Source organism: Aeromonas sanarellii (assembly GCF_000820085.1).
GTDB classification, from domain to species: domain Bacteria; phylum Pseudomonadota; class Gammaproteobacteria; order Enterobacterales; family Aeromonadaceae; genus Aeromonas; species Aeromonas sanarellii.
Genome location: NZ_CDBN01000050.1, coordinates 1 through 57,212, shown reverse-complemented (window position 1 = coordinate 57,212; position 57,212 = coordinate 1). Strand labels below are relative to the sequence as shown.

Sequence of the window (57,212 nt, the reverse complement as noted above, 5' to 3'; positions counted from 1 at the left end):
GGATCCGTCATGGCGAACATGCTGCCACCGAACTGGGTGCGGTTGGCATTCTTGTTCCACCAGCGGGACTTGAGGGTCACCCGGCAGAAGCGAAAATCGGAACTCAATGTCTCTATCTTGATGCCGGCGCCCCAGAACGGGGGCCAGGCGTTGAGGGCACAGCGCACCCAGGCCGCGTTGCCAAAAAGCCAATCCATGGATCTCATCCGACCAGACTATGAAGAGATCACATAGTATCAACATTCTCTCGTGGAGCAAGCGGGCCGGATTAATCTTCCAGTGGGGTAAATGTGCTAAACCCATTGAATTGCTGTGTTTATTTTTAACTTGGCTACGACCTATAATGACAGGCCAAGCGAGTTCGTGGTTGCCATTCCAGCGGCAGTCAATCAGAATAACCACACCTTCGAGAATGCGAATAAATAGAATATGGCAGACAACAACCAAGCGTTAAAAAAGGCCGGGCTCAAGATCACCTTGCCCCGCGTCAAGATCCTGGAAATCCTGCAACAGCCGGACTGCCAGCACACCAGTGCGGAAGATCTGTACAAACGGCTGATCGATCAGGGTGAGGAGATTGGTCTCGCCACCGTCTATCGCGTTCTCAACCAGTTTGATGATGCCGGTATCGTCACCCGTCACCACTTCGAAGGGGGCAAGTCGGTGTTCGAGCTGGCGACTCAGGAGCATCACGACCACCTGGTCTGCCTGGACTGCGGCAAGGTGATCGAGTTCTCCGACGAGGTGATCGAGCAGCGTCAGCGCGACATCGCCAAGGCGCACAACATCCGCCTGACCAACCACAGCCTCTACCTGTATGGCCACTGCGCCAACGGTGACTGCAAGCACGACGAATAACCGCTTCGCCGCGCGTGCCATGAAAAAAGCCAGCATCACGCTGGCTTTTTTGTGTCCGTCATCCGGATTGAAGTGGCAGGGTCTCCCCTGCCCTCTCATATCAGGCCTCGGCCTTGCCCCAGACGTCCCGCAGGGCCACGGTGCGGTTGAACACCAGGTGCTCGGCGCTGGAGAGCTTGTTGTCGGCGCAGAAGTACCCTTCGCGTTCGAACTGGTAGGCAAACTCCGGCCTGGCGTCCTTCAGGGAAGCCTCCACTCGGGCCCCCTCGATGATCACCAGGGATTCCGGGTTCAGGGCCGCCTCGAAGTCCTCTTCGGCGCCCGGGTTAGGCACCTTGAACAGACGGTCGTAGAGACGCACTTCGGCCGGCAGGGAGTGACTGGCGCTGACCCAATGGATCACCCCTTTCACCTTGCGGCCATCCGCCGGATCCTTGCCCAGGGTCTCGGGATCGTAGGAGCAGTAGATGCAGGTGACCTTGCCATCCGCATCCTTCTCGATCCGCTCGGCCTTGATGACGTAGGCGTTGCGCAGGCGCACTTCCTTGCCCAGCACCAGACGCTTGAACTGCTTGTTCGCTTCCTCTTTGAAGTCCGCCTCGTCGATGAAGATCTCGCGGGAGAAGTGCAGCTCACGGGCCCCCATCTCCGGCTTGTTCGGGTGCGCAGGCGCCGTCAGCACCTCGTCGGCCGCCAGGTTCTTGATCACCACCTTCACCGGGTGCAGCACGGCCATGGCGCGCGGGGCGTTCTCGTTGAGATCGTCGCGGATACAGGCTTCCAGCATGCTCATCTCGACGATGTTGTCCTGCTTGGTCACGCCGATGCGCTTGCAGAACTCGCGGATGGAAGCCGGGGTGTATCCACGACGGCGCAGACCGGAGACGGTCAGCATGCGGGGGTCATCCCAGCCGCTGACGTGCCCCTCGGTCACCAGCAGGTTCAGCTTGCGCTTGGACATGACGGTGTATTCGAGGTTCAGACGGGAGAACTCGTACTGACGGGGGTGACAGTCGATGCTGATGTTGTCCAGCACCCAGTCATACAGGCGGCGGTTGTCCTGGAACTCCAGGGTGCACAGGGAGTGGGTGATCCCCTCCAGGGCGTCCGAGATGCAGTGGGTGAAGTCATACATCGGGTAGATGCACCATTCGTCACCGGTCTGGTGGTGGTGGGCAAACTTGATGCGATAGATGACGGGATCGCGCATCACCATGAAGGGGGATGCCATGTCGATCTTGGCGCGCAGGCAGGCGCTCCCTTCAGCCATCTCGCCGTTCTTCATCTTGGCGAACAGGGCCAGGTTCTCTTCCACGCTGCGATCGCGGAACGGGCTGTTCTTGCCCGGCGCGGTCAGGGTGCCGCGGTATTCGCGCATCTGCTCCGGGGAGAGCTCGTCCACATAGGCCAGCCCCTTCTCGATGAGCTCGATGGCATAGCCGTGCAGCTTGTGGAAATAGTCGGAGGAGTAGCAGATCTCGCCGCTCCACTGGAAGCCGAGCCACTGCACGTCCTGCTTGATGGACTCCACGAACTCGATGTCTTCCTTCGCCGGGTTGGTGTCATCGAAGCGCAGGTTGCACTGGCCCTGGTAGTCGCGGGCGATGCCGAAGTTCAGGCAGATGGATTTGGCGTGGCCGATATGGAGATAACCGTTCGGCTCCGGCGGGAAACGGGTATGCACGCGGTTGTGCTTACCGCTGGCCAGATCTTCATCAATGATCTGACGAATAAAGTTAGTTGGGCTGTTCGCCTGACTCATGGCTCACCTCAAAAATGCGTCACTGGCGGACGTTGTGCCGGCTGGCACCCTCATACCCCCGCCGTCAAGCCGGGTATGATCCCTCATTACGCGCCCTGCCTCAACCTGAATTTGGCCAATTCGGGTCATTGGCGCACCAAAAACGGCGAAACGGGAGAAATTGCAGAGATCCTGGTCAAAAAAAGCCCCGCACGGGGCGGGGTCTCAAGTGATGAAAAACAGACAAAACACACACAACAAAGGTTCACACGCAGAGTCAACCTTTCCCAAGCCCGATGGCCTATCGCCCTTGGGAAAGGCGGGTCTTGCGACCCACCTTGCGTTATGGATTGAAGGCTAGCTATCAGTTCAGCTCGGTGACGCGGCTGGTGCGCTTACCATCGAAGCTGGTGGTGCGCAGGTAGACCTTGCCATCCACGCTCGGCTTGGCGGCGGCGTCATAGGCGGTCCAGTTGGTGCCGTCCAGGCTGTACTGGATGGGCAGACCCGGCAGATCCACGTTCGCTTCAAGCACACCGTTCACCACCTTGGCACCCGGTACGGAGAGGCGGTATTCCACCCCGGCCTGGTCGAGTTTGGGCAGCACGCGCTGACCCAGCACGTTGGCAAACTGGTTCCACTCCTTGTTCAGGGTGGTCTTGTTCACGTGCTTGGTGGTGCCGGAGAACTCGCGACCCTTCACGTAGTCGAGCTCGAAGCCGCCCTTGTGCCAGGCGCGCTCGGCCACGGAGAAGATGCGCGGATAGACCATGTACTCGTACTGGGCATCGGTGCGCACGGTTTCGCTCCACTGCTGACCGGAGATCCCCTTGAACTTGACCGGATCCTGATCCCCCTTGGCCACGAAGGCGTTGCCGTCGCGGTCAACCGAGGTCTCGGCGTTCTGCGGCAGGTTTTCCGGGGCGAAGGCGAACACCTTGCGGGTGTCGTTGAAGCGGGTGGCCCAGTAGTAGCCGCGCTCGGCCGGGTGTACCTCGTTCGGGAAGTCGAAGTAGAGGTAGTCGGGGTTGGAGAGCACCACCTCATAGCCCTTGTGCGCCCACTTCATCGCCTCGTTGAAGCCACCCCAGTAGAGGGTTTCCCAGAAGTTGACCCGGGTCTTGTCGGTGGCGAACACGCTGGCGTCCGTGGCGTACTTCAGGCCATCTTCCCACGCCTGCAGGGTGGAGAAGCCGTGGCCCTTGACCATCTCGCTCACTTCCTTGGCAAAGTGGACCGGCAGCTCGGCCACGTCCTTGATCTTGCCATCGTCGATCATCTTCTGGCACATCGGTGACTTGCCGAACGGCTTGTCCTGCTTGCTGGAGTCGACGTTGCCCTTCCACGCCACCAGCTCTTCTTTCTTGGTGACGGCCGGATCCTGATAGCCACCGCCCTGCATGATGTTCTTCGCCTCGTCACCACCGTAGTGCCATGCGGTCAGCGGCTGGCCGGCGGCCTGGTGCATCTGGGCCACTTCATCCATCACCTTGGCCACGAAGGTGGCGGCACCCGGCTGGCAGGGGTTGATGAAGGACATCTTGTCGTAGAACTGGACCGAGGTGACGTTGGAGGTATCGGCCGGGTCGGTCAGTCGGAACTGGTTGGCCTCGGCCTCTTTGCCCTCGCTCATCAGACGCTTGTAGCGCGCCTCCATGGAGACCACGGCGGCACGGGCGTGGGCCGGCATGTTGATCTCGGGGATCACGGTCACGCCGCGGGCCTTGGCATAGCGTACCAGGTCGATGTAGTCCGCCTTGCTGTAGAAACCGGAACCCTGGTTGTCGCTGGTGGGGCCGGAGCCGAGCTGCGGCATCAGGCACTGGGTCTCGGAGAGATCGTGGCAACGCTGGCTGCCGACGTCGGTCAGCTCAGGCAGGCCCGGGATCTCGATGCGCCAGCCTTCATCGTTGGTCAGGCCCAGATGCAGCACGTTGAGCTTCATGGCGGACATCTGGTCCACCAGCTTCTTCAGGGTCTCCGGGCTTCGGAAGTGACGGGCCACGTCGGTCTGCATGCCGCGGTATTCAAAGCGCGGCGCATCCTCGACATGCATCTGGCTCACCAGCTTGTCGTTGACCCCCAGGAGGGAGATCAGGGACTGGGCCCCCCAGAAGGCGCCGTCAACGTCGTGACCCTGAATGACGGTGCCCTTCTGGCCTATGGTCATGTCGTAGCCTTCGGCCTGCTTGAGCTTGCTGCCGAGCTTGATGGTGACCGGGTAGCCGGTGTCGGAGAGGGTAACACCCAGCTTGGTCAGTTGCGCCTTGACGGCCTCGGCGCGATCGCTCGGCAGATCCAGGGCATTGAGCTTGATGGTGGAGAAGTCGACCTGGGGGCCGGCCTTGACCACCTGCTTCATCGGGCTCGGCAGGATGCGGTCGTCAATCTTGCCGGCAGGCAGCAGGGTGCTGGTCTGGTTCGCGGCGAAGCGGGTCTCGCTGTTCATCAGGATGTTGTTGTCATCCTTGGTGCGCTTCCAGCCGTCCGCCGGCATCGGCTTCTCGTAGGTGCTGGCGTCGTCGATGTTGCTCATGCTGGCCAGCACTTTCGGCTCGGCCCCTTCGCTGGCGACATACCAGTTCGGCATGATGTCAGATTCGAACAGTACCCAGTATTCCACCACCAGGGGCACCTCGACCGTGGCGTCCTTGGCAAAGCCCTGGAACTTCTCGGTTGGCGTCAAACGATAGAGGTCGCCGGTCAGGTGGGTGATGGTGAACTGGTCGTTGTCCACCCGCTGGATGCGGCGGATGGAGGAGACATAGATGCTCCAGTCCTTGGAGGTGACGTCGGCCCCGGTATTGGTCAGGTGCAGCTTGGCAACGCCGCAGCTCGCCCACTCTGAGCCCAGTGCCTGGCAGTCGAGGCCGGCGCCGGCACCGTCATTGGTGACGACTTCGTACTTGACGACGAGGTTGCTGGCGAGGGCATCGACCACGGCTTGCTTGGCGGCATCGGCTGCCAGTGCTGGGCCGGCGAAAACGGTAGACATGGCAATGGCTAACAGAGAATGTTTCAAGTTCATAACTGCTGCTCTCATTTGAAGTAAAGGTTGGATTTTCTTGGCTTTTTTTATATGGGGCCCCGAGGCGGGGCCCTTAGTTATGTCAACAATGGACTTAGACTTGAGGTGAGCGAGTCGCTCGATTAACGCAGGGCTTTCATCTCACCGGCGATGATTTCGGCCAATGGGCCCAGAATCACCTGCAGGTTCTGCTCACCGAGCTTGACCACACCGGCCGCGCCTAGGGCTTTGAGCTTGCGCTCGTCGACGATGCTGCGGTCTTTCAGGGTCAGACGCAGGCGGGTGATGCAGGCGTCGATGGTCACCAGGTTCTCCTGGCCGCCCAGCACTTCCAGATACTGCTTGGCCAGCTCGGTGCGGTCGGTGGTCTGAGCCTGTACCGGCACGGCTTCGTCGTCTTCACGACCCGGGGTCTTCAGGTTGAACTTGGCGATCACGGCGCGGAAGACCACGTAGTAGAGGCCGAAGAACACCAGACCCTGTACCAGCAGCATGTACCACTGGGTGGCCAGCGGGTTGCGGCTGGAGAGCACCATGTCCACCAAACCGGCACTGAAGCCGAAACCGGCGATCCAGTGCATGCTGGAGGCGATGAACACGGACAGGCCGGTCAGCAGGGCGTGGATGACGTACAGTACCGGTGCCACGAACATGAAGGAGAACTCGAGCGGCTCGGTCACCCCGGTGAAGAAGGCGGCAAAGGCGGCGGCGATCATGATGGACGCAACCTTCTCTTTGTTCTCTTTCTTCGCGCTGTGGTAGATGGCCAGCGCGGCACCCGGCAGACCGAACATCATGATGGGGAAGAAGCCGGCCTGGTACATGCCGGTCACGCCCACGACGGCCTTGCCGGCGTCGATGGAGGATTGGCCACCCAGGAAGTTCGGGATGTCGTTGATGCCGGCCACGTCGAACCAGAACACGGAGTTCAGGGCGTGGTGCAGACCGACCGGGATCAGCAGGCGGTTGAAGAAGGCGTAGATGCCGGCGCCGGTGGAGCCCAGGCTCACGATGGATTCACCGAAGGAGACCAGGCCACCGTAGATGACCGGCCAGACCGCCATCAGGATGAAGGAGACGACGATCATCACCACGGAGGTCACGATCGGCACCAGACGACGGCCGGAGAAGAAGGCCAGCGCCTTGTGCAGCTCCACGCTGCTGAAGCGGTTGTACAGCTCGGCCGCGATGACACCACACAGGATGCCGACGAACTGGTTGCTGATCTTGGCGAAGGCTGCCGGCACCTGGTCGGCCGGGATGCCCTTGATCTGGGCCACGGCGCCCGGGCTCAGCAGGGTGGTGACCACCAGGAAGCCGACCAGACCGGCCAGCGCGGCGGAGCCGTCTTTATCCTTGGACATGCCATAGGCGACGCCCACGGCGAACAGAATGGGCATGCTGTCGATGATGGCGGCGCCCGCCTTGATCAGAAACGCAGCCAGAGGGCTTCCGCCACCCCAACCGTTCGGGTCAATCCAGTAGCCAATCCCCATCAGGATCGCTGCGGCAGGCAATACCGCCACCGGCACCATCAGGGCACGGCCGATCTTTTGCAAATAACCGAGAATGTTCACGGTTCCTCTCCTTAGTTGGTGTTTTTCTAGAAATTAAGTGCTTATCACGTTCGACGCATAAGCCATCAAGGCTTGATTGGCAGTCTAGGGCTTTTATTTCGCTGCGCAAATTAATAAACCCACATTCGTGATCATTATCACTCATCAGAGATAAAGGTAGCGGATAGATGTGGCTTAGTTCGCAATCTTTATTTACGCTATAAAACAACTTAGATGTGTCTTTTAGTCTTGCCGTCAATAGACAGCTGCAACCCGTACAGAGGTATATAGAATGCGCCTGATCCCGTTGAAGTCTGCCAGCCAGGTGGGTCTCTGGTCCGCCCGTTACATCGTCGACCGCATCAATGCGTTCAAACCCACTGCCGAGCGCCCCTTCGTGCTGGGGCTGCCCACCGGCGGCACGCCGCTCAACACCTACAAGCGCCTGATTGAACTGCACAAGGCCGGCGAGGTGAGCTTCCAGAACGTGGTCACCTTCAACATGGACGAGTACGTGGGGCTGCCCAAGGAGCACCCGGAGAGCTACCACAGCTTCATGTACAACAACTTCTTCAACCACGTGGACATTCGCCCGGAAAACATCAACATCCTCAACGGCAACGCGCCGGATCTGGTAGCCGAGTGCCAGCGCTACGAGGACAAGATCAAGTCCTACGGCAAGATCAACCTGTTCATGGGCGGGGTCGGCAACGACGGCCACATCGCCTTCAACGAGCCGGCCTCATCCCTGGCTTCCCGCACCCGGGTCAAGACCCTGACCGAGGACACCCGGATCGCGAACTCCCGCTTCTTCGGTGGCGACATGGAGCAGGTGCCCAAGCTGGCGCTGACCGTGGGCGTGGGCACCCTGATGGATGCCGAAGAGATCCTGATCCTGGTGATCGGTCATGCCAAGGCCCAGGCCCTGCAGGCCACGGTGGAAGGCAGCGTCAACCACATGTGGACCATCTCCACCCTGCAGCTGCATCCGAAAGGCATCGTCGTGTGTGACGAGCCCTCCACCATGGAGCTGAAGGTCAAGACGGTGCGCTACTTCCAGCAGCTGGAAGCCGACAACATCAAGCACCTCTGAGGAGCCGCCATGTACGCTCTGACTAATTGCACTATCTACACCGGCAGCTGCGTGCTGACCGGTTATGGCGTGGTGATCGATGGCGACCAGATTGTCGCCATCTCACGCCGGGCCGAGCTGCCCGCCGGCATCGAGCAGATCGACCTCAAGGGCGCCAACCTCAGCGCCGGCTTCATCGACGTCCAGCTCAACGGCTGCGGCGGCGTCATGTTCAACGGTCACATCACCACCCAGACCCTGGCCACCATGCAGGCGGCCAACCTGAAATCCGGCACCACCAGCTTCCTGCCTACCCTGATCACCAGCCCGGATGCGGACATGAAGCAGGCCGTTGCCGTCACCCGCGACTACATGACCGTCCACCCCAACGAGGTGCTGGGCGTCCACCTGGAGGGGCCCTACACCAACCTCAAGCGCAAGGGCATCCACCCGGCCGAACAGATCCGTCAGCCCGCCGACGAGATGATCGACTTCTTCTGCAACAACGCGGACGCCATCGCCAAGATCACCCTGGCACCGGAGCGCAACAAGCCCGAGCACATCCGCCGCCTGGTGGAGGCCGGCATCCTGGTCTCCGCCGGCCACACCGCCGCCAACTACGACCAGGCCATGGCCGGCTTTGACAACGGCATGCGCTTTGCGACCCACCTCTACAACGCCATGACCCCGACCCTGAACGGTCGCGAGCCCGGCGTGGTGGGGGCCATCTATGATCGCAAGGATGTCTATGCCGGCATCATCGTCGATGGCCACCACGTGCACTGGGCCAACGTGCGCCTAGCGCACAGGATGCTGGGGGAGCGGCTGGTGCTGGTCACCGATGCCACCGCCGCGGCCGGGGCACCGGAAGGCTTTGAGCAGTTTGATTTTTGTGGCGCAACCGTCTATTTCCGCGATGGTCAGTGCGTCGACGAGAATGGTACACTCGGCGGCTCCGCCCTCACCATGATCGAAGGGGTGGAAAATCTGGTCAAACAGGTCGGATTGCCGCTCGACGAAGCACTGAGAATGGCCACCCTTTACCCCGCGCGCGCCATTGGATGGGACTCACGTCTCGGTAGTATCCAGGTCGGAAAAATTGCCAACCTCACCGTCTTTGATCAGGCCTTCACGGTCTGCGGGACCGTGGTTAACGGACACTACACAACACAGTGACACTATGACTGGCGGACAAATAGCAAACGTAGATCTTATCAAGCAGGTGAACAGTGCGGTCGTCTATCGGCTCATCGACCTGCAGGGCCCCATCTCGCGGGTCAAAATTGCCGAGTTGAGTCAGCTGGCCCCGGCCAGCGTGACCAAGATCACCCGGCAACTGATCGAGCATGGCCTCATCAGGGAGACGTCGCCCCAGGCATCGACCGGCGGACGGCGCGCCATCTCCCTGACCACCATCAAGCATCGCTTTCATTTTGTCTCCGCCAAGCTCGGTCGCGGCTATCTGCAGCTCTCCTTGTACGATCTCGACGGCAAGGAGCTCGATCAGCACGTCACCCAGGTGACCGAGATAGAGCAGCAACCCGTGATCGACATGCTGCTGCGGGAGATCGGCGCCTTCATCGACGCCAACAACGACCGCAGCCGCAACCTCATCAGCATCGCGCTCACCATGCCGGGCCTGGTCAACCCGGAATCCGGCATGGTCATCTACACCCCCACCTACCAGATCCGCAATCTGGGGTTGGCCAAGCTCCTGGAGCACCACTTCAACCTCCCCTGCTACGTGGGCAACGACACCCGCTCCCTGGCGCTGGCAGAGCACTTCTTCGGCGAGTCCCGTGACTGCATGGACTCCATCCTGGTGAGCGTCCATCAGGGGACGGGCTCGGGCATCATCACCAAGGGCAAGGTGTTCCTCGGCCAGAACCGCAACGTCGGCGAGATCGGCCACATCCAGGTCGAGCCCCTCGGCAAGCGCTGCCACTGCGGCAACTTCGGCTGCCTGGAGACCATCGCCTCCAACGAGGCCATCGTCGACAAGGTGAAGGAGCTCATCAGCCGCGGCCACCTGAGCTCGCTGCAGGAGAAGCACATCACCATCCAGGAGGTGTGCAAGGCGGCCTTGGCCGGGGACGAGCTGGCCCGCAGCGTGATCGAGAACGTGGGGGAACACCTGGGCCGCGCCATCGCCATCACGGTCAACCTGTTCAACCCGCAGAAGGTGCTGATCGCCGGCGAAATCACTGCCGCCGAGGAGATCCTGATCCCGGCCATCCGCCGCTGCGTCGAGCACCAGTCCCTGCCAAGCTTCCACCGCGGCCTGCCCATCGTAAAGGCACGCTTCCAGAATCAGCCCACCATCGGCGGCTTCGCCCTGGTCAAGCGCTCCCTGCTGGAAGGGGATCTGCTGCAGATCATCATGGAGCAGAAGTAAGGCTTCACCTTGCAAACCAAAACGGCAGCCAGTGGCTGCCGTTTTTTATTGATGGATGCTTCGAGCGTAGGTTCGATTAGCCGCGTAGCGGCGTAATCGGACGCCGTGGCTCACCCCGCCCGGCAGGGTTTGAACAGATCCAGCTTGCCGTTACAGGCCTCGGTCTGCACATTCAGGATGCCGAGCATGGTGCGGGGCAACAGGTTGTCGTGTTCCATCCATCCGACTCACCCCGCTCTACATGGCTTGAACAGATCCAGCTTGCCGTCATACACCTGGGTCTGCACGTCCATGATGCCGAGCATGGAGTGGAACAGGTTGTCGTGGGAGAAGCGCTTGCTGGCTGCCTCCTGCTGCAGGCAGTCTAGGCTCAGCTGGCGATCCGCCTGCAACTGGGGGGAGAACCAGGTCAGGAGCGGCACCCGGGTCTGATCGTCCGGCGCAAACTTGTAGGGAGTGCCGTGCAGGTAGAGCCCCATGGCCCCGAGGGATTCACCGTGATCCGACAGATAGACCAGGCCCACATCGTATTGATCTTCCAGGGTCTTGAGCTTGTCGATCAGCTGGGCCAGCACCTTGTCGGTGTAGCGTATGGTGTTGTCATAGGTGTTCACCAGCTCCTCGTTGCTGCAGTTCTCGATGTCGCTGCGCGGGCAGTCCGGCAGGAAGGCGCGGTCGGCGGCCGGGTAGCGGCGATAGTAGGTCGGACCGTGGCTGCCCATCAGGTGGAAGGCCACCAGCTTGCCGCCCTGCCCGCCCCGCATCCCGGCGATCTGCTCATCCAGCCCCTGCAGCAGGACCTCGTCATGGCAGGCATCCCCCTCGCAATATTGCGGGAAGGCCTTGGGCTCGATCTCTATGGTGGGCACATGCTTGCACACCCCCTTGCAGCCGCCGTCGTTTTCCTTCCAGAGCACGGAGACGCCGGCGTGTTGCAGCACGTCCAGCAGGCCGTCCCTGGACTTGGCCAGGGTCTCGTCATAGCCGCGGCGGGTGAGGTTGGAGAACATGCAGGGCACGGAGACCGCAGTGGCGGTGCCGCAGGAACGCACGTCCCTGAAGGAGACCAGCCCTGCCTCCCTGGCGGTGAACCCGTTGGTTTCCTTGCCATAGCCGTTGAGGGAGTAGTTCTGGCTGCGGGCCGTCTCCCCCACCACCAGGAACATCAGGGTCGGCTTGCCGCCCCTGGCCGTGATCCTGGCGTCGGTGCCAATCTGCTCATAGGGAATGGGGGTCGCGAAGAGGATGTCCCTGGCATAGCGATAGACGCCGCGCACATAGTTGGAGGGCACTATCTCTTTGACGATGTTGTGGTTGTTGCGCCCGACCGAGGCGTAATCCTGATAGTAGAGGGCAGCGACCCCGAGCAGGAACAGCAGGGAGAGGCTGATGCCCCCGAGGCGCATGCCCAGCCCCTTGTACCAGCGGCTCGGGTACTCCACCCGGATCCAGAGCAGGCAGAGCACCGGCAGCACGCCGGTGAGCAGGAACCAGAGCGCCACGGAGCCGTTGAGGTAGGAGCCCGCCTCCCCGCTGTTGGTCTCGACCACGTTCTGCACCATGCCCACATCGAAGATGATCCCGTATTTGAGCATGGCGTAGCTGGCCAGGGAGCCGGTCAGGATCAGCAGGGTGAAGAAGGGCTTGAGCAGATACTTGAAGGTGAACGGCAGGAAGACGGCGTTGAGCGCGGCGATCAGCACGAAGGGAATGGAGAGCGCGAAGCCCGCCTTCACATGCTCGAGGGCGCTGAGGATCCGGTAAAAGTGCAGAAAGATGGGCCAGTTGAACACCAGTGCAAACAACAGCACCAGCAACAGATTGACCTTGATCACTCCCAGAGTGGGACGCATAGAGAGACTCCGACAAACCAGTGATTCCTGAAGCCTTGCAAGGAGGCTCCGTTGTGCGCATCCCCTCCCTCTTCCCGAACGGAGTGATGACCGGAGCGGCCAGGATGCAAGCTGATCCTAGAGGGGCAAACTTAAGCGGACATTAAGGGGGGGCGCGAAGAAAAGCGGAGTTGGCAGAGTCTGGCGGATAAAAAAACGGCAGCCGGTGGCTGCCGTTTTTGGTGCAAGTTGGGAGGCGGGCGCTCAGGGGCGTTGCCGCCTCGCCGAAGGAGGATGCCGCCATTGCGGCCCTCCAGGGCGGGTTTACAGGGTTGCCGCCACTTCGTCGGAGATGGAGCCGTTGTGGTACACCTCCTGCACGTCGTCCAGATCTTCCAGCATGTCGATGAGGCGCATCAGCTTGGGGGCGGTCTCGGCATCCAGCTCAGCCTCGGTGGAGGCGATCATGGTCACTTCGGCGCTCTCGGGCTTGAAGCCGGCGGCTTCCAGACCGTCCAGCACGGTGCCGAAGTCGTTCGGGGTGGTGTACACCTCTATGGTGCCATCCTCTTCGGTCACCACGTCGTCGGCACCCGCCTCCAGGGCGGCATCCATCAGGGCGTCTTCATCGGCGCCCACGAAGGTCAGTACGCCCTTCTTGGTGAACAGGTAGGCCACGGAGCCATCGGTCCCCAGGTTGCCGCCGCACTTGCTGAAGGCGTGACGCACTTCGGCCACGGTGCGGTTGCGGTTGTCGGTCAGGCACTCCACCATGACGGCGGAACCGGCCGGGCCGTACCCTTCGTAGACTATGGTCTCGAGCTGTTCGCCGTCACCACCGCCGGCGCCACGCTGGATGGCACGGTTGATGGTGTCGCGGGTCATGTTGCTGGTCAGGGCCGCCGCCACCGCCGCACGCAGGCGCGGGTTGTTGGCAGGATCCGCATCACCCAGACGCGCGGAGGTGGTGATTTCGCGGATCAGCTTGGTGAAGATCTTGCCGCGCTTGGCGTCTTGCGCCGCCTTGCGGTGTTTGATGTTGGCCCATTTACTGTGACCTGCCATAGGGACTCTCCGTTATATTTCAATCAATTAGAGAATTATTGGGCTGACCGCATTAGCGGCCAGTCCCTTTCTTATTTGTTGCCTTTAAACACCGGCTCGTCTTTGACGGTGGTCGCAATCGCCAGCTCGCCCAGCTGGGTCGGGTTGGCAAAGCTCGGGGCGTCCGTCATCAGACAGGCGGCCGCGGTGGTTTTCGGGAAGGCGATGACATCCCGAATGTTGTCGGTGCCGGTCAGCAGCATGCTGAGGCGATCCAGACCGAACGCCAGGCCGGCGTGAGGCGGGGTGCCGTATTTGAGGGCATCCAGCAGGAAGCCGAACTTCAGGCGCTGCTCGTCCGGGGTGATCCCCAGGATGTCGAACACGGTGGCCTGCATCTCGCTGTTGTGGATACGCACGGAGCCGCCACCCACTTCGTAACCGTTAATCACCATGTCGTAGGCGTTCGCGTAGGCACCCAGGGGGTTGGCCTTGAGCTCGCTCGGGCCCAGGTTGCTCGGCGCGGTGAAGGGGTGGTGCATGGCCGCCAGACCGCCTTCGCCGTCTTCCTCGAACATGGGGAAGTCGATGACCCAGAGCGGCTTCCAGACGTTCTCCACCAGACCCAGATCGCGGCCCACCTTGAGGCGCAGGGCGCCCATGGCGTCGCACACCACTTTCTTGGAGTCGGCGCCGAAGAAGAGGATGTCGCCGTCGGCCGCGCCGGTGCGGGCCAGGATCTCGCGCACGATGGCGTCGGAGAGGAACTTGGCCACCGGGGACTGCACGCCCTCGAGGCCGCTGGCCGCGTTGTTGACCTTCATCCAGGCTAGGCCCTTGGCACCGTAGATGCCGACGAACTTGGTGTACTCGTCGATCTGCTTGCGGGACAGCTCCGCGCCGCCCGGGACTTTCAGGGCTGCGACGCGGCCTTTCGGATCCTTGGCGGGGCCCGCGAACACGGCGAACTCCACCTCGGTCAAGAGGTCTGCCACGTCCACCAGCTCCATGGGCAGGCGCAGGTCCGGCTTGTCGGAGCCGAAGCGGCGCATGGCCTCGTCGAAGGTCATGATGGGGAAGTCGCCCAGATCCACGTTCAGGATGTGCAGCCACAGTTTGCGGATCATCTCTTCCATGATTTCACGCACCTGGGGCGCGGTCATGAAGGAGGTCTCCACGTCGATCTGGGTGAATTCCGGCTGGCGGTCGGCACGCAGGTCTTCGTCGCGGAAGCACTTGACGATCTGGTAGTAGCGGTCGAAGCCGGACATCATCAGCAGCTGCTTGAACAGCTGGGGGGACTGCGGCAGGGCGTAGAACTTGCCCTTGTGCACGCGGCTCGGCACCAGGTAGTCGCGGGCCCCTTCCGGGGTCGCCTTGGTCAGCATGGGGGTCTCGATGTCGAGGAAGCCGTGCTCGTCCATGAAGCGACGCACGAAGGCACTGGCCTTGGCGCGGGTCTTCAGATATTTGGCCATCTCGGGACGGCGCAGGTCCAGGTAGCGGTACTTGAGGCTCACCTCTTCGCTGTTGACCTGGTTGAAGTCCAGCGGCAGCGGCTCGGCACGGTTGATGATGGTGAGCTCGTGGGCGAACACCTCGATGGCACCTGTGGCCATGTCGCTGTTGCGCTGGGACTCGGGACGGGTGCGCACCACGCCGGTCACCTGGATGCAGAACTCGCCGCGCAGCTCGGAGGCCAGGGCGAAGGCGTCCGGCTTGTCCGGATCGAAGAACACCTGCACGATGCCCTCGCGGTCGCGCATGTCGATAAAGATGAGGCCGCCGAGATCGCGACGACGATGGACCCAACCGCACAATGTAATGGTCTGCCCGGCATGGGCCTCATTGACCTGTCCGCAATAGATAGAGCGCATGGACTTCTTCCTTCGAAATGGTAGAGAGACGGTTCATCTTGAGTCGCCGGGCACGACTGGCAAGCACCGTCCGTATCACAGCTGGCCAGATCCGGCTTCTTGCCCGGTTTGAAATCAGTCTCGTGTCATCCGGCTTCCCTGAGCCGGAATCTGGCCGCCAAGGCAGGCTGGTCCCCCGCTCCCGGCAGGGATGACGAGTGGGCGAGAAGCCATCGGCAAGCGTCGTTGTCTGGCCACTGCCGGGCCGCGATCACCGTCACCCTAGGGGCACGGTCGCGCGCATCACGACAATCTGGCAAACAAAAGGGTTGGCATTATAGAGGAAAACCTCCATTTGGGTAAAATGGCCCGCAGCCCCCTTTACCCTGTTTTTTGTTGTTCTGGCGCAAAAAGGGGGGATAAACGTGCGCCAAGCTGCCGACAGGAACCATCATGAGCCTCTATTTGGGCCTGCCCCAGTGGTCGCACCCGGCCTGGCCCGGTCAACTGCTGGGGGTGGGCGCCAGGCCCGCCGAGCACCTCGCCCACTACGCCCGGGTGTTCAACACAGTGGAGGGCAACACCACCTTCTACGCCTCGCCGACCCCGGATACGGTGCGGCGCTGGGCCGATGCGGTGCCTGACCACTTTCGCTTCAGCTTCAAGTTTCCGAAAGAAATCAGCCACCAGAGCGATCTGGTGAGCGCAGACAAACAGGTGGTGGCCTTTATCCGCCTGCTCGAACCACTGCACCCCAAGCTCGGGCTGCTCAAGCTGCAGCTGCCCGCCCGTTTCGGGCCCGACGGTCTTGCCCGCCTGACCGCCTTCCTCGAGCGGCTGCCGAAGGACTTCAGCTATGCCCTCGAGGTGCGCCACCCCGATTTCTTCGCCAAGGGGGAGGCGGAGCGCGCCCTCAACCGGATGCTGATGGAGAAGAGGGTGAATCGCATCATGCTCGACAGCCGCCCGCTGTTCTCGGTGCCCGCCACCTCGGCCGCCCTGGTGGACGCCCAGGGCAAGAAACCCAGGTTGCCGGTCCACCTGCTGGCCACGGCAAACCATCCTGTAGTGCGCCTGATAGGTCTGCCTCAACCCGAGGACAATCACCCCTTTTTGCCGTCCTGGTTGCCCCATTGGCAACAATGGCTCCGGGAGGGCAAGGATCTCTACCTCTTTGTCCACACCGCCGACAACGCACGGGCCCCCGAACTCGCACGGCAGATCAGCCGCCTGCTCGGCCAGGAGATGGCCCCCTGGCCGGGAGAAAACGATCGCGCGCACCAGGGTGTGCTGCCCTTTTGAGCGGCGCTCTCCCCGCCCCTTCCCCGACGCTAAAAAAAGCCGTTTTTTTGTGGCCCCACGGGGCTTGGCGTCAAGACAAACGCCGACCTTTCCTCTACACTAGCGCCCCAAGTAAGGTCCCGGCCCTGGGTGCATGGCAATGCGTTGCCCACCAGTGCCCGGCACCAAGGCAGGGCCCGGACCATGGCCCGTTGCGAGCAGGGCAAGCCCGAAGGATCCCGGAGCAAGCCACCCCGTTCGTCAACCGGTGACGACGCCATTTCGATGCCCGTCTACCCAAGATTCAATTGAACAAAGCAGCCGTGGACTCCACCGGCTGTCAGGTTGCGTCAGCATGCACGATCAGATTTTTGCCGCCCCCATCGCCCGTCTGGGAGACTTCTGCTTTGACGAGCAGGTCGTCGACGTCTTCCCCGACATGATCCAGCGCTCGGTGCCCGGTTACAGCAACATCATCTCCGCCATCGGCATGATGGCCGCCCGCTACGCCCAGCCCCAGAGTCGCCTCTATGACCTCGGCTGCTCCCTGGGCGCCGCGACCCAGGCCATGCGCCGTCACGTCAATCAGCCCGGCTGCCGCATCACGGCGGTGGATCTCTCCCACCCCATGATAGAGCGGGCCCGCGCCCACCTCTTTGGCTTCAAGTCCGAGGTACCGGTGGAGCTCATCGAGGCGGACATCTGCGACATCGCCATCGAGAACGCCTCCGTGGTGGTGCTCAACTTTACCCTGCAGTTCGTCGCGCCCGAGAAGCGGGCCGCCCTGATCCAGCGCATCTTTGATGGCCTGCGCCCCGGCGGCATCCTCATCCTGAGCGAGAAGTTCCGCTTCGATGACGAGCAGGTCAACGAGTTGCTCATCGACCTGCACCTCGACTTCAAGCGGGCCAACGGCTATAGCGAGCTGGAGATCAGCCAGAAGCGCACCGCCCTTGAGAACGTGATGCGCACCGACACCCTGGCGGTCCATCAGGCGCGCCTGCGGGACGCTGGCTTCACCCATCTGGATCTCTGGTTCCAGTGCTTCAACTTCGGCTCCATGATCGCCATCAAAGCCAGCGACCCGACCCAGCCATGATCGACTTCGCCAACTTCTATCAACTGATCGCCAAGAATCGGCTGAGCCACTGGCTGCACACCCTGCCGGCCCAGCTGCACGCCTGGCAGCACGACAACCAGCACGGGGATCTGCCGCGCTGGAGCCGCGCCCTCGCCAAGTTGCCGATCGTGCCCCCCGGACAGATCGAGCTCAAAGAGCGGGTCGCCATCGGCGGGGCCGAGAGCCTGGGCGAGGGGGAGCGCAAGAAGACCGAGAGCCTGCTGCGCCAGCTCATGCCCTGGCGCAAGGGCCCCTTCCATGTGCACGGTATCCACATCGACACCGAGTGGCGCTCCGACTGGAAGTGGGATCGGGTGCTGCCCCACATCAGCCCCCTCGAGGGGCGCTATGTGCTGGACGTGGGCTGCGGCAGCGGCTATCACCTCTGGCGCATGGTGGGGGAAGGGGCGAAACTGGCGGTCGGCATAGACCCCAGCCCGCTCTTCCTCTGCCAGTTCGAGGCCATTCGCCACTTCGCCGGCAACGACCAGCGCGCCCACCTGCTGCCCCTCGGCATCCAGGAGCTGCCGGCACTGCGGGCGTTTGACACCGTCTTCTCCATGGGGGTGCTCTATCACCGCAAGTCCCCCATCGAGCACATCGAACAGCTGCGCAACCAGCTGAAAGACGATGGCGAGCTGGTGCTGGAGACGCTGGTGGTGGACGGCGACGAGAACCAGGTGCTGGTGCCCGCGGATCGCTACGGCAAGATGCGCAACGTCTGGTTCCTCCCCTCGAGCGCCGCCCTCAAGCGCTGGGTCGAGCGCTGCGGCTTCACCGAGGTGCGCATCGTCGACGAGAATATGACCAGCATCGACGAACAGCGTCGTACCGACTGGATGATTAACGAATCCCTGAGTGATTATCTGGACCCAGACAATCCCGCACTCACGGTGGAAGGATACCCGGCACCCAAGCGTGCCGTACTGATCGCCAGAAAGGCCAAAGACTAGCCGATGGCGGTTGTGGAAGTTACACTGACCCAATTCCAGGAAGCACAGTTAAATGAATGACATGAAAAGCAAATTAAAAGGAATGACCCTGCTCTCCCTGCTCAGTCTCGGCGGGTGTGTCAGTATGGAAAAAGCCCCCCCGGTCCCGACCCTGACGCTGGCCGAGCTGCGCAACGAGATTGCCCTGAGCGAGCAACGCCTGCAAACATCCATGGAACAGCAACAGAAGCAGTACGTGCAGCAACAGCACCTGCTGGTTCAGCTCAACACCGATGTCACCAACATGAAAGAGTCCGTGAACAAAGTCGACAGCAAGCTCGATCAACTGCCGCCAGAGCCGCCCAAGGCCATGCCCATCCCCACCGAGAAGTGCCCAGCCCCGAGCCAGGGTCACACGGTAGACGGCAAGCTGCTGGTGGGTGAAGCCGAGTGGATCTGGGTTGACGCCGCCAACGACGCCTTCCAGGCGCGGGTCGATACCGGTGCCACCACCTCCTCCATCAGCGCCCAGGAGATCACCATCTTCGAGCGCAACGGCAAGAACTGGGTGCGCTTCTTCCTGAGCCACCAGGAGATGGACGACAAGATCCAGATCGAGGCGCCCCTGGTGCGCCACGTGCGGGTGCGCCAGGCCTCCGCCGACGACCTCGACCGCCGTCCCGTGGTGCGCCTCACCGTGCGCATCGGCGACATGACCGAGAAGGCCGAGTTTACCCTGAAAGACCGCAGCGACATGACCTTCCCCGTGCTGCTGGGCCGTGAGTTCCTCAAAGACATCGCCGTGGTCGACGTGGCCCGCGAATATATCCAACCCAAACCCAAGCTCAAGGATGTGAAATAATCCATGGTTTCCCGTAAGCCGTTCTATCTGCTGGTCGCCCTGTTGTTCATCGTCGGCCTGGGAATGACGTTTTATCACCATGTCGCCCTGGACGTGCCCCTCACGCCCGGTGAAAAACGTCAGATCTGGTCCATCGAGGCCAAGCTCGAATTCGAGGCGACCGGCGAGCCCGTCATCGCCTCCCTGGCCATTCCGGGCACCCAGCCCGGCTTCACCCTGATGAACGAGAACGCCGCGAGCCCGGGTTATGGCCTGTCGTTCGTGGAAAAGGACGGGGATGCCCGCGCCGAGTGGTCCATCCGCAGTGCCTCCGGCCGCCAGGAGCTCTACTACCGCGTCGACATGATGGCGGATGCCCACGCCAAGCCGGCCGCAAATCCGCAGCCGCCCGCCATCGAGAAGCAGATCGAGAGCGAGCCTTACGCCACCGCCATGAAGCAAATCCTGGAGCGCGCCCAGGAGCGTTCCGCCGACGGCTACACCCTGACCCGCGAGATCATCAAGGAGATCGAGAAGCAGGAGCAGAACGCCGAGCTGCTGAAATCCCACAAGAGCCGTGCCAACCTGATCGCCGAGCTGCTGAACAACGCCGACGTCCCGGCCCGCGTCGTCCATGCCCTGAGCCTGGAAGATGGCCGCCGCCGTCAGGAGCTGGTGGACTACCTGCAGGTGTTCAACAGCCCAACCGACTACAAGCTGTTCAACCCGCAAAGCGGTGAACAGGGTCAACCGGCCAACCTGCTGCTGTGGGAGTACAACTCCGGCGCCCTCTTGGACGTTACCGGCGGCCACAACTCCCGCGTCACCTTCTCGATGATCGAGCAGGAGCAGCCGGTGAACGTGGCCCTGGCCCAGAAGTTCGAGAAGTCCGAGATGATGAACTTTTCCATCCACAGCCTGCCCCTGGAAGAGCAGGCCCTGTTCAAGGGGCTGTTGCTGATCCCCATCGGCGTGTTGATGGTGGTGTTCCTGCGGGTCATCGTGGGGATCAAGACCTCGGGCACCTTCATGCCGGTGCTGATCGCGGTCGCCTTCATCCAGACCTCCCTCGTCACCGGTCTGGTGGGCTTCCTGCTGATCGTCGGCACGGGTCTGGTGATCCGCTCCTACCTCTCGAGGCTCAACCTGCTCCTGGTTGCGCGGATATCGGCGATCATCATCATGGTGATCTCGATGATCGGCATCTTCTCGGCCTTCGCCTTCAAGCTGGGGCTGACCGACGGCATGAAGATCACCTTCTTCCCGATGATCATCCTCTCCTGGACCATAGAGCGCATGTCCATCCTGTGGGAGGAAGAGGGCCCGAAAGAGGTGTTCCGCCAGGGCGGCGGCTCCCTGCTGGTGGCCGTCATCGCCTACCTCGCCATGGACAACGAGCTCATCCGTCACCTCACCTTCAACTTCCTCGGCCTGCAGCTGGTGCTGATGGCGACCGTGCTGTTGATGGGCAACTACACCGGCTACAAGCTGAGCGAACTCAAGCGCTTCAAGCCGCTGGTGGACGAGATGAAGTCTGGTGCCACCCCGGGTAAGGACAAGTAACAGATGTGGTTCTGGCAGAAATACACCAGTCCGTGGAGCCTGTCCCAGGCAGGCATCCTCGGCATGAACAAGCGCAACCACTCCTACATCAGCCGCTACAACCCGCGCCGTCTCTACCCGCTGGTGGATGACAAGCTCAAGACCAAGCGCATCGCGCTGGACGCCGGGGTGACGGTGCCGGAATTGATCGGCACCATCCGCGAGCAGCACGACGTGGGCCGCATCACGGCGCTGGTCAAGGAGTGGCCGGGCTTCTGCATCAAGCCGGCCCGCGGCTCCGGCGGCAAGGGGATCCTGGTGATCCTGCGCCAGGAGGACGGCCTCTTCTACAAGCCCAACGGCAGCGCCTGCAACGGCCAGGATCTGGAGCGCCATGTCTCCAACATACTGGCGGGCCTCTATTCGCTGGGCGGCAAGCCCGACGTGGCGCTGGTGGAAGGGCTCATCAACTTCGACGACGTGTTCGACGGCTACTCCTTCGAAGGGGTACCCGATGCCCGGGTGATCATCTTCAAGGGGTTCCCGGTGATGGCCATGATGCGCCTCTCCACCTCGGCCTCCGACGGCAAGGCGAACCTGCACCAGGGCGCCGTGGGGGTGGGTCTGTGCCTGCGCACCGGCCGCGCCCTGCGGGCGGTGCAGTTTGGCAGCCCGCTGCGCCACCACCCGGACACCGGCCTGGATCTCTACGAGCTCAAGGTGCCCCACTGGGACACCCTGCTGACGCTCGCAGCTTCTTGCTACGAGATGTCGGGCCTGGGCTACATCGGCACCGACATGGTGCTCGACAAGTTCCGCGGCCCCATGCTGCTGGAGCTCAACGCCCGTCCCGGCCTCGCCATCCAGATCGCCAACGGCCGCGGCCTGGTGCCGAACCTCAAGACCATAGAGAAGCTGGGCCAGGTCAAGATGAACGTGGAGCAGCGGGTCAACTTTGCCAAGGATCACTTCGGCATCTTCGACGAGTAGGCGATGACATCGTCCTTCCCTTGCAAAAACGCGCCCCTGGCGCGTTTTTTATGGCCGCTCCTCACCGGAGCCGGGGAAGGCCGATCCCCGTCACATCCCGTGGCGGCGCCCCTTCAACGACACGGCACGAGGGGATAAGCTCCAGACGGGGGTAGCTGCCACGACCGCTCCGGGCGGGCGCCATCCCCCAGTTCCGTGAGGCACAGCGCCTGCCAGGAGGGTACCTAATGTCGGCGACAAACCGGTCTCTCGATGGTAGATTAATCAAATCAAATAGATAGCATCGATCGGGTTTCTCCTATGCAACGTTGGCCCAGCCTGAAACAGCTGCAATATCTGGTCGCTCTGGACGAGCACAAGAACTTCAACCGCGCCGCCAAGGCCTGTCATGTCAGCCAGTCCACCCTGAGTACCGGGATCCAGACCCTGGAGGACATGATGAACCTGCAGCTGGTGGAGCGTGATCACAAGAGCTTCATCATGACGCCGGTCGGCATGGAGATAGTGGCGCGGGCGCGCAACCTGCTCTCCGACGCCCGGGATCTGATGGAGCTGGGGCAGCAGCAGGGGGGCGTCATGCACGGTACCGTCCGGCTCGGCTGCATCCCCACCATAGCCCCCTTCCTGCTGAGCAAGCTGCTGCAGGTGTGCGGCAAGGCCTATCCGGATCTGGAGCTGCTGCTGCGGGAGGACACCACCACCAACCTGCTCAAGCAGCTGGAGCAGGGCCAGCTCGACCTGCTGATCCTCGCCCTGCCGGTGGAGATCGGCGGCTTCCACAGCAAGATGGTGGGCATAGATCCCTTCCATATGGTGATGCCGTCAAATATGGCTGCCACTCTGCACATGCCGTTCGACTACAAGGAGCTGCCCAACCAGAGCATCTTCCTGCTGGAGCGGGAGCACTGCCTGACGGAGCACGCGGTGAGCGCCTGCCGGCTGCGGGACAAGAGCAAGATCAACCCCTTCGCCGCCACCAGCCTGCACACCCTGGTGCAGATGGTGGGCGCGGGCCTCGGCACCACCTTCCTGCCCCAGATGGCCATAGATGCCGGCATCCTCGACAACTCGGATCTGGTGGCCATCCCCCTGCCCGGGGAGAAGCCCTATCGGGAGATAGGCCTGGTGTGGCGCCCCAGCACCACCCGGGTGCAGACCTTCTACAAGATTGCCGAACTGCTCACCCCCCTCATCAGCCCCAAGGCGGCGAGCTGAGGCCGGGATTGCCGGCGCCCCCTGCAAGGGGCGCCAATCCGCTATGCAGCCGTCATTCAGGTTCCAGGCAGGATCATCGTCTATGATAAATCCCGAACCCTATCAAGGAGTTGAGATGTTTCGCACCTTGCTGCTGCCCCTGTTGGCCCTGCTTGTCACCGCCTGCTCCAGCACGCCGGAGCCGCCCCCCCCCACGCGCCAGAGCAGCGCCTTCGACAGCTTCTATCAGCAGTGGCGCGGCGTCCCCTATCGCATGGGCGGTTCGGATCGCGCCGGTCTCGACTGCTCCGCCTTCACCCAGCTCGCCTACAGCCAGGTGCTGGGCTTCACCCTGCCCCGCACCACGGAGTCCCAGGCCAGCCTCGGCCGCCCGGTGGACAGATACCGGCTGCAGCACGGGGATCTGGTCTTCTTCAAGACCGGCTGGCAGCAGTACCACGTCGGGGTCTACACCGGGGCCGGAGAGTTCATCCACGCCTCCACCAGCAAGGGGGTGATCCGCTCGCGCCTCGACAACGTCTACTGGAACAGCCGCTACTGGCAGGCCCGCCGCCTGATCCAATAGGCGATCCCCAATAGAAAAGGCCCCTCGGGGCCTTTTCATGTTGCTGCCGGTTCAGTGCTTGCGGTGCCAGCGGGGCGAGGTGGCACGCTCCCCCCAGGGGGTCGTGCAGGGCAGCAGGGCCCCCTCGATGACGCCATCATGACTCGCCAGCGCCAGGGCTATCTTCTCGTGGAGCAGGCGCAGCAGGTTTTTCTCCTGCGCCGCCAGGGAGTGGCCAGCGGCGAAATACTCCCGCTGATGCTGCAGCGCCAGCTTCTGGGCAAATTCATAGGTGGTGAAACTGTCCGGCATGCGCGCGATCACGTCGTCCAGCCGGGCCAGCAGGCAGTGCAATTCCCTGGTCATGTGCGGTTCTCCCTCTGAGTCGATGAGTCACAAATACCCCTTATTGGATAGACAACCAATCGACATGCCCCAAAACTGTGGCCTCGAGCACAGTTCCACGGAAAGAGGTCCGTCGTCGGCCCACCCCGTGTCGCCAGCCGGTTTACAAGTTGGCAACGACCCGTTAGATTTGGACCGACTAATCAGTCGGTCATTTTATGTGCGGAGCCTGCCATGACCCCTCCTCTCTACCCACCGGACAAATTCTCCCTGCCCGAGCAGCTGATCCGCCTCAGGCAGGCCTGTCAGGCCAACCCCATGCCGAGCCTGGCGCAGCGCCGCACCTGGCTGCTCGGGCTCAAGGGGGCGCTGCTCGCCCAGCGGCAGGCTCTGTGCGACGCCCTGGCCCTGGACTACGGCCAGCGCAGCGGCTATGACAGCCTGATCGCCGACATCCTGCCCTGCGTCATGCAGATCGACTACAGCCTGAGACGGCTCAAGGGCTGGATGAGGCCGGAGCGTCGCCACGCGGGCCTGCTGCTGGCGCCTGCCAGGGTCGAGGTGCACTACCAGCCCCTCGGCGTGGTCGGCATCATGGTGCCCTGGAACTTCCCGGTGATGCTGAGCCTCGGCCCCCTCATCACCGCCCTGGCCGCCGGCAATCGCGCCATGATCAAGCTCTCCGAGTTCACCCCCCACTCCAATGCCGTGCTGCGCACCCTGCTGGAGACGGTGTTTGACGACGAGGTGGTGGTCATCGAGGGGGACGCCGGGCTCGCGGCCGCCTTCAGCACCCTGCCCTTCGATCACCTGCTGTTCACCGGCTCCACCGCGGTGGGGCGCATGGTGATGGCCGCCGCCGCCCCCCAGCTCACGCCGCTGACCCTGGAGCTCGGTGGCAAGAGTCCCTGCCTCATCGCCCCCGACATGCCCCTGGCCCTGGCGGTGGAGCGGATGATCTTCGGCAAGAGCCTGAACGCCGGCCAGATCTGCGTGGCCCCCGACTATGTGCTGCTGCCCAGGGGGCAGGAGCAGGCCTTTATCGAGGCCTATCAGGCGCACTTTCGCCGCCTCTACCCCAAGGGACTGGATAGCCCGGACTACGGCTCCATCATCAACGCGGTCCAGTATGAGCGGCTCACCGCCTGGCTGGACGAGGCGAGCCAGGCGGGCGCCCAGGTGCACCCCTGCGCGACGCCCGCCCGGGATGACGGTGCCCACCGGCTGGTGCCCCACCTGCTGACCGAGGTGCCTGGGCACTGCCAGGTGATGCAGCAGGAGATCTTCGGCCCCCTGCTGCCCCTGGTGCCCTACGACGACATCGACGAGGCCATCGCCTATGTGGCGGCACGGCCCCGCCCGCTCGCGCTCTATCTGATGAGCCTGGACGAGACGCTGCAGCGCCGCCTCATCCGGGAGACCCACGCCGGTGGCATGGCCATCAACGAGAGTCTGTTCCAGGCGGCGGCGGACGACGCCCCCTTCGGCGGCCTGGGCCCCTCCGGCATGGGCCACTACCACGGCCGCGAGGGCTTCCTCACCTTCTCCAAGGCGAAGACGGTGCTGCGCCGCGGGCGCTTCAGCACGGGGAGCCTCATTCACCCCCCCTATCGGCGCTGGTACCAGCGGCTGATGATGGCCCTGCTCCTGCGCTAGGAGGCGACATGCGAGACCCCATGACCGACAAACGCCGCCAGATCCTGGAGGCCGCCCTCGCCCTGTGCGCCGAAGACGGCCTGCAGGGTGCCGCCACCGCCCGCATCGCCAAGGCGGCCGGGGTCGCCAACGGGACCCTGTTTCACCACTTTCCCAGCAAGGAGGTGCTGATCCAGAGCCTCTATCAGGAGATCAAGGCGCGCCTGGGCGCCGCCATCAGCGAGGCCGACCCCGCGCTCCCCCTCGAGGAGCAGGCACGCCACTACTGGGGCCAGGCGATGACCTGGATGCAGGCCCACCCCAGGGAGCTCAGGTTCGTGCTGGGTTTCTTCCACTCCCCCCTGCTGGCCCGCCCCCTGCGCAGCCAGATCCTGGGGGAGACCCTGCCCTTCCTGCCGCGCCTGCTGGCCCTGGGGCAGGCTTGCGGCGAGCTGACGCCGGCGCCCCCCGTCCTGATGCTGGAGGTGTGCCAGAGCCAGTTTCTGGCCTGCGCCTCCCTGTTCGTGGATCAGCCGGAGCTCGGGAAGGACCCCCACTGGCAGGAGAGCGCCTTCACCCTGTTCTGGTCCGCCATCGCGGGAGGCCGCCATGGGCACTGAGCCCCTGCTCGTCACAGGCAGGCGCCTCTGGATGGGGGGCCTGCTCTGGATCATCGGCCGCACCCTGTGCCGCGCCGCCCGGGTCGACGAGGCGGTGCGCCGCGAGCTCGCGCCCCTGCCGGACGGCCTTGTCATCCGTCTGGAGGTGAACGGCATGAGACGGGGGCTGACCCTGCACAAGTCGGGGAGCCGCTGGCAGAGCGGCGCGGCGCTCGATTCCGGCGGGCTGCACCCGCTGCGAGTGCGCTTCAAGCACCCCGCCGTCGCCTTTCGCGTTCTCAGCTTTCGCCTCGGCATCAATCAGGCCTTCTGCGAGAACCGGCTGCAGGTGGAGGGGGATCCCGGTGCGGCCATGCACCTGGTGCGGGCGCTGGAGCAGCTGCAGAGCCTGATCCTGCCCGCCTTGGTGGTGCGGCCTCTGCTGCGCCACTACCCGCCCCCGCCCCGCAAGCTGGCACGGGCCTGCCACATCTACCTGGGTCTGTTGACCGGTTGAACACGAAGAGGAACACCATGAGCCGCTATTACGATTTCTTCTGCCCGGTCAAACTGATGGCGGGGGAGCAGGCGCTGGAACAGCTCCCGGACGAGCTGATGGCGCTGGGGGCGCGCCGCCCGCTGCTGCTCACCGACAAGGGGGTCGGCGGCACGGGCCTGGCCAACCTGCTGGCCGGGGTGCTGGCCGAGGGGGGGCTGCCGGTCGCCGCCATCTGGGACGAGATCCCGGCCGACTCATCCACCGCCGTGGTGGAGCGGATCGCCGCCCGGTGGCGGGAGCTCGGCTGCGACAGCCTGGTGGCCCTGGGGGGCGGCTCCGTCATCGACACCGCCAAGGCGGTCAATATCCTGGTCACCCTGGGCGGGGAGCGGCTGCTGGATCACGCCGGGGCGGGCTGCCTGACCCGGCCCCTCAATCCCCTGGCGGTGGTGCCCACCACGGCGGGTACCGGCTCGGAGGTGACTCTGGTGGCGGTGATCAGGGACGAAGGGAGCGGGCGCAAGGTGCCCTTCACCTCCCCCTTCCTGCTGCCCCGGCTGGCGGTGCTCGACCCCCGCCTCACCCTGGGGCTGCCGCTGCCCATCACGGCCGCCACCGCCATGGACGCCATGACCCACGCCATCGAGGCCTTCATCGGTAACGGCAAGAACCCGGTCAGCGACGCCCTGGCCCTGATGGCGGTGGAGAAGATAGCCGACGCCCTGCCCAGGGTATTGCAGCAGCCGCAGGACAAGCGCCTGCGGCTGCAACTGGCGGAGGGCTCCACCCTGGCGGGCATGGCCTTCTCCAACTCCATGGTGGGACTGGTGCACGCCCTCGGCCACAGCCTGGGGGCGCGCTGCCACCTGCCCCACGGCCTGTGCATGAACCTGTTTTTGCCCACGGTGCTCGACTACAACAGGCCCGAGATCGATGAGGAGCTCGCCCGGTTGCTGCTGCCGCTCGCGGGACCGGAGCGCTTCGCAGCGACCCCACAGGCGCTGCGACCCCAGGCCAGCCTGGATGCCCTGAACCGCCTGCGGGACCACCTCTGGCAGACGGTGGGGTTGCCGCGCACCCTGGCGGAGGCCGGGGTGACCGACCGCTCACTGCTCACCGAGATACGGGATCTCGCCATCGACGACGGCGCCCTGCTCTACAACCGCAAGGACGCGGACAGGGACCAGTTGCTGGCCCTGCTGGAGCGGGTGTGGGCCTAGCGGGGATCAGGGCGCCGGAGTGAAGACCCCGGTGGAGAGGTAACGATCCCCCCGATCGCAGATGATGGCCACCACCACCCCCTGTTTGAGCTCGGCCGCCACCCGCAGGGCACCGGCCACGGCGCCCCCCGAGCTGACACCACAGCAGATCCCCTCCTCCCGGGCCAGGCGGTGCATCGTGGCGAGGGACTCGTCGAGCGTCACGTCCAGCACCCGATCGACCCGCGCGGGCTCGAAGATGGCGGGCAGATAGGCCTCGGGCCAGCGGCGGATGCCGGGGATCTGGCTCCCCTCGGCCGGTTGCAGGCCGATCACCTGCACCGCCGGGTTCTGCTCCTTGAGGTAGCGTGAGACCCCCATGATGGTGCCCGTGGTGCCCATGGCCGAGACGAAGTGAGTGATTGCCCCCTCGCTCTGGCGCCAGATCTCGGGGCCGGTGGAGAGGTAGTGGGCATCCGGGTTGGCGGGGTTGTTGAACTGATCGAGTACCAGCCCTTCCCCCCGCGCCTGCATGGCAAGGGCGAGATCCCGCGCGGCCTCCATGCCATCGTCCACCAGCACCAGCTCGGCACCATAGGCCTGCATGGCGTCGCGCCGCTCCTGGCTCATGGTGCACGGCATGATGAGCCGCATCCGGTAGCCCCTGGCCGCCGCCACCATGGCGAGCGCGATGCCGGTGTTGCCCGAGGTGGCCTCGATGAGGCGGGCCCCGGGCGCTAAGTGACCGCTCGCCTCCGCGCACTTGATGAGGTTCAGGGCCGGCCTGTCCTTGACCGAGCCGGCGGGGTTGTTGCCCTCCAGTTTCACCAGCAGGGTCACGTCGGGATAGGGGTTGATGCGGCGCAGCGCCAGCAGCGGGGTGTTGCCGATCAGATCTTCCAGGGTGGCGAAGGCCATGGGGATCCATCCTCTGTCAATGTTCTATACCTTGCCTTGCGACCATTCGCAGGCTGGCCAGTGTAAGCGAGCCCGCCACGGCGGCAAAGAATGACGTTGGCAAAGCGTGCCCGACATGTTCTGATCCCCCCATTCACCCAGAGAGGAGCCAAGATGAGCGACATTCTTCACCAGGCCGATCAACAGCAGTTTGTCTGCACCGTGGACGGCAAGCTCGCCCGCCTCGCCTATCGCAGGCTGGACGCGGTCACCGTCGAAGCCTACAGCACCCAGGTGCCCGCCGAGCTGCGCGGACAGGGCATCGCCGACCGGCTGGCCCGCAACTTCTACGACTGGACCCAGGCAGAGGGGCTGACCATAGTGCCGAGCTGCAGCTACATCGACGTCTGGTTGCGCCGCAATGCCGGCTGAGACAGGGGCGGCCCGAGAGGCGCACCTCCAGGCACAAACCGAAGCCCTGCTGCGGGCGGATGACCGGCGCATGGATTGCCTCCGGGCTGCGCGGGAGCTGGCCCTGCCCGACTGGGCGCTAGGGGCGGGGTTTGTGCGCAACCTCATCTGGGATCACCTGCATCGCAAACCGGCACCGACCCCCCTCAACGACATCGATCTTATCTATCTGGACAAGGGGGATCCGGAGGGGCGGGCCGAGGCCGATCACGAAGCCTGGCTCAGCGCCCGCCTGCCTGAGCAGCGCTGGGAGGTGCGCAACCAGGCCCGCATGCACCTGCGCCAGCGGGTGCCTCCCTTTGCCAGCTCGCTCTCGGCCCTCGGCCACTGGGTGGAGGTGCCCACCTGCATCGGGGTCAGATTGCTGGCAGACGACGGGTTTGAGTGGCTGGCCCCCTACGGCTTTGCCCCCAACTGGTCCCTGCAGGTGGACCCCAACCCCCGCTGTCGCCAGGAGAGCCGGGTCTTTACCGAACGGGTCAGGGCCAAGGGGTGGCAGCAGATCTGGCCTGACCTGGTCGTGAACTGGCCATGACCGGATTGCAATATTTTGACAACCTTGGGCACACTAAGGAAAAGCTGTTTGTAACTCAATGGGTTAAATAATGCGCGACTTCTTCTCTCTCGAACGCTGGCTGCCGGGGCTCGCCGCCCTGCTGCAATACCAGCGGGCCTGGCTGATGCCGGATCTTCGCGCTGGCCTGTCGGTGGCGGCTGTGGCACTGCCCGTGGCCATCGCCTATGCGGAGCTCGCCGGGGTGGGCGCCATCGTCGGCCTCTACTCCTGCATCCTGCCCATGGTGGTCTACGCCCTCTTTGGCACCTCCCGCCAGCTGATCGTCGGCCCGGACGCCGCCACCTGCGCCGTCATCGCCGCCGTGGTGACGCCGCTCGCCGCCGGCGATCCCACCCGCCAGTGGCAGTTGGTGATGACCATGACCGCCATGACCGGCTTCTGGTGCCTCATCGCCAGCCGCTTCAAGCTGGGGGTGCTGGCGGACTTCCTCTCCCGCCCCATCCTGATGGGGCTGCTCAACGGGGTGGCCATCACCATCATGGTGGGCCAGCTCTCCAAGATCTTCGGCTTCACCTTCGACGAGCGCTACCTCATCGAGCGGATCCTCAACGGCACCGACTACCTCACCCAGACCCACCTGCCGACCCTGGCCATGAGTCTGGTCGCCCTGCTCACCCTGCTGCTGGCCAAACGCTACAAGCCGGCCTGGCCCTCCTCCATGGTGGCCATGGTGGTGACGGCGGCCCTGGTGTGGGCCCTCAATCTCGGCCAGTTCGACATCGCCACCCTGGGGACCATAGGCTCGGGCCTGCCCGCCTTCCAGATGCCGGAGTTTCCCCCCGGCCTGATGCGCGAGCTGGTGTTGCCCGCCCTCAACCTCGCCATGGTGAGCTTCGTCTCCATGATGCTGACCGCCCGCAGCTTCGCCGCCAAGAACGGCTACGAGATCGATGCGGACAAGGAGTTCCGGGCGCTGGGGATGGCGAACCTGGCGGCCGCCGCCTCCCAGGGCTTTGCCATCAGCGGGGCGGATTCACGCACCGCGGTCAACGATGCCAACGGCGGCAAGAGCCAGCTGGTCTCCATCATCGCCGCCGCCGTCATCGCCCTGGTCACCTTCTACCTGACGGCGCCGCTGCAATACATCCCCACCGCCGCCCTCGGGGTGGTGCTGGTGATGGCCTCCCTGTCGCTGACCGATTTTCGCGGTCTCTGGGCCCTGCGCGACTCCGACCGCGCCGCCTTCTGGCTGGCCCTGGTCACCTTCGTCAGCGTGCTGGCCATGGGGGTCATTCCGGGGATCACCCTCGCGGTGCTGCTGGGCTTGTTCCAGTTCCTGCGCAACGTGATGCGCCCCACCGACCAGCTGCTCGGCATGGACGACGAGGGGGTGGTGCGCACCCTGGGGGACAACGAACAGGCCAAGGCCATTCCCGGCATCCTGGTCTACCGCTTCAACTCGCCGCTGACCTACTTCAACGCCCCCTACTTCAAGCGCCGGGTGCTGGCGCTGCTGGTACAGGATCCCCGCAGCCCCCAATGCCTGGTGGTGGATGCGGTGGCCTGCTTCACCCACCAGGACATCAGCGTGATGACCATGGTGGGGGAGCTGCACAAGGAGCTCAGGCGACGGGGCATCCACATGGTGATGGCCGGCCGCCACAGCCAGATGACCCACTGGCTGCAGCAGGCGGGGATCCGGGTCGGCGACGAGGGCATAGTCCTGTGCCCCGACATGTACCAGGCTCTGCGCCTGACCCGCTGCTACCGGGAGCCTGTGTTCAGGGATGACGAGGTGGTGGAGAGCACCACGGACGCCCTGCTCACCCGCTGGCCGCGGGACGACGAGCTGCCCGATTCGGCACGCCTCACCCATCCCTGCGAGCAGGAGGCGGGCGCTACCCCGGTCTGACACGGCGGGCCGGCGCCCCTCCCGAGCGCCGGCCCGCACTCGCTTCCCCGAGAGCAGGATTGCACCCCGCCCCCGCTTGGTGTTAAATGCCCGTCCAGCTGGCTCTGACGAGGGCCATCACCAGCATCCGGATATCCCATGCAGACTCAATCCCACGCCGGGCCGGGCACCCTCTTCGCCCTGACCTGGCCACTGTTCATCGATCTCGCCCTGCACTTCCTGACCGGGGCCCTGAACACCTTCATGGTGGGCCACGTCTCCTACCAGGGAGTGGCGGCGCTCGCGGTGGGCAACCAGGTGTTCGATCTCGCCATCACCCTGTTCAGCTTCGTCAGCATCGGCACCAGCGTGGTGATCACCCAGTACCTGGGGGCCGGCGACAAGGAGAAGGCCCGTGTCGTCATTCACACCGCCATCGGCTTCAACCTGCTGGTGGGGCTGGTGGCTGCGGTCGGCGTCATCGCCGGGGCCGGCACCATGCTGGCGCTGATGAATCTGCCCGCCCACCTGATGAGCGACGGCAGTCTCTACCTGCAGATCATCGGCCTGTGCCTGCTGCCGGAGGCGGCGGCCCTCTGCCTGGCCGCCACCCTGCGCGCCCACGGCCACACCCGCCAGGCCATGTACGTGACCCTCATCGTCAACCTCATCACCTTCGTCGGCAACCTGCTGCTGCTCTACGGCTGGTTCGGCCTGCCCCAGCTCGGGGTGGCCGGGGTCGCCATCAGCACGGTGGCGGGGCGCATCGTCGGGGTGGTGCTGCTGGTGTGGCTGGTGGCACGCAAGACCGGTATAAAACTGCGGCTGCCGGAGATAGTGCGCCCGAGCAAGGCCATGCTGGACAAGGTGCTGCACATCGGCCTGCCGGCGGCGGGGGAGAACCTCTCCTGGATGCTGCAGTTCATGGTGGTCACCGCCTTCGTCGGCCTGCTCGGCGACAAGGCGCTGGCGACCCAGTCCTACTTCTTCCAGATCTGTCTGTTCATCCTGCTGTTCGGCCTCTCCATCGGCCTTGGCAACGAGATCATCATCGGGCACCTGGCGGGGGCCAGACGCTTCGATCAGGCCTATCGCCAACTGATGAAGAGCCTCAAGCTCGGCCTCATCGTCACCGCCGCCATCGCCATCGCCGCCGCTCTCAACGGCCGCGCCATCATCAGCCTGTTCACCGACGACGCCGACATCATCACCCAGGTGGCCCAGCTGTTCCTCATCAGCCTCATCCTCGAGCCCGGCCGCACCTTCAACCTGGTGGTGATCAACGCCCTGCGCGCCACCGGGGATGCCCGTTTCCCGCTCTACATGGGGCTCATCTCCATGTGGGGCATTGCCGTTCCCCTGGCCTATTTCCTTGGTATCATGCAGGGCTATGGCCTGGTAGGCATCTGGCTGGCCCTCGCCTGCGACGAGTGGGTGCGCGGTCTGGCCATGTTCTGGCGCTGGCGCAGTCGTCGCTGGCAAAACAAAATTCTTGTCGAAACATAAGCGGAATCACCATGAAGAAAATCGGACTCTTGTTGACGGCCATCCTGCTCAGCCCGCTCGCCATGGCGCAAACCGCCCCGGCGGCCCCCAAGGCGCAGGCGCCCCAGACCTGGTATGTGGCCCCCATCGTCATCGACGAGACCAGCGATGCCCAGAAGGCCCTGACCAAGGAGTTCATGGCCCAGATGATCAAGACCATCAAGATCAACGAGTACCAGACCGGCAAGGCGGTGGGCAAGACCAAATCGCCCAAGTGGCTGATCCGCACCAAGCTGATGCCCGCAAGCAGCGAGCCCCTGGTCGGCAAGAAGCACCCCCAGGGCCTCACCTACGGCAAGGGCATCCCCACCCAGGAGATCGTCGGCGAGCTCATCATGAACGGCACCCTGGTGGCCCATGTGGGCCAGGGCTGGCGCGAGCCCATAGTCCCGGGCACCCCGGTGGCCGAGAAGATCACCATCGCCAACTACCAGTACGCCATCGGCAACGAGGCCAAGGCACCGGATCTGGAAGAGCTGGCGGCACAGATCGGCTTCGAGGTGGGCAAGGTGATCGCCCGAGACGGTCAGCCGCTGCCGGAGAAGAAAAAGAAAAAAGAGTAAACACCACTCCTGTGAGCAAAAAGGGGCCTCGCGCCCCTTCTTGCTGTCCGTCTCCCCGGCACGGCCTAGTGCCAGACTGTGAAGCCGATCCCAGTTTTCGCCTCTCCTCTCTGCACTCTGGCAGTCAATCCACTTGCGATTCAATCAGTTAAAAATCGGTCACGGCCTGCAGCGAAGGGATGGCCCCGAATTGGATCGGGATCACGTTTATCTCCCGATGGAAGGGGTAGTTTGAAGGTCAAGGCACATCAAACGACAACAAGGAGGCTTCATTACATGTTTCCGGAGTACAGAGATCTCATCTCGAAACTGAAGAGCAGTGATGTCCAATTCCAAGAGAAGTTTGACTTGCACACCGACCTGGATGCGGAGATCCGGAAGCTGGAGAAACACCATGCCAGCGACTACAGCGCCGAGGTGAAGGATCTGAAAAAACAGAAACTCAAACTGAAAGAGGAGATCTACGACATCCTCAGACAACATCCACACTAGACGCCTCGACGAATACCCGGATAAGCAACTTATCCCCCAGCCCGGCCCGACGCCGGGCTTTTTGTTGGCCGACCCAAGACACGGCGACGGCCACTTCCCTTGGCACCGAAAAAAGAAGCGGGCCCCTGGCCCGCTTCTTTGTGCGCCCTCACCAATTATTCATCACACCGGCGGATGGAACTGGCTGGCCTCGCGGGTGGCCATCTCCTCGTAGGTGGCCCACTTCTGCCACGCCACTCTTTGTGCCACCTGCATCAGCCGCTCGGCCTCCTCCGGGTGGCTCTGGGCCAGCACCCGATAACGGGTCTCCTCCTGCCGATATTCGGCAAGCGGAATGGAGGGGCGCAGGCTGTCGAGGCTGAAGGGGTTCTGCCCCGCGCTGCGCAATACCGGGTTGTAGCGCATCAGCGGCCAGTGACCGGAGGCCACGGCTCGTTTTTGCTGGGTAAGTCCCTGCTCCATGTCGATGCCGTGGGCGATGCAGTGGCTGTAGGCGATGATGAGGGACGGGCCCGGATAGGCCTCAGCCTCACGCAAGGCCTGCAACGCCTGCTGCGGGTTGGCCCCAAAGGCGATGCGGGCAACATAGACGTTGCCGTAGGAGATGGCCTGCAAGGCCACATCCTTCTTGGCCAGCGTCTTGCCCCCCGCCGCGAACTTGGCGACGGCGCCGAGCGGGGTCGATTTCGACATCTGGCCGCCGGTGTTGGAGTAGACCTCGGTATCCATCACCAGCACGTTCACATCGCGGCCGGAGGCGAGCACATGATCGAGCCCCGCCGAGCCGATGTCATAGGCCCAGCCATCGCCGCCGACGATCCAGACCGAGCGGCGCACCAGCTGATCGATAAGCGATAACAGCTCGCGGGCCTTGCCGGATTTCACCTCTTCCAGCCGCTCCCGCACTTGGGCCACCCGGGTGCGCTGGGCGCGGATCTCCGACTCCAGCCGCTGCGGGGCGCTGACAAGCGTCTCGACCAGCTCTGCACCCAGCTCCCCCTTCATCGCCTGCAAGGCCACCACCGCCTGACCGCGATGCTGATCGGCGGTGAGACGAAAACCAAAGCCAAACTCGGCGTTGTCCTCGAACAGTGAGTTGGACCAGGCCGGCCCCTTCCCTTCGCCGTTCCTGGCCCAGGGGGTGGTCGGCAGGTTGCCGCCGTAGATGGAGGAGCAACCGGTGGCGTTGGCCACCAGCATGCGGTCACCAAACAGCTGGGTCAGCAGCTTGAGGTACGGGGTCTCGCCACAGCCGGCGCAGGCACCGGAGAACTCGAACAGAGGTTCGAGGAACTGGGCACCGCGCACGGTGGAGAAGTCCACCCGCTCGCGGGCAGGCCAGGGCAGGCTCTCGAACCAGCGCAGCGCCTGTTTCTGGCCAGCCAGATGCGGCGCCTTGTCCATCATGGCGATGGCGCGCTCGCCTTCATGGCGCTCATCCGCTCCGGCCCGCACCGGACAGGCCTGCACGCACTGGCCGCAGCCGGTGCAATCCTCCGGATAGAGCTGCAATGTGTAGCGGCTGTCGGGGAAACCCCTGGCGGTAACGGGCACCGACTGGGCAGCCTCGGGGGCGGTTGCCAGCCAGTCCTGATGGTAGAACTTGGCCCGCAGCGCCGCGTGGGGGCAGACAAAGACGCAGTTGCCGCACTGGATGCAGATATCCGAGTGCCAGACTGGGATCTCCCGGGCGATGTCCCGCTTCTCGAAGCGGCTGGTGGCGGTGGGGTAAGTGCCATCCACCGGCAGCATGGAGACCGGAATGAGATCGCCGCGCCCCGCCAGCATCTCGCCAGTGACCCGCTGGACAAACTCGCTGCCGCCCGGTGCCAGCGGCAGCGGATAGTCGCTGATCTGCTCCTCACCGGCCGGGATGGCCACCTTGCAGAGGTGTGCCAGGGTATCGTCCACCGCCGCGAAGTTGCGCTCAACCACTTCGGGCCCCTTGCGGGCATAGCTCTTCTCGATGCTCTCCTTGATCAGCGCAATCGCTTCGTCCCGCGGCAAGATGCCGGCCAGGGCGAAGAAGCAGGTCTGCATGATGGTGTTGATGCGATTGCCCATGCCGTTTTGCTCGGCTACCCGATCCCCATCGATGCAGTAGAGCCGGATATCGAGGGCGCGGATGCGGGCACGCAGCCGCTCGGGCAGCTGGCCCCACACCTTGTCAGCCTCATGGGGAGCATTGAGCAGCAGGGTCGCCCCTTCGGCGGCGTGCTCCAGCAGATCCACCGATTCGACAAAGCCCCACTGGTGGCAGCCGATAAAGCTCGCCTGCTCGATAAGCCAGGGGGCGTCGATGGGCTCGGGACCAAAGCGCAGGTGGGAGACGGTGCGCGAGCCCGACTTCTTGGAGTCGTAGACGAAGTAGCCCTGGGCGTGGAAGCCCTCCAGCTCGCCGATGATCTTGATGCTGTTCTTGTTGGCGCCGACCGTGCCGTCGGCGCCGAGGCCGAAGAAGAGCGCCCGCACCCGGCTCGGGGGCTCCAGATCGCCGATGGGGTGCCAGGCCAGACTGAGGCCCGACACGTCGTCCACTATCCCCACGGTAAAGCGCGGACGCGGCGCATCGGAAGCGAGCTCCTCGAACACAGCCGCGCACATGGCCGGGGTGAACTCCTTGGAGGAGAGGCCGTAGCGACCGCCGCTGAGCCAGGGCAGCCGCTTGATAAGACCGCGCTGCAAGCCGTCGATCAGCGCACTCTGCACATCCAGCAGCAGGGGCTCACCGCTGGCCCCCGGCTCCTTGGTGCGATCCAGCACGGCGATGCGGCGCACGCGCTTGGGCAGGGCGTCCAGCAACGCCTCTACCGGGAAGGGGCGATAGAGGCGCACCACCAAGACACCTGTCTTGCGATCCTGCCGGTTGAGCCAATCCACAGTAGTGCGGGCGGTGGCCGCCCCCGACCCCATCAGCACGATGACGTCGGTGGCATCGGTTGCGCCGTGGTACTCCACCAACCGATAGTGGCGGCCGGTCAGCTTGCCGAGGCTCTCCATGCACTGCTGCACCCGCGCCGGCACCGCCTCGTAGAAGGGGTTGACGCTCTCGCGGGACTGGAAATAGGTGTCCGGGTTCTGGGCGGTGCCGCGCATCACCGGATGATCCGGGTTCAGCGCCCGGGCGCGGTGGGCACGCACCCAGTCGTTGTCGATAAGGGCGCGGATCTCGTCCCGATGCAAGGCGGTGATCTTGTTCACCTCGTGGGAGGTACGAAAGCCGTCGAAGAAGTGGATAAAGGGCACCCGGCACTGCAGGGTGACGCTGTGGGCGATCAAGGCCAGGTCCTGCGCCTCCTGCACCGAGCCGGAGGCCAGCATGGCAAAGCCGGTGCTGCGCGCCGCCATCACGTCCTGATGGTCGCCAAAGATCGAGAGCCCCTGGGCCGCCAGCGAGCGGGCCGCCACATGGAACACCGCCGAGGTCAATTCGCCTGCGATCTTGTACATGTTGGGCAGCATCAACATCAGCCCCTGGCTGGCGGTGAAGGTGGTGGCCAGCGCCCCCGCCTGCAGGGCGCCGTGTACCGTGCCGGCCGCCCCCCCTTCGCTCTGCATCTCCACGACTGTGGGGATGTTGCCCCACAGGTTGCGCTGCCCCTCGGCCGCCCAGGCGTCGGCCAGTTCGGCCATGGTCGAGCTCGGGGTGATGGGGTAGATGGCACAGACTTCGCTCAGCTGGTACGCCACCCGGGCCGCGGCTTCGTTGCCGTCGACCATGATCAGTTCGTGTTTCATAGGGACACCTCAGGTTGGCGCAGCAGGATGGCGTGGCAGGGGCACTGGTCGTGGCAGGCGCCGCAGCCGGTGCAGCGCGCCGCATCCACCCGATAACCCAGACCCGGCCCCAGCTTGACGATGGCCTGCTCGGGGCAGCTGCCGTAACAGCCGTCGCACTCGAAGCAGTTGCCGCAGGAGTAGCAGCGCGCCGCCTCGTAGCGGGCCGCCGTCTCGTCCAGTCCGCCGATGATCTCGCCAAAGTCGTCCCGCGCCGAGGGCGGTTTGACCGGCTGGCTGCTGGCAGGTGCCTGGGTCTGGAACCAGAGCTGCAACTGCTCCGGCCCCACCAGCGGGTGGGCGTCCGGCTTGCGATACTGCCCCCCCCTCAGCCAGGCATCCATATGGCGCGCCGCCTTCTTGCCGTGGCCGGTGGCGATGGTGACGGTGCGCTCACTCGGCACCATGTCGCCGCCGGCAAAGAGGCCCGGCACGTCCGTCATCAGGTTCTCGCCAACCTGCACCACCCCCTCCTTGTTGACTCGCACGCCGGGGATGCTCTCCAACACGCTCAAGTCCACCTCCTGACCGAGCGCCAGAATGAGGGAGTCCGCTTCGAGGGTTTCAAACTGGCCGGTGGGCACCGGCTTGCCCTCGGCATCCAGCCCCATCACCTCCACTTCAATATTGGTGCTGTCGAGCTGGCGGATGGTGCGCAGCCAGTTGATCTTGATCCCCTCCTCCTCGGCCTCGTCGGCTTCGAAGGCGTGGGCCGGCATATGATCCCGGTCGCGGCGGTAGATGATCATCGCCTCCTCGACCCCGAGGCGGCGGGCGGTGCGGGCCGCGTCCATGGCGGTGTTGCCGCCGCCGTAGATGGCCACCCGCCGTCCCAGCTTGGGTGGCGGCAAGCCCTGCTCCTCGGCCAGGCTGGCCTGCTCGAGGAAGCTCACCGCATCGAGGATCTTGCCCGCCTCGCGGGCCGGAATGTCGACCCGCTTGGCCAGATGGGCGCCGATGGCCATGAAGACGGCGTCAAAGCCCCCCTGGTCACGCTCGCGCAGCACATCCTCCACCTTGTGGTTGAGGGTGAGGGTGACGCCAGCGGCGACGATGCGGGCTACCTCCCGATCCAGCACGTCGCGGGGCAGACGGTAGGCGGGAATGCCGAAGCGCAGCATGCCGCCGGCGAGCGGCCCCGCCTCGCGGATCTCCACCTGATGGCCGAGCCGGTTGAGGTGCCAGGCGCAGGAGAGGCCGGAGGGACCGGCGCCAATTACCAGCACCTTCTTGCCGCTGGCGGGTGCGAGGGGCGCAGGCTGCCAGCCACGGGCCAGCGCCTCGTCGCCGAGGAAGCGCTCGATGGCGTGGATGGAGACGGCCTCATCTACCTGGGCGCGGTTGCAGGCACTCTCGCAGGGGTGATAACAGACCCGCCCGTGGACCGCAGGCAGGGGATTCTCTTCGATAAGTCGCTGCCAGGCCGCCTCGAAGCGGCCCGCTTCGGCCAGGGCAAGCCAGGCCTGGATATTCTCGCCGGCCGGGCAAGCGTGGTTGCAAGGTGGCAGGGCCGCCCGCCAGACGGGCAGCCGGGTACGCACCGGGCCCGTCCCCGTCTTCAGGGAGAGATCCGGCTGTGGGGTCATGTCCAGTTGTTTGCTCATAGATTGCTTTCTTCTTTCTGGGTGACAGGCCCCATCCGAATGCACTTGATACCGTATCGCCTGGGCGGACGGTGGCCGGAGGGGAAGAAGCGAAAGCGTCAGAAACTGGAAGCTGGTTCGATGATGGGCCGTTTTTTGTACGACATGGCGGATCAGGATCAATAAATGTTGCATTTTATGGTGCCCGGCCCCCACAACCGGATCCCGATCACAGGGCGGGGCGGCAGAGGCCATGCGCCGCCCCCCATCATGGGGGAGAAGAGAGGATTGCCGCTCGGGGCAGGAATCGTTATCTTCCCCTCTTCACCGGATTCGCCACAGCACAAGGACCAAGACATGCCGACCCTCGCCAGCATACATCTCTACCCCATCAAGTCGACGGCCGGCATGCCGTTGAGTCGCGCCCTGGTCACCGAAGAGGGTCTCGCCGGGGATCGCCGCTACATGGTGGTCAAGCCGGACGGCAGTTTCATCACCGCCCGCACCCATCCGCAGCTGCAACAGGTGGTGGCGACCCCCATGGATGGCGGCCTGCAACTGCACTATCCGGGCCTTGAGCCCCTCATCCTGCAAGAACGGGATTATTCCCGCACCCCTCGGGCCACCGGGGTCTGGAGCGACCATTTCACCGCCCTGCATACCACACCGATCGCCGACAGCTGGCTGAGTCGGGTGGCTGGCGAACCAGTTGCGCTGCTCTGGCTCGGCGAGGAGTCCACGCGTTTCCGGGAGAAGACCGGCACCCGGGTGAGCTTTGCCGACGGCTATCCCCTGCTGCTCATCAGCCAGGGTTCCCTTGAGGATCTCAACCTGAGATCCGACGCCTTGCACCAGATGAGCCAGTTTCGCACCAACCTGGTAGCGAGCGGCACCCGCCCCTTCGAGGAGGACGGCTGGAAGCGGATCCTCATCGGCGAGGTGGAGTTTCGGGTCGCCAAGCCGTGCAGCCGCTGCATCATGACCACGGTGGAACCGGGCACGGATCGCTTCAACGCCCTGAAAGAGCCGCTCGCCACCCTCAGCCGCTATCGCCGTGGCGAGGATGGGGAGGTCTACTTCGGCCAGAACCTGGTGGCCCTGAACGAGGGGTGGATCGAGGCGGGCAGCGAGATCGAGGTGCTGGAGCGGGTACGCCCGCCTGTCTACCCCAACGCAGCCCCCAAAAAACGCGAGCTGGTGTGCGTGGCCAGGGAGCCCCTGGCGCGGGATCTGGAGACCTTCTGGTTCGAGGCCGCCGACGGCGAGCCCCTGCCCGACTACCTGCCGGGCCAGCACCTGCCCATCAGCCTCGACATCAAGGGCGAGCGGCTGCAGCGGCGCTATACCCTGAGCTCCACCCCGGAGCGGCCCGAGCGTTACGGCATCAGCGTCAAGCGCCTCGGCGAGGGCCGCATCTCCCCCTGGCTGCACCGGCAGTTGCAGGTGGGTGACCGCCTGCTGGCGGCCGCCCCTGCCGGGGAGTTTCACCTGGGAGCCGAGCGCGCCCTGCTGCTGCTCTCGGCGGGATCCGGCGTCACCCCCATGCTCTCCATTGCCCGCACCCTGGCCCTGCGCGGGGAGCTGGATGACGTTCACTTCATGCACCTGTGCCGCTGCGAGGCGGACATCCCCGCCGCCGCCGAGCTGCACGCACTGGCGCGGCAGGGGATGACCCTCACCCTGATCCTGAGCCAGCCCGAGGCGCACTGGCAGGGGCTCAAGGGACGGCTGGATGACAGCCACCTCGGCCAGGTCAAGGGGCTGGCCGGACGAGAGGTGTTCGTCTGCGGTCCCCAGGGCTTTATGGCCGACGCGGCCAACCGGCTGACCGCCCTCGGCGTGCCCGCCGATCGCATCCGCCAGGAGAGCTTTGGCGGCGCCATCCTCTCGGTGGCACGCCCTCACCAGGCGGTGCGGCTGCGTATCGGGGAGCGGGAGTTTGCCGGCAACAACCAGGGTACAGTGCTGGATCAGGCCAACAAGCAGGGGGTAGAGCTACCCTGGAGCTGCCGCGCCGGCATCTGCGGCAGTTGCAAGCAGACGCTGTTGTCGGGAGAGGTGGATCACCCGGATGCACCGGCCATCACCGCCGCCGAGCGGGCCCAGGGCAAGTTCCTCGCCTGCTGCGCCGTGCCCCTGACGGATCTCGTGGTCGAATAGGGTGATCGGGGGGCAAAACGCCCCGCCCCGAAAAGCAAAACGGCTGCCCCTGGGCAGCCGTTTTCTTGTGGTGTCTGGCCATCAGCCACGCAGGGCGGCGATGCGCTGCTCGATGGGCGGGTGGCTCATGAACAGCTCGCTCATGGAACGCTTGCCGTTGATGCCGAAGGCCATCATGGAACCTTCCAGCTGCGGCTCGGCACCGCGGGCGAGACGCTGCAGGGCGGCGATCATCTTGTCACGGCCGGCCAGCTTGGCGGCACCGGCGTCGGCGCGGAACTCGCGCTGACGGCTGAACCACATGACGATCATGGAGGCCAGCACGCCGAACACCATCTCCAGCACGAACACGGTGATCATATAGGCGAAGCCGCCGGAGCTGCTGCTCTCCTCGTCGTTGTTGGAGCTGAAGACGTTGCTGATGACGCCGGCCACGATGCGGGCAAAGAACATCACGAAGGTGTTCACCACCCCCTGGATCAGGGTCAGGGTCACCATGTCGCCGTTGGCCACGTGGCTCACCTCGTGGGCCAGCACGGCTTCCGCCTCGTCGCGGCTCATGCTGTAGAGCAGGCCGGACGACACGGCCACGAGGGAGTCGTCGCGGCGGGCGCCGGTGGCGAAGGCGTTCATCTCGGGGGAGTCGTAGATCCCCACTTCCGGCATCTTGATGCCAGCCTCACGGGCCTGACGGGCGACCGTGCTCACCAACCAGTGCTCGGTCTCGTTGCGGGGCTGCTCGATGACCTGGACGCCATAGCTGCGCTTGGCCATCCACTTGGACATCAGCAAGGAGATAAAGGAACCCCCAAAACCGAACACGGCGCAGAACACCAACAGCCCGGAAATGCTGGACTTGTTGATCCCCAGAACCGAGAACAGGATATTGAGCACCACCCCCAGCACCAGCATGACGGCCAGGTTGGTCACCAGGAATAGCATAATTCGCTTCATATTGACTCCTTGTGAGATATGGATGCATGGCTCGGGTCACCCCAGGGGCGACCGATGCCACACTTGCCCCAGATAATAGACAGACACGATGAATGATTGCTGAATGTCTGGCCTCAGAGCAGGGACGAGATGTCGAGGCAGTCGCGCAAGTCCGTCTCGTGCGGTGCCTCCACGAAGGGTATCTCACCCAAAAATGGGGCCGGCAGCAAGGCTTTCAAGGTCGCCAGGTTCTCCGGATAACGATTCATGTGCGGATCCACCCGGTTGATGACCCAGCCCGCCAGGGTCAGCCCCTGCTGGCGAATGGCGGAGACGGTGAGCAGGGCATGGTTGAGACACCCCAGCCTGGCCCCCACCACCAGGATCACCGGCAACCGCTCAAGGGCGACCCAGTCCGAGAGCAGATGCTGGTGATCCAGCGGCAGCAACCAGCCCCCCGCCCCCTCGACGATCACGAGATCGGCCCCGCTCGCCTCTATCTCCCGCAGCCCAGCCGACAGGCCGGCGAAGGGGATGCTCTCCCCCGCCTCCCGGGCGGCGATATGGGGGGCTATGGGGGGCTCGAAGGCATAGGGGTTGACCTTCTCGTAGGGCAGAGGCAGGCTGGCGGCCGCCTGCAGCAACTGGGCATCGAGGTTGCGCAGCCCCGCCGGGGTGCGGGCACAGCCGGCGGAAATCGGCTTGTAGCCGGCGCAGGGGATGCCTTGAGCGGCGAAGGCGTGCAGCAGGGTACGGGCGACCAGCGTCTTGCCCACATCGGTGTCCGTGCCCGTGATGAAATAGGATCTGGCCATGATGACTCCTCGGCGCGATGGCGGGCGACATGCCTGCCTGCGCGCGCTCATGATGTTCGGTGACAAGTTCGGGCCGCGCTGAGCTGCGGACCCGGTGATGACGCTTGGTTGGCGAACGGCTTATGCCCGGATCAGGCGCCCGAGGCAAACCTCGTAGCTGGCGGCCAGCAGGCCGTCGGGCTGGCGATAACGCTCGTAGGCCTCCCCCAGGCGCACCAGGCGCTGGCGATGACCCAGGCCCGCGGGCCGCTCGTCGTTGACCTGACTCGCGCCTATCCCCTTGAGGTCGCGCAGCAGTCCGCTGAGCGCCGGGTAGGCGAGGGACCAGGTCAGCGGGCAGAGCTCAGGGGTCTCGAAGCCCCCGTCACGGGCCGCCTGTTGCAACTGGGGCAGCGTCAGGAAGCGATTGACGTGGGCGCGGCCATCGACGGCGCGCCAGGCCTCCCGCAGTTGCCACAGGGACCCCGAAAGCAGGGTCGAGAAGAAGACCTGGCCACCGGGTTTGAGCACCCGGTTGAGCTCGGCGAAGGCCTGGGCCGGACGCTCGCACCACTGCAGGGCCAGGCTGGAGAAGACCCAGTCCAGGCTCTGGTCGGCAAAGGGGAGCGCCTCCGCGTCGCCGCACACCAGGCGGACACCGCTGCCGCGAAGGGCGGCCTGGGCCAGCATGCCGGGGGCGAGATCCAGCCCGGTCAGCGTCTCGCAGCGAGGCGCCAGGGCAGGCAGGAAGAAACCGGTACCGCAGCCCAGATCCAGCCCGGCCCCTGAGCGCACCTCTTTCACGCCCCCCTCGTCCATGCACACCAGCAGTGCCTGCCCCACCTCCTGCTGGAAGCGGGCGTGGGCGTCGTAGTGACGGGCCGCCGCCCCGAAGCGGCGGGCGAGCTGCGCCTTGTCCACCGACTGGAAACGCTCATGGAGCATGGCCGCCCCCTCTCTCGTCGGTGGCCGGGCGCGGACCCAGGGCCTCGAGCAGGCGATCCACGTCGTCCTCGCCGTGGGCAGCGCACAGGGTGATGCGAAGGCGCGCCGTGCCGACCGGCACCGTCGGCGGGCGGATGGCCCCGGCCCAGATGCCGCGCTCCCGCAGCCGCTCGGCCAGTTGCAGGGCAGCACCGCTCTCTCCCACCAGCAGCGGCTGGATGGGGGTGTCGCTTGCCCCCAGCTGCCAACCCAGGGACCGCGCCCCCTGCCGAAAGCGGGCGACAAGGCGAGCAAGGTGGGCACGGGCCTCGTCGGCTACGCGTACCAGCTCGATGCTCTGGCGCACGGCGCACGCCTGGGCGGGGGGCATATGGGTGCTGTAGACGTAGTGGCGGGCGAAGTTGACCAGATACTCCACCAGCTCGCGACTGCCGCCCACGAAGGCGCCGGCCACCCCGAGCGCCTTGCCAAAGGTCCCCATCTGGATGTGCACGCTGGCAGGAGCAACCCCCTGGGCCGCCAGGGTGCCGCGCCCCTCGGCCCCAAGCACCCCAATACCGTGGGCATCGTCGATCATCAGCCAGTTGCCGCTCTGGGCAGCCAATGTTGCAAGTTCAACCCAGGGACCCTGATCCCCGTCCATGCTGAACACCCCTTCCGAGACGATCAGGCCCCGGTTTGGCTCAAGCAGCCGTTCCAAGGCCGCCATGTCGTTATGACCGAAGCGCTTCATCCTGCAGGGGAGCTGGCTGCCCATCTCCTGCAGGGAGGCATGGTTGAGCCTGTCCTGCCACAGCAGATGCTCCTTGCCGAGCAGGGCCTTGAGCACCGCCTGGTTGGCGGAGAAGCCGCAGTTGAACAGCAGCACCGCCTCCACCCCGAGCCAGTCGGCCAGCGTCTCTTCCAGCTGCTGGTGAGCGCGGCTGTAGCCGGTCACCAAGGGCGAGGCGCCGGCGCCCGCGCCATATTGCGCCACGCCTGCCGCGAAGGCGGCCTTGATGGCGGTATGGCCCGCGAGCCCCAGGTAGTCGTTGCCAGAGACGTTGAGGTAGTCCCGCCCCCCGACCCGGATCCGCCCGCCGCTCGCGGCCTCCACCGGGGTGCGGCGGCGCAGCAGGGCGGCCTGCTCACGCTCGGCCAGGGCCTGCCCCAGTGCAAAGGGGCTGGTGACAACGGGCGTCATCATGTACGGACGGCGTCTGTGCGGGGACGAGTAGCGTCGTAGAAGAGCTCGCTGGGCTCGCTCTGGCGACTCACCTCGGCCAGCAGCTCCTCCTCTTGAACCTGATCCGGCTTCTGGGCCCGCTGGGCGGGGCGGATGCCGAGGCGCTTGAAGAGCTGCATGTCGCTGTTCTCGTCCGGATTGGGAGTGGTCAGCAGCTTGCAGCCATAAAATATCGAATTTGCCCCCGCCATAAAGCACATGGCCTGCATCTGCTCGTTCATCTTCTCCCGCCCGGCGGAGAGGCGCACGTGGGAGGCGGGCATCATGATGCGTGCCACGGCGATGGTGCGGATAAATTCGAACGGGTCCAGGTTCTCCTGGTTCTCCAGGGGCGTTCCCTTCACCTTGACCAGCATGTTGATGGGCACGCTCTCCGGGTGGCGCGGCAGGTTGGCGAGCGCCATCAGAAGGCCCGCCCGGTCTTTCGCCTGCTCCCCCATGCCGACGATGCCGCCGGAGCAGACCTTCATCCCGGCGCCGCGCACGTGCTCCAGGGTATCGAGCCGGTCCTGATAGGTGCGGGTGGTGATGATGTCGCCGTAAAACTCCGGCGAGGTGTCGAGGTTGTGGTTGTAGTAATCCAGCCCCGCGGCCCCGAGACGCGCCGCCTGATCGGCAGTCAGCATCCCTAGCGTCATGCAGGTCTCCATGCCGAGCCCGCGCACCTCTTCAATCATCCGGATGATGTAGGGCATGTCCTTCTCCTTGGGGTTGCGCCAGGCGGCCCCCATGCAGAAACGGGACGAGCCGTTGGCCTTGGCTTCCCGGGCCCGCTCCAGCACCTTTTCCACCTCCATCAGCCGCTCGGTCTCGAGCCCGGTGTGATAGCGGGCGCTCTGGGGGCAGTATTTGCAATCCTCCGGGCAGGCGCCGGTCTTGATGGAGAGCAGGGTGCTCACCTGCACCTCGTTCGGGTCAAAATGGGTGCGGTGCACCGTCTGGGCCTGGAACAGCAGATCGTTGAATGGCAGGGCAAAGAGAGCCTGAACCTCGGTCAGGGTCCAGTCGTGACGAAGGGCGTGGGCGCCCGCGGTGAGAGCATTCATACATGGCTTCCGGTTGTTATAGGTGGGATCCTGCGCCGCGCTCATGGAGAGATGGCCGCAGAACCCGCCAGCTGGACTATGCACCGCAAGGGCGTGCGCGAAGCCAAGTGGCTGAAATTGTTGGCTAGTGTAGAGAGCGCGCGTAGACTGTCAACACCGACCAGATCAAATCAATTGACAACAGAACACAAAATGACCAATCAAGAATTCGACCTGCACCACGTCTGGCATCCCTATACCTCCCTCACCCATCCCCTGCCCTGCTACGAAGTGGCCAGCGCCAAGGGGGTGACCCTCACCCTGACGGACGGGCGCGAGCTGGTGGATGGCATGAGCTCCTGGTGGGCCTGCGTGCACGGCTACCAGGTGCCTGAGCTCAACGCGGCCGCCACCGCCCAGCTCGGCAAGATGTCCCACGTGATGTTTGGCGGCCTGACCCATGCCCCGGCGGTCGAGCTCTGCCGCAAGCTGGTTGAGATAACCCCAAAGGGGCTGGATCGGGTCTTTCTGGCGGACTCCGGCTCGGTGGCGGTGGAGGTGGCCCTCAAGATGGCCCAGCAGTACTGGCACGCCAAGGGGACGCCCCGCACCAAATTCGTCTCCCTTAGGGGCGGCTATCACGGTGACACCTTCGGCGCCATGAGCGTCTGCGATCCCGATGGCGGCATGCACGAGCTCTACAAGGGCTTCCTGCCCGAGCACCATTTCGTGGAAGCCCCCGGCTGCCGCTTCCACGCCGAGTGGGACGAGCAGTGCGTGGTGGAGCTGGCGACCCTGGTGGCGGATCACCATGAAGAGATCGCCGCCATCGTGCTCGAGCCCATAGTGCAGGGCGCCGGCGGCATGCGCTTCTATCACCCCCGCTACCTGCAGTGGGTGCGCGCCCTGTGCGACGAGTTCGGCCTGCTGCTCATCGCCGACGAGATTGCCACCGGCTTTGGCCGCACCGGCCAGCTGTTTGCCTGTGACTGGGCGGGGATCAGCCCCGACATCCTGTGTCTGGGCAAAGCGCTCACCGGCGGCTACCTGACGCTGTCGGCCACCCTCACCACCGAGCATGTCGCCCGCACCGTCTGTGACGGCAAGGCCGGGGTCTTTATGCACGGCCCCACCTTTATGGGCAATCCATTAGCGTGCGCCGTGGCCAACGCCTCTATCGAGCTGCTGCTGGCATCGCCTTGGCGCGATCGGGTGCAAGCCATCGAGCATCAGCTCAAAACAGAGCTGGTACAGCTGACCCTGAATCCGGCGGTGGCGGACGTGCGGGTGCTTGGCGCCATCGGGGTGGTGGAGATGAAGGAGCGGGTGGACGTGGCGCGCATCCAGCGCAAGTTCGTGGAGCTGGGCGCCTGGATCCGTCCCTTTGGCAGGCTCATCTACCTGATGCCCCCCTTCGTCATCAGCCCCGAGGAGCTGAGGGTATTGACCTGCGCCATCCGCGAGGCCATCACCGCCGGGGAGTTCTGAGCCAGAAGAGGCTCGGCACAAGACCCCGTCACAATGGCCCCGTTATGGCGACGGGGCCTTTTGGCTCTTTTTCATCAGAATGTGAGCAAGTCATCAAAACCCGTCCGGCGAGGAGAGTAGACTGCGCGGGTTTTACCCAACAGATGTACCAGTCCCATGCGCCTCTCCATTGCTGCCAAGATCAATTTCTTCCTGCTCTTCATCTTCTCCATGGTATTGGTGTTTTCCGCAGCCTATCAGGCGGTGCGCGAGCGGGATCTCATCCTGACCCTCATCAAGGAGCAGAGCCGCGAGCAGACCGAGGCCTACTTCGACGGTCTCAACATGCTGATGCTGACCGGCAAGATGGACGCCCGCGACACCCTGCGCGCCAAGTTTCTCGATCACGCCCACGTGGAGGATGCCCGCATCGTGCGCGGGGCGGCGGTCAACAAGCAGTTCGGGCCGGGCCGTGACGTGGAGGCCCCGAAAGACAGATTTGACGCCCTGGCCCTGGCGGGCAAGGGCAGCCTGGAAGTGGAGCACGACGGCATGCACAGCCGGCTGGTGGTGACCCGCCCGTTGCTGGCGCAGAAGGACTTTCGCGGCACCGACTGCACCAGTTGCCATCAGGTGCCGGAAAACACCGTGCTGGGGGCGGTGCGCTTTGACTACTCCCTCGACTCCCTGTTCACCCGGGTCGAGCAGAACATCCTCACCTCGGCGCTCAGCCTCACCCTCATCTTCGGGCTGGGGCTGCTGCTCACCCTCTGGGTCATCCGCACCTGGATAGTTCGCCCCCTCAACCAGCTGACCCGCTCCATGGAGGAGGCAACCGATCGCAACGACTTCGGCCATCGTCTGGAGGGGGATGAAGGGGACGAGATTGGCCGGGTGGCACTCGCCTACAACCAGATGCTCGACAGCGTGGAGCGCCAGCTCGGCAAGCGCTCGGTCGCCCCGCCGCAGGACGAGCCGTCAGACTATCACCCCAGGTAGTAGAACAGCAGGCTGGCCACCAGGATCAGCAGCAGGATAAAGAGGTTGGCGTGCAGGGCATCCTCCTGCCGGCGGCTGCGGCCGCGCTCCAGCACCAGGACCACCAGGGTCAGCAGGCAGCAGGCCCAGAGCCCGCGCTCCAGCCAGGGAGTGAGGGCGGGATCCCAGCTTTGGCGCACCCTGACCCCGCCATAGACCAGAAAACCATAGGCGGTCTGCGGCCTGGCGAAGTGATAGAGGGAGAGCAGGGCGATGAAACAGCCCCAGCAGAGGATCACCAGCCCCCTCAGTAGCCGTACCCGGCCATCCGGCCCTCGCCTGCGCTCCTTCACCCTCCCCCCCGTCCAACCGTCAGGATCCATGCAGGATGCATGGGGAAATCCCCGCAAGGGTCCGACATTTTTGCTTGTTTATCAAACCCGCGCGGGTAAGATGAACGGCTTAGTCTGCCATGGTGGGCCAACTGTGCCCGGGCCAGACCCCTAGTGTTGCAAATAGCGCTGCAAGAACAAGCTGGAGACAATATTTCGATGACGCACGCATCCGTAGTAGATGTGCTGGCCGGTAAGTATTCGGTCGGCACCACCCAGACAGTGAAAGGGTGGATCCGGACCCGCCGCGATTCCAAGGCGGGGATCTCATTCTTGGCCATCTCCGATGGCTCCTGCTTCCATCCGGTGCAGGCAGTCGTCCCCAATTCCCTGGCCAATTACGAGAATGAAGTGCTGCGTCTGACCACAGCCTGCTCGGTGGAAGTGACCGGTCTGGTGGTCGAATCCCAGGGCAGCGGCCAGGCGTTCGAACTGCAGGCCACCGAGGTCAAGGTGGTGGGCTGGGTCGAGGATCCGGACACCTACCCCATGTCCGCCAAGCGCCACAGCATCGAATACCTGCGCGAGCAGGGCCACCTGCGTGCCCGTACCAACATCGTCGGCGCCGTGACCCGGGTGCGCAACTGCCTCTCCCAGGCCATTCACCGCTTCTTCCACGAACAGGGCTACCTCTGGATCGCCGCGCCCCTCATCACCGCCTCCGACACCGAAGGGGCCGGCGAGATGTTCCGCGTCTCCACCCTGGATCTGGAAAACCTGCCGCGCACCCCCGAAGGCAAGGTGGACTACGACAAGGACTTCTTCGGCAAGGAGACCTTCCTGACCGTCTCCGGCCAGCTCAACGTCGAGACCTATGCCTGCGCCCTGTCCAAGGTCTACACCTTCGGGCCCACCTTCCGCGCCGAAAACTCCAACACCAGCCGCCACCTGGCCGAGTTCTGGATGGTGGAACCGGAAGTGGCCTTCGCCAACCTGGAAGACAACGCCGCCCTGGCCGAAGCCATGCTGAAGTACGTCTTCAACGCCGTGCTGGCGGAGCGCCGGGACGATCTGGAATTCTTCGCCCAGCACGTGGACAAGGACGCCATCGGCCGTCTGGAGCGCTTCGTCGCCTCCGACTTCGCCCAGATTGACTACACCGACGCCATCGAAGTGCTGAAGAACTGCGGCAAGAGCTTCGAGTTCCCGGTCTCCTGGGGTATCGACCTCTCCTCCGAGCACGAGCGCTACCTGGCCGAGGAGCACTTCAAGTCCCCGGTGGTGGTGAAGAACTACCCGAAGGACATCAAGGCCTTCTACATGCGCCTCAACGACGACGGCAAGACCGTCGCCGCCATGGACGTGCTGGCCCCGGGGATCGGCGAGATCATCGGCGGCTCCCAGCGCGAGGAGCGTCTCGAGGTGCTGGATGCCCGTCTGGCCGAGATGGGCCTGAACAAGGAAGACTACTGGTGGTACCGCGACCTGCGCCGCTACGGCACAGTGCCGCACTCCGGCTTCGGCCTGGGCTTCGAGCGTCTGGTGGTCTACGTGACCGGCATGGGCAACGTGCGCGACGTCATCCCCTTCCCCCGGACTCCCCGCACCGCCGAGTTCTAAGGCGACCGCCTGCTCGCACCGTGCAAGAGCCGACCTCTGGGTCGGCTTTTTTATGCCTGTCGTTTCCCCCCTTGTCTCCCTCCTTCCCACGACCCTGACCCGGTTTTGCCTTTGGTAAAGCGGGTCGACCGTAGTTTTTATGCACTTAAATCGGAAAAAAGCGGGTTGTTGAAGCAACGCAAATTTTTACCCCTTTAGGGGTGACAGAATATCCATAACCCTTCAGGGGTAATTGACGACAGCGGATCCCGGGCAGCTGGCCGATGGGGACATGGATAAAACACACGAGGTAATGGAATGATCTTGATGGAATTTTTGGTGGTACTCGGCTGCTTGCTGCTGGGTACCCGCTTTGGGGGCATGGGGCTTGGTCTCATCAGCGGCATCGGCCTCTTCCTGCTGACCTTCGTCTTCGGCCTGGTGCCGGGCGAGCCGCCGGTGCAGGTGATGCTGACCATACTCGCGGTGATCGGCTGCGCCGCCACCCTGCAGACTGCCGGCGGCCTCAACCTGATGATGCAGGTGGCCGAACGCCTGCTGCGCCGCCACCCCCAATACATCACCCTGCTGGCGCCGCTCACCACCTGGACCCTCACCTTCCTGTGCGGCACCGGCCACGTGGTCTACACCATGTTCCCCATCATCGCCGACATCGCGCTGCAGAAGAACATCCGCCCGGAACGCCCCATGGCGGTGGCGTCCGTCGCCTCCCAGATGGCCATCTGCGCCTCGCCGGTCTCGGTGGCCGTGGTCTCCATGGTCTCCATCCTGGCGGCGGCCCACGGCGTGGGTCAGGCCTATGGCCTGCTCGACATCCTGATGATCGCCATCCCCTCCTCCCTCACCGGCGTCATGGTGGCGGCCCTCTGGAGCCTGCGCCGCGGCAAGGATCTGGACAAGGACGAGGAGTTCCAGGCCAAACTCAAGGACCCCGCCCAGCGCGACTTCATCTACGGCGGCGGCGAGACCCTGCTCAATACCAAGTTCCCGAAAGAGGCCTACTGGTCCACCTGGATCTTCTTCGCCGCCATCGCCGCCGTGGTGCTGCTGGGTGCCGACGAGGCGCTGCGCCCCGTCTTCACCATCAAGGACAAGACGGGCCCCCTCTCCATGAACCTGGTGATCCAGATGATGATGCTGATCGCCGGTGCCATCATACTGATGCGCTGCAGGGTCAAGCCGGGGGAGATCGCCAACGGCGCCGTCTTCAAGGCGGGCATGGTCGCCATCTTCTCCGTGTTCGGGGTCGCCTGGATGAGCGAGACCTTCTTCCAGGCCCACATGCCGCTGCTCAAGGAGTCCCTCTCCCACGTGGTGCAGGCCCAGCCCTGGACCTACGCCCTGGTGCTCTTCCTCATCTCCAAGCTGGTGAACAGCCAGGCGGCGGCGCTCACCGCCATCGCCCCCATGGGGCTGGCGCTGGGGGTGGAGCCCAAGCTGCTCATCGCCTTCCTGCCGGCGAGCTACGGCTACTTCGTGCTGCCGACCTACCCGAGCGATCTCGCCTGCATCGGCTTCGACCGCTCCGGCACCACCCGCATCGGCAAGTTCATCATCAACCACAGCTTCATCCTGCCCGGCCTCATCGGGGTAGTGACCTCCTGTACCCTGGGCTTCATCCTGACCAGCATACTGCTGTGACAGGCCCCCAGTTCGAACGGCTCCCGCACGGGGGCCGTTTTTTTATCCCCCGCCACCGGCCCGCGCTTTGCCAACCGCCCGTACTCTGGGTAGCATGAGCCCTCTTTTTCTTTGCGGAATCTCCCCATGTCTCGCGTCATCCTGCTCTGGAGCGGCGGCAAGGATGCCATGCAGGCCCTCTGCCATGCCCGCGAAGCGGGTCATCAGGTGGTGGCCCTGGTCACCTTTGCTCCACCCGAACCCCGTTTCCTCGCCCATCCCCTGCCGCTGGTGCGCCGTCAGGCGGCGGCCCTCGGCCTGCCTCACCAGCTTGTCACCATAGAGGCACCGTTCGAGCTGGGTTATGAGCGGGCGCTGATACGGCTCAAGGAGCAGTGGCACCTCGATGGGGTGGTCACCGGCGATATCGACAGCGTGGGCGGTGCGCCGAACTGGATCCGCGAGCGCTGCCGCCCCCTTGGGATCAAAGTCCACACCCCGCTCTGGCAGCAAACCCGCGAGGCGCTGCTGGCGGACCTGCTGGCACGCGGCATCGTCGCCCACCTCTCCTGCGTCGATACCCGGGTGCTGGCCCCCGACTGGGTCGGACGCAGGCTCGATGCCGCCACCCTGGCCGAGTTGCAGCGGCTCGCCAACGCCCAAGGATTCGATGCCTGCGGCGAGCAGGGGGAGTACCACACCATGGTGACCGACGGCCCGGGCTTTGCGGCGCCCGTGCACCTCGGCCCCTGGCGGGTCGCCCGTCAGGATCACCTGGCCTATCTGGCGCAGGCAGAGCCCTGACAGGACGCGGGCCACCGTCACCACGCCCGGACAAGGTGGAGCTGGCTCATACCGACCCGCACCGCCTGCGGGTCGCCGAACGTGGCCCTCCCGTGGGGATAGCTCAGGTCTTCTTTGACCAACACCTACAAAAGTTACCAAACCGCACATTGATGGATGTAAATTCCATAAATAAACAAAACAACGATATTTAACGCCAACCTGGAGGCGCTAGAATGTGCCCCAGGGTATCCCTGACCGACAACCTCCACTTTGTTTGCGTTGGATCAACATCCATCCGGGGTGAACTGGCCAAGATGCCCGTCGACACAGAGCGACCATTTCGCACCGGAGAGAGTTATGACAAACCAAGCCACCGCGGGCACCTCGGCCTGCGACTACAAGCTGTGGGACATCCTCGTCGAGTCTGCAAAGGAACGCACCACCATTCGTTACTCCAAACTGGCCAGGCAGGCCGGACTGGAGCAGTGCCAGGATGAACTGCGCACCCTGCTGCAACGCATTCGCATGTACTGCACCGAGAACAACCTCCCCATCCTCTCCGCCATCGTGATGGATGACGTGGGCAAGTACACCGGCCTCTCCTCCAGCCTGCCGGATGCGCCCTGGGAGCGGGCCAGGGTCTTCGACCACGAGTGGACCACCCTGCACTGACAGACATCCCCTTCCCCTCGAAACGCGCCGGCCGGCGCGTTTTCGTCTCTTGCCCCCATCGGCGTCCCCCAACTGCACTGGTAAAACCAGCGAGCCTAGCCATGAGCGTTGCCATGGGGGGGCCACAATGCCAGAATCGGGCCCTTGTATGATTCCACCCCGGATTTCAGGGCCGCAGGCCCGCAGACAAAGGATCCCCCATGGCCACCACCCTCTATGGCATCAAGAACTGCGACACCATCAAGAAGGCCCGCAAGTGGCTGGAGGAGGCGGGCATCGACTACCGCTTTCACGACCACCGCGCCGACGGCCTGGCTCCCGAGCAGCTCGATAGCTGGCTGGAGCGCCTCGGCTGGGAGGCCCTGCTCAACACCCGCGGCACCACCTTCCGCGCCCTGCCGGACGAAGCCAAGCAGGATCTCGACACCGCCAAGGCGCGCGCCCTGCTGCTGGCCCACCCGGCCATGATCAAGCGCCCCTTGCTGGACAAGGACGGCGAACTGACCCTGGGCTTCAAGGCCGATCACTACCAATCCCTCTTCTCTCGTTAAGGAAAAACGATGTCGGATGTCATCGCACTGGCCAAGGATCTGATCCGCCGCCCCTCCGTTACCCCGCTGGATGAAGGGTGCCAGACCCTGATGGCGGAGCGCCTCCAGCGCCTCGGTTTCGTCATCGAGCCCATGGTGTTCGAAGACACCACCAACCTCTGGGCCCGCCGCGGCAGCGAGGGGCCGCTGTTCTGCTTCGCCGGCCACACCGACGTGGTGCCCGCCGGCCCGCTGGAGAAGTGGCACACCCCGCCGTTCGAGCCGACCATCCAGGATGGCGTGCTGTACGGGCGCGGCGCCGCCGACATGAAGGGGTCCCTCGCCGCCATGGTGGTGGCCACCGAGCGCTTCGTGGCCGAACACCCGGACCACAAGGGCTCCATCGCGTTTCTCATCACCTCGGATGAAGAGGGGCCCTTCATCAACGGCACGGTGCGCGTCATCGACACCCTGGAGGCGCGCAACGAGAAGATCACCTGGTGCATCGTCGGCGAGCCCTCCTCCACTGCCGTGGTGGGGGACGTGGTAAAGAACGGCCGCCGTGGCTCCATCACAGGGGATCTGGTGGTACGCGGGGTGCAGGGCCACGTGGCCTATCCCCATCTGGCGGACAACCCCATTCACAAGGCGGCCCCGGCCCTGGCCGAGCTCGCCGCCACCGTCTGGGACGAGGGCAACGCCTACTTCCCTCCCACCAGCTTCCAGATCGCGAACATCCAGAGCGGCACCGGCGCCTCCAACGTCATCCCGGGGGAGCTGCATGTCCAGTTCAACTTCCGTTTCAGCACCGAGCTCACCGATAGTGAGATCCGCGAGCGGGTCGAAGCCCTGCTGGATCGTCACGGCCTCGACTACCAGATCAAGTGGACCCTCTCCGGCCAGCCCTTCCTGACCGACACCGGCGCCCTGCTGGAGGCCACAGTGGCCGCCGTGGCGGCGGTCAACGGTCAGCAGCCGGCCCTGCTCACCACGGGGGGAACGTCCGATGGACGCTTCATCGCTCCGACCGGGGCGGAAGTCATCGAGCTGGGCCCGGTCAACGCCACCATCCACAAGGTGAACGAGTGCGTGAAGGCGGACGATCTGGATCTCCTGGCCGACATGTACCAGGGAGTGCTGGCCCGGCTGCTGGCATGAACGCCTTTCGCCGCCTAGCCCAAGAGGGAGACCATGCAACCATGACCCAGGATCAACTGCTTGGACTGGATGAGAGCCACCTCATCCTGGTGGGGCGTGGCCCCCATCGCCTGACCGCCGCCACCGCGGCGGCCTTCAACGACATGCAGGTGGCCGCCGCTCACGCGGGGTTCAACCTGCAGGCTGCCTCCAGCTGGCGCAGCTTCGAGCGCCAGCTCGCCATCTGGAACGGCAAGTGGCGCGGAGAGCGCCCCCTGCTGGATGCGGACAACCAGCCCCTCGATGCGCTGCAGTTCGGCGATATGGAGAGGCTGCACGCCATCCTGCGCTGGAGCGCCCTGCCCGGCACCAGCCGCCACCACTGGGGCACGGATCTCGACATCTACGATCCGGACTGCCTGCCCGCAGGCACCAAGCTCGCGCTGGAGCCCTGGGAGTATGAGGCGGGGGGCTGGTTTGCCGACTTGAGCGAGTGGCTGGATGATCACATGAACGACTTCGGCTTCTTCCTGCCCTATGCCAGGGGGGCGCAACCGGGTCAGGGGGTGGCCTACGAACCCTGGCACCTGAGCTTCGCCCCCGAGTCCGACGAGCTGACCCTGGATCCGGCGGCGCTGGCGCTTTGCCTGCAAGGGGCGGATATTGAAGGCAAGGCGTGCATACTGGCCCATCTCGACGAGATCCTGGCCCGTTATGTCACCCTGGCACACCACGAAAGGAGGATCTGATGAGCTTGTGGTTATGGATAGGCCTGCCGCTGCTGTTTCTGCTCGGCCTGTTTCTCAATGCCATCAAGGACATGAAACAGCTCGAGAAGCAGTTGCCCAAATACAGGGACAAGATCCGCGACGTCAAGGACGACGAGGACGACTGACCCCTTCGCAGGAGCCCGCTGGCGCTCCTGCATCCCGACACGGCCAGGGGCCGACACAGGCCTCTCGTCACCCTGGTTTTGCCCCTCAATCCCGCGCCGATTGCCCCCTTTTTATCCCCTCCCCCTCCCCGAACTCCCGATCGCGGCCGGCGCCTGAAAACGACGCTGAAAACGTAAAAAACTGCAAAACGATGCACAATTAAGCCACACAAGGGGGATCAAACTGCATATAA

At 64.4% G+C, this 57,212-nt stretch carries 50 protein-coding genes (1 of these 50 running past the window's edge); 33 read left to right on the top strand and 17 right to left on the bottom strand.

All coding sequences use genetic code 11. The annotated features are described in order from the left end of the window. Positions 1-197 carry the 5' portion of a DUF4442 domain-containing protein gene (locus tag BN1132_RS10360; protein WP_042077334.1) on the bottom strand. It extends 277 nt beyond the left edge of the window, so the window shows 197 of its 474 coding nt (coding positions 1-197); its start codon is at positions 195-197; its stop codon lies off the left edge, out of view. 232 nt (positions 198-429) lie between these two features. Here BN1132_RS10360 and fur point away from each other — a divergent pair, with 232 nt between their 5' ends. Continuing rightward, the gene (fur, locus tag BN1132_RS10355; RefSeq protein WP_042077333.1) at positions 430-858 is read left to right on the top strand and encodes a ferric iron uptake transcriptional regulator; all 429 of its coding nucleotides are present in this window, start codon (positions 430-432) and stop codon (positions 856-858) included. A 100-nt stretch (positions 859-958) separates the two neighbouring features. Here the strand turns inward: fur and glnS are convergent, their stop codons facing one another. From glnS to nagE, 3 genes are all read right to left on the bottom strand, one after another. Next, positions 959-2,620, bottom strand: a complete 1,662-nt coding sequence (glnS, locus tag BN1132_RS10350; RefSeq protein ID WP_042077331.1) for a glutamine--tRNA ligase — start codon at positions 2,618-2,620, stop codon at positions 959-961. A gap of 343 nt (positions 2,621-2,963) precedes the next feature. Next, positions 2,964-5,627, bottom strand: coding sequence for a beta-N-acetylhexosaminidase (locus BN1132_RS10345; RefSeq protein ID WP_042077329.1), 2,664 nt, complete (start codon positions 5,625-5,627; stop codon positions 2,964-2,966). 122 nt (positions 5,628-5,749) lie between these two features. Next, a complete protein-coding gene (nagE, locus tag BN1132_RS10340) occupies positions 5,750-7,204 on the bottom strand; it encodes an N-acetylglucosamine-specific PTS transporter subunit IIBC (RefSeq protein ID WP_042077327.1) in 1,455 nt (484 codons plus the stop codon). A gap of 271 nt (positions 7,205-7,475) precedes the next feature. Between nagE and nagB the strand changes: the two genes are divergently transcribed. From nagB to nagC, 3 genes are read left to right on the top strand one after another with little or no spacing between them, the layout of a single operon-like run. After that, positions 7,476-8,276 (top strand): glucosamine-6-phosphate deaminase, encoded by an 801-nt coding sequence (gene nagB / locus BN1132_RS10335; RefSeq protein ID WP_042077325.1) that lies wholly within the window; start codon positions 7,476-7,478, stop codon positions 8,274-8,276. 9 nt (positions 8,277-8,285) lie between these two features. Beyond that, entirely contained in the window at positions 8,286-9,431 is a 1,146-nt protein-coding gene (gene nagA / locus BN1132_RS10330; RefSeq protein WP_042077324.1) for an N-acetylglucosamine-6-phosphate deacetylase, read from the top strand. Positions 9,432-9,435: 4 nt separating this feature from the next. Continuing rightward, complete coding sequence (gene nagC / locus BN1132_RS10325) at positions 9,436-10,650, top strand: DNA-binding transcriptional regulator NagC (RefSeq protein WP_042077322.1); 1,215 nt, start codon at positions 9,436-9,438, stop codon at positions 10,648-10,650. Positions 10,651-10,877: 227 nt separating this feature from the next. On the opposite strand, the gene BN1132_RS10320 is transcribed toward nagC, so the two are convergent. The 3 genes from BN1132_RS10320 to aspS all read right to left on the bottom strand — a co-directional run bounded on the left by BN1132_RS10320 (position 10,878) and on the right by aspS (position 15,403). After that, positions 10,878-12,503, bottom strand: coding sequence for a phosphoethanolamine transferase (locus BN1132_RS10320; RefSeq protein ID WP_042077320.1), 1,626 nt, complete (start codon positions 12,501-12,503; stop codon positions 10,878-10,880). A 303-nt stretch (positions 12,504-12,806) separates the two neighbouring features. Further along, on the bottom strand, positions 12,807-13,547 hold the full coding sequence (locus BN1132_RS10315; RefSeq protein WP_042077319.1) for a YebC/PmpR family DNA-binding transcriptional regulator: 741 nt from the start codon (positions 13,545-13,547) through the stop codon (positions 12,807-12,809). A 71-nt stretch (positions 13,548-13,618) separates the two neighbouring features. Beyond that, positions 13,619-15,403, bottom strand: coding sequence for an aspartate--tRNA ligase (gene aspS / locus BN1132_RS10310; RefSeq protein ID WP_042077317.1), 1,785 nt, complete (start codon positions 15,401-15,403; stop codon positions 13,619-13,621). Between the two features lie 432 nt (positions 15,404-15,835). Between aspS and BN1132_RS10305 the strand changes: the two genes are divergently transcribed. The 8 genes from BN1132_RS10305 to BN1132_RS10270 all read left to right on the top strand — a co-directional run bounded on the left by BN1132_RS10305 (position 15,836) and on the right by BN1132_RS10270 (position 23,868). Continuing rightward, positions 15,836-16,684 (top strand): DUF72 domain-containing protein, encoded by an 849-nt coding sequence (locus tag BN1132_RS10305; RefSeq protein WP_042077315.1) that lies wholly within the window; start codon positions 15,836-15,838, stop codon positions 16,682-16,684. Between the two features lie 334 nt (positions 16,685-17,018). Next, entirely contained in the window at positions 17,019-17,762 is a 744-nt protein-coding gene (gene cmoA / locus BN1132_RS10300) for a carboxy-S-adenosyl-L-methionine synthase CmoA (RefSeq protein WP_042077314.1), read from the top strand. Further along, the gene (cmoB, locus tag BN1132_RS10295; protein WP_042077313.1) at positions 17,759-18,736 is read left to right on the top strand and encodes a tRNA 5-methoxyuridine(34)/uridine 5-oxyacetic acid(34) synthase CmoB; all 978 of its coding nucleotides are present in this window, start codon (positions 17,759-17,761) and stop codon (positions 18,734-18,736) included. The genes cmoA and cmoB overlap by 4 nt, the downstream gene beginning before the upstream one ends. A gap of 52 nt (positions 18,737-18,788) precedes the next feature. Then, positions 18,789-19,577 carry an ATP-dependent zinc protease family protein gene (locus BN1132_RS10290; protein WP_042077311.1) on the top strand — a complete coding sequence of 263 codons (789 nt, stop codon included), beginning with the start codon at positions 18,789-18,791 and terminating at the stop codon, positions 19,575-19,577. Positions 19,578-19,580: 3 nt separating this feature from the next. After that, positions 19,581-21,119: an inactive transglutaminase family protein gene (locus tag BN1132_RS10285; RefSeq protein WP_042077309.1), complete on the top strand. Its 1,539-nt coding sequence runs from the start codon at positions 19,581-19,583 to the stop codon at positions 21,117-21,119. A 3-nt stretch (positions 21,120-21,122) separates the two neighbouring features. Continuing rightward, entirely contained in the window at positions 21,123-22,088 is a 966-nt protein-coding gene (locus tag BN1132_RS10280) for an alpha-L-glutamate ligase-like protein (protein WP_042077307.1), read from the top strand. A gap of 300 nt (positions 22,089-22,388) precedes the next feature. Continuing rightward, positions 22,389-23,303: a hydrogen peroxide-inducible genes activator gene (locus BN1132_RS10275; protein WP_042077305.1), complete on the top strand. Its 915-nt coding sequence runs from the start codon at positions 22,389-22,391 to the stop codon at positions 23,301-23,303. Positions 23,304-23,418: 115 nt separating this feature from the next. Next, positions 23,419-23,868 carry a C40 family peptidase gene (locus BN1132_RS10270; protein WP_042077303.1) on the top strand — a complete coding sequence of 150 codons (450 nt, stop codon included), beginning with the start codon at positions 23,419-23,421 and terminating at the stop codon, positions 23,866-23,868. Positions 23,869-23,919: 51 nt separating this feature from the next. On the opposite strand, the gene BN1132_RS10265 is transcribed toward BN1132_RS10270, so the two are convergent. After that, complete coding sequence (locus tag BN1132_RS10265; RefSeq protein WP_042077302.1) at positions 23,920-24,213, bottom strand: hypothetical protein; 294 nt, start codon at positions 24,211-24,213, stop codon at positions 23,920-23,922. 213 nt (positions 24,214-24,426) lie between these two features. Here BN1132_RS10265 and BN1132_RS10260 point away from each other — a divergent pair, with 213 nt between their 5' ends. From BN1132_RS10260 to BN1132_RS10245, 4 genes are read left to right on the top strand one after another with little or no spacing between them, the layout of a single operon-like run. Then, positions 24,427-25,848 (top strand): coniferyl aldehyde dehydrogenase, encoded by a 1,422-nt coding sequence (locus BN1132_RS10260; protein WP_042077300.1) that lies wholly within the window; start codon positions 24,427-24,429, stop codon positions 25,846-25,848. 8 nt (positions 25,849-25,856) lie between these two features. Beyond that, on the top strand, positions 25,857-26,447 hold the full coding sequence (locus tag BN1132_RS10255; RefSeq protein WP_042077299.1) for a TetR/AcrR family transcriptional regulator: 591 nt from the start codon (positions 25,857-25,859) through the stop codon (positions 26,445-26,447). Continuing rightward, the gene (locus tag BN1132_RS10250; protein WP_042077297.1) at positions 26,437-26,943 is read left to right on the top strand and encodes a hypothetical protein; all 507 of its coding nucleotides are present in this window, start codon (positions 26,437-26,439) and stop codon (positions 26,941-26,943) included. Before BN1132_RS10255 ends, BN1132_RS10250 begins: the two co-directional genes overlap by 11 nt. A 17-nt stretch (positions 26,944-26,960) precedes the next feature. After that, positions 26,961-28,145: an iron-containing alcohol dehydrogenase gene (locus tag BN1132_RS10245; RefSeq protein ID WP_042077294.1), complete on the top strand. Its 1,185-nt coding sequence runs from the start codon at positions 26,961-26,963 to the stop codon at positions 28,143-28,145. 6 nt (positions 28,146-28,151) lie between these two features. Here the strand turns inward: BN1132_RS10245 and cysM are convergent, their stop codons facing one another. Next, the gene (cysM, locus tag BN1132_RS10240) at positions 28,152-29,042 is read right to left on the bottom strand and encodes a cysteine synthase CysM (RefSeq protein ID WP_042077292.1); all 891 of its coding nucleotides are present in this window, start codon (positions 29,040-29,042) and stop codon (positions 28,152-28,154) included. Positions 29,043-29,195: 153 nt separating this feature from the next. On the opposite strand from cysM, the gene BN1132_RS10235 reads away from it, so the two are divergent. The 6 genes from BN1132_RS10235 to BN1132_RS10210 all read left to right on the top strand — a co-directional run bounded on the left by BN1132_RS10235 (position 29,196) and on the right by BN1132_RS10210 (position 34,500). Further along, positions 29,196-29,453 carry a GNAT family N-acetyltransferase gene (locus BN1132_RS10235; RefSeq protein WP_042077290.1) on the top strand — a complete coding sequence of 86 codons (258 nt, stop codon included), beginning with the start codon at positions 29,196-29,198 and terminating at the stop codon, positions 29,451-29,453. Then, complete coding sequence (locus BN1132_RS10230; protein ID WP_042077288.1) at positions 29,443-30,027, top strand: nucleotidyltransferase family protein; 585 nt, start codon at positions 29,443-29,445, stop codon at positions 30,025-30,027. Before BN1132_RS10235 ends, BN1132_RS10230 begins: the two co-directional genes overlap by 11 nt. Before the next feature lie 70 nt (positions 30,028-30,097). Next, positions 30,098-31,921 (top strand): SulP family inorganic anion transporter, encoded by a 1,824-nt coding sequence (locus BN1132_RS10225; protein WP_042077286.1) that lies wholly within the window; start codon positions 30,098-30,100, stop codon positions 31,919-31,921. Between the two features lie 138 nt (positions 31,922-32,059). After that, on the top strand, positions 32,060-33,406 hold the full coding sequence (locus BN1132_RS10220; RefSeq protein WP_042077285.1) for an MATE family efflux transporter: 1,347 nt from the start codon (positions 32,060-32,062) through the stop codon (positions 33,404-33,406). 11 nt (positions 33,407-33,417) lie between these two features. Further along, positions 33,418-34,008 (top strand): hypothetical protein, encoded by a 591-nt coding sequence (locus tag BN1132_RS10215; RefSeq protein WP_042077283.1) that lies wholly within the window; start codon positions 33,418-33,420, stop codon positions 34,006-34,008. Positions 34,009-34,284: 276 nt separating this feature from the next. Further along, complete coding sequence (locus BN1132_RS10210; protein WP_042077281.1) at positions 34,285-34,500, top strand: DUF465 domain-containing protein; 216 nt, start codon at positions 34,285-34,287, stop codon at positions 34,498-34,500. Positions 34,501-34,662: 162 nt separating this feature from the next. Here BN1132_RS10210 and nifJ read toward each other — a convergent pair whose 3' ends face one another. Further along, positions 34,663-38,238 (bottom strand): pyruvate:ferredoxin (flavodoxin) oxidoreductase, encoded by a 3,576-nt coding sequence (gene nifJ / locus BN1132_RS10205; protein ID WP_042077279.1) that lies wholly within the window; start codon positions 38,236-38,238, stop codon positions 34,663-34,665. Then, positions 38,235-39,881 carry an NAD(P)-binding protein gene (locus BN1132_RS10200; protein ID WP_042077278.1) on the bottom strand — a complete coding sequence of 549 codons (1,647 nt, stop codon included), beginning with the start codon at positions 39,879-39,881 and terminating at the stop codon, positions 38,235-38,237. Before BN1132_RS10200 ends, nifJ begins: the two co-directional genes overlap by 4 nt. 336 nt (positions 39,882-40,217) lie before the next feature. Between BN1132_RS10200 and BN1132_RS10195 the strand changes: the two genes are divergently transcribed. Beyond that, on the top strand, positions 40,218-42,020 hold the full coding sequence (locus BN1132_RS10195; protein WP_042077277.1) for an MOSC N-terminal beta barrel domain-containing protein: 1,803 nt from the start codon (positions 40,218-40,220) through the stop codon (positions 42,018-42,020). A gap of 81 nt (positions 42,021-42,101) precedes the next feature. Here BN1132_RS10195 and htpX read toward each other — a convergent pair whose 3' ends face one another. From htpX to bioB, 5 genes are all read right to left on the bottom strand, one after another. Next, positions 42,102-42,974 carry a protease HtpX gene (htpX, locus tag BN1132_RS10190; protein ID WP_042077276.1) on the bottom strand — a complete coding sequence of 291 codons (873 nt, stop codon included), beginning with the start codon at positions 42,972-42,974 and terminating at the stop codon, positions 42,102-42,104. Positions 42,975-43,087: 113 nt separating this feature from the next. Then, the gene (gene bioD, locus BN1132_RS10185) at positions 43,088-43,768 is read right to left on the bottom strand and encodes a dethiobiotin synthase (protein ID WP_042077275.1); all 681 of its coding nucleotides are present in this window, start codon (positions 43,766-43,768) and stop codon (positions 43,088-43,090) included. A 120-nt stretch (positions 43,769-43,888) separates the two neighbouring features. After that, complete coding sequence (gene bioC / locus BN1132_RS10180; protein WP_042077274.1) at positions 43,889-44,692, bottom strand: malonyl-ACP O-methyltransferase BioC; 804 nt, start codon at positions 44,690-44,692, stop codon at positions 43,889-43,891. Beyond that, positions 44,682-45,878 (bottom strand): 8-amino-7-oxononanoate synthase, encoded by a 1,197-nt coding sequence (gene bioF / locus BN1132_RS10175; protein WP_042077272.1) that lies wholly within the window; start codon positions 45,876-45,878, stop codon positions 44,682-44,684. Before bioF ends, bioC begins: the two co-directional genes overlap by 11 nt. Beyond that, entirely contained in the window at positions 45,875-46,963 is a 1,089-nt protein-coding gene (bioB, locus tag BN1132_RS10170) for a biotin synthase BioB (RefSeq protein WP_042077271.1), read from the bottom strand. The genes bioF and bioB overlap by 4 nt, the downstream gene beginning before the upstream one ends. Before the next feature lie 192 nt (positions 46,964-47,155). Between bioB and bioA the strand changes: the two genes are divergently transcribed. Both bioA and BN1132_RS10160 read left to right on the top strand, forming a co-directional pair. Next, on the top strand, positions 47,156-48,430 hold the full coding sequence (bioA, locus tag BN1132_RS10165; RefSeq protein ID WP_042077270.1) for an adenosylmethionine--8-amino-7-oxononanoate transaminase: 1,275 nt from the start codon (positions 47,156-47,158) through the stop codon (positions 48,428-48,430). Positions 48,431-48,586: 156 nt separating this feature from the next. Then, positions 48,587-49,408 carry a HAMP domain-containing protein gene (locus tag BN1132_RS10160; protein ID WP_042077269.1) on the top strand — a complete coding sequence of 274 codons (822 nt, stop codon included), beginning with the start codon at positions 48,587-48,589 and terminating at the stop codon, positions 49,406-49,408. Here the strand turns inward: BN1132_RS10160 and BN1132_RS10155 are convergent. After that, positions 49,396-49,698: a hypothetical protein gene (locus BN1132_RS10155; protein WP_084202816.1), complete on the bottom strand. Its 303-nt coding sequence runs from the start codon at positions 49,696-49,698 to the stop codon at positions 49,396-49,398. The two genes, BN1132_RS10160 and BN1132_RS10155, sit on opposite strands and share 13 nt — an antisense overlap. Positions 49,699-49,938: 240 nt before the next feature. Here BN1132_RS10155 and asnS point away from each other — a divergent pair, with 240 nt between their 5' ends. The 8 genes from asnS (at position 49,939) to BN1132_RS19575 (ending at position 56,979) form a co-directional block, all read left to right on the top strand. Further along, positions 49,939-51,339 carry an asparagine--tRNA ligase gene (gene asnS / locus BN1132_RS10150; RefSeq protein WP_042077266.1) on the top strand — a complete coding sequence of 467 codons (1,401 nt, stop codon included), beginning with the start codon at positions 49,939-49,941 and terminating at the stop codon, positions 51,337-51,339. A gap of 297 nt (positions 51,340-51,636) precedes the next feature. Beyond that, on the top strand, positions 51,637-52,980 hold the full coding sequence (locus tag BN1132_RS10145) for an anaerobic C4-dicarboxylate transporter (protein ID WP_042077265.1): 1,344 nt from the start codon (positions 51,637-51,639) through the stop codon (positions 52,978-52,980). A gap of 126 nt (positions 52,981-53,106) precedes the next feature. After that, a complete protein-coding gene (locus tag BN1132_RS10140) occupies positions 53,107-53,763 on the top strand; it encodes a Dph6-related ATP pyrophosphatase (RefSeq protein ID WP_042077264.1) in 657 nt (218 codons plus the stop codon). A 339-nt stretch (positions 53,764-54,102) separates the two neighbouring features. Next, a complete protein-coding gene (locus BN1132_RS10135) occupies positions 54,103-54,417 on the top strand; it encodes a hypothetical protein (protein ID WP_042077263.1) in 315 nt (104 codons plus the stop codon). Between the two features lie 200 nt (positions 54,418-54,617). Beyond that, entirely contained in the window at positions 54,618-54,968 is a 351-nt protein-coding gene (locus BN1132_RS10130; RefSeq protein ID WP_042077262.1) for an ArsC family reductase, read from the top strand. 9 nt (positions 54,969-54,977) lie between these two features. Continuing rightward, a complete protein-coding gene (dapE, locus tag BN1132_RS10125) occupies positions 54,978-56,105 on the top strand; it encodes a succinyl-diaminopimelate desuccinylase (protein ID WP_042077260.1) in 1,128 nt (375 codons plus the stop codon). Positions 56,106-56,146: 41 nt separating this feature from the next. Then, on the top strand, positions 56,147-56,833 hold the full coding sequence (locus BN1132_RS10120) for a M15 family metallopeptidase (protein WP_042077258.1): 687 nt from the start codon (positions 56,147-56,149) through the stop codon (positions 56,831-56,833). After that, positions 56,833-56,979, top strand: coding sequence for a hypothetical protein (locus tag BN1132_RS19575; protein ID WP_084202797.1), 147 nt, complete (start codon positions 56,833-56,835; stop codon positions 56,977-56,979). The genes BN1132_RS10120 and BN1132_RS19575 overlap by 1 nt, the downstream gene beginning before the upstream one ends. The last annotated feature ends 233 nt before the right edge of the window (positions 56,980-57,212 follow it).

Coding starts and splice junctions, on each gene's coding strand:
- fur (WP_042077333.1), top strand. CDS start 430: ATGGCAGACAACAACCAAGCGTTAAAAAAGGCCGGGCTCAAGATCACC.
- glnS (WP_042077331.1), bottom strand. CDS start 2,620: ATGAGTCAGGCGAACAGCCCAACTAACTTTATTCGTCAGATCATTGAT.
- BN1132_RS10345 (WP_042077329.1), bottom strand. CDS start 5,627: ATGAACTTGAAACATTCTCTGTTAGCCATTGCCATGTCTACCGTTTTC.
- nagB (WP_042077325.1), top strand. CDS start 7,476: ATGCGCCTGATCCCGTTGAAGTCTGCCAGCCAGGTGGGTCTCTGGTCC.
- nagA (WP_042077324.1), top strand. CDS start 8,286: ATGTACGCTCTGACTAATTGCACTATCTACACCGGCAGCTGCGTGCTG.
- nagC (WP_042077322.1), top strand. CDS start 9,436: ATGACTGGCGGACAAATAGCAAACGTAGATCTTATCAAGCAGGTGAAC.
- BN1132_RS10320 (WP_042077320.1), bottom strand. CDS start 12,503: ATGCGTCCCACTCTGGGAGTGATCAAGGTCAATCTGTTGCTGGTGCTG.
- BN1132_RS10315 (WP_042077319.1), bottom strand. CDS start 13,547: ATGGCAGGTCACAGTAAATGGGCCAACATCAAACACCGCAAGGCGGCG.
- aspS (WP_042077317.1), bottom strand. CDS start 15,403: ATGCGCTCTATCTATTGCGGACAGGTCAATGAGGCCCATGCCGGGCAG.
- BN1132_RS10305 (WP_042077315.1), top strand. CDS start 15,836: ATGAGCCTCTATTTGGGCCTGCCCCAGTGGTCGCACCCGGCCTGGCCC.
- cmoA (WP_042077314.1), top strand. CDS start 17,019: ATGCACGATCAGATTTTTGCCGCCCCCATCGCCCGTCTGGGAGACTTC.
- cmoB (WP_042077313.1), top strand. CDS start 17,759: ATGATCGACTTCGCCAACTTCTATCAACTGATCGCCAAGAATCGGCTG.
- BN1132_RS10290 (WP_042077311.1), top strand. CDS start 18,789: ATGAATGACATGAAAAGCAAATTAAAAGGAATGACCCTGCTCTCCCTG.
- BN1132_RS10285 (WP_042077309.1), top strand. CDS start 19,581: ATGGTTTCCCGTAAGCCGTTCTATCTGCTGGTCGCCCTGTTGTTCATC.
- BN1132_RS10280 (WP_042077307.1), top strand. CDS start 21,123: ATGTGGTTCTGGCAGAAATACACCAGTCCGTGGAGCCTGTCCCAGGCA.
- BN1132_RS10275 (WP_042077305.1), top strand. CDS start 22,389: ATGCAACGTTGGCCCAGCCTGAAACAGCTGCAATATCTGGTCGCTCTG.
- BN1132_RS10270 (WP_042077303.1), top strand. CDS start 23,419: ATGTTTCGCACCTTGCTGCTGCCCCTGTTGGCCCTGCTTGTCACCGCC.
- BN1132_RS10265 (WP_042077302.1), bottom strand. CDS start 24,213: ATGACCAGGGAATTGCACTGCCTGCTGGCCCGGCTGGACGACGTGATC.
- BN1132_RS10260 (WP_042077300.1), top strand. CDS start 24,427: ATGACCCCTCCTCTCTACCCACCGGACAAATTCTCCCTGCCCGAGCAG.
- BN1132_RS10255 (WP_042077299.1), top strand. CDS start 25,857: ATGCGAGACCCCATGACCGACAAACGCCGCCAGATCCTGGAGGCCGCC.
- BN1132_RS10250 (WP_042077297.1), top strand. CDS start 26,437: ATGGGCACTGAGCCCCTGCTCGTCACAGGCAGGCGCCTCTGGATGGGG.
- BN1132_RS10245 (WP_042077294.1), top strand. CDS start 26,961: ATGAGCCGCTATTACGATTTCTTCTGCCCGGTCAAACTGATGGCGGGG.
- cysM (WP_042077292.1), bottom strand. CDS start 29,042: ATGGCCTTCGCCACCCTGGAAGATCTGATCGGCAACACCCCGCTGCTG.
- BN1132_RS10235 (WP_042077290.1), top strand. CDS start 29,196: ATGAGCGACATTCTTCACCAGGCCGATCAACAGCAGTTTGTCTGCACC.
- BN1132_RS10230 (WP_042077288.1), top strand. CDS start 29,443: ATGCCGGCTGAGACAGGGGCGGCCCGAGAGGCGCACCTCCAGGCACAA.
- BN1132_RS10225 (WP_042077286.1), top strand. CDS start 30,098: ATGCGCGACTTCTTCTCTCTCGAACGCTGGCTGCCGGGGCTCGCCGCC.
- BN1132_RS10220 (WP_042077285.1), top strand. CDS start 32,060: ATGCAGACTCAATCCCACGCCGGGCCGGGCACCCTCTTCGCCCTGACC.
- BN1132_RS10215 (WP_042077283.1), top strand. CDS start 33,418: ATGAAGAAAATCGGACTCTTGTTGACGGCCATCCTGCTCAGCCCGCTC.
- BN1132_RS10210 (WP_042077281.1), top strand. CDS start 34,285: ATGTTTCCGGAGTACAGAGATCTCATCTCGAAACTGAAGAGCAGTGAT.
- nifJ (WP_042077279.1), bottom strand. CDS start 38,238: ATGAAACACGAACTGATCATGGTCGACGGCAACGAAGCCGCGGCCCGG.
- BN1132_RS10200 (WP_042077278.1), bottom strand. CDS start 39,881: ATGAGCAAACAACTGGACATGACCCCACAGCCGGATCTCTCCCTGAAG.
- BN1132_RS10195 (WP_042077277.1), top strand. CDS start 40,218: ATGCCGACCCTCGCCAGCATACATCTCTACCCCATCAAGTCGACGGCC.
- htpX (WP_042077276.1), bottom strand. CDS start 42,974: ATGAAGCGAATTATGCTATTCCTGGTGACCAACCTGGCCGTCATGCTG.
- bioD (WP_042077275.1), bottom strand. CDS start 43,768: ATGGCCAGATCCTATTTCATCACGGGCACGGACACCGATGTGGGCAAG.
- bioC (WP_042077274.1), bottom strand. CDS start 44,692: ATGCTCCATGAGCGTTTCCAGTCGGTGGACAAGGCGCAGCTCGCCCGC.
- bioF (WP_042077272.1), bottom strand. CDS start 45,878: ATGATGACGCCCGTTGTCACCAGCCCCTTTGCACTGGGGCAGGCCCTG.
- bioB (WP_042077271.1), bottom strand. CDS start 46,963: ATGAATGCTCTCACCGCGGGCGCCCACGCCCTTCGTCACGACTGGACC.
- bioA (WP_042077270.1), top strand. CDS start 47,156: ATGACCAATCAAGAATTCGACCTGCACCACGTCTGGCATCCCTATACC.
- BN1132_RS10160 (WP_042077269.1), top strand. CDS start 48,587: ATGCGCCTCTCCATTGCTGCCAAGATCAATTTCTTCCTGCTCTTCATC.
- asnS (WP_042077266.1), top strand. CDS start 49,939: ATGACGCACGCATCCGTAGTAGATGTGCTGGCCGGTAAGTATTCGGTC.
- BN1132_RS10145 (WP_042077265.1), top strand. CDS start 51,637: ATGATCTTGATGGAATTTTTGGTGGTACTCGGCTGCTTGCTGCTGGGT.
- BN1132_RS10140 (WP_042077264.1), top strand. CDS start 53,107: ATGTCTCGCGTCATCCTGCTCTGGAGCGGCGGCAAGGATGCCATGCAG.
- BN1132_RS10135 (WP_042077263.1), top strand. CDS start 54,103: ATGACAAACCAAGCCACCGCGGGCACCTCGGCCTGCGACTACAAGCTG.
- BN1132_RS10130 (WP_042077262.1), top strand. CDS start 54,618: ATGGCCACCACCCTCTATGGCATCAAGAACTGCGACACCATCAAGAAG.
- dapE (WP_042077260.1), top strand. CDS start 54,978: ATGTCGGATGTCATCGCACTGGCCAAGGATCTGATCCGCCGCCCCTCC.
- BN1132_RS10120 (WP_042077258.1), top strand. CDS start 56,147: ATGACCCAGGATCAACTGCTTGGACTGGATGAGAGCCACCTCATCCTG.
- BN1132_RS19575 (WP_084202797.1), top strand. CDS start 56,833: ATGAGCTTGTGGTTATGGATAGGCCTGCCGCTGCTGTTTCTGCTCGGC.